40 protein-coding genes (1 of these 40 running past the window's edge) are annotated in these 57,671 nt (G+C 68.7%); 17 read left to right on the forward strand and 23 right to left on the reverse strand.

Annotated elements, in window-relative coordinates; all coding sequences use genetic code 11:
* From E8A74_RS19325 to E8A74_RS19375, 11 genes are all read right to left on the reverse strand, one after another.
* On the reverse strand, window positions 1-596 hold a 596-nt coding region (locus E8A74_RS19325; protein ID WP_136930510.1), incomplete at its 3' end, for a L,D-transpeptidase family protein.
* A gap of 26 nt (window positions 597-622) precedes the next feature.
* Window positions 623-1,507, reverse strand: coding sequence for a PfkB family carbohydrate kinase (locus E8A74_RS19330; RefSeq protein WP_170229224.1), 885 nt, complete (start codon window positions 1,505-1,507; stop codon window positions 623-625).
* Between the two features lie 165 nt (window positions 1,508-1,672).
* On the reverse strand, window positions 1,673-2,440 hold the full coding sequence (locus tag E8A74_RS19335) for a hypothetical protein (protein WP_136930512.1): 768 nt from the start codon (window positions 2,438-2,440) through the stop codon (window positions 1,673-1,675).
* A gap of 12 nt (window positions 2,441-2,452) precedes the next feature.
* Window positions 2,453-3,559: a putative sensor domain DACNV-containing protein gene (locus E8A74_RS19340; RefSeq protein ID WP_136930513.1), complete on the reverse strand. Its 1,107-nt coding sequence runs from the start codon at window positions 3,557-3,559 to the stop codon at window positions 2,453-2,455.
* 70 nt (window positions 3,560-3,629) lie between these two features.
* On the reverse strand, window positions 3,630-4,649 hold the full coding sequence (cheB, locus tag E8A74_RS19345; RefSeq protein ID WP_136930514.1) for a chemotaxis-specific protein-glutamate methyltransferase CheB: 1,020 nt from the start codon (window positions 4,647-4,649) through the stop codon (window positions 3,630-3,632).
* 10 nt (window positions 4,650-4,659) lie between these two features.
* Entirely contained in the window at window positions 4,660-5,490 is an 831-nt protein-coding gene (locus E8A74_RS19350; RefSeq protein WP_136930515.1) for a CheR family methyltransferase, read from the reverse strand.
* Window positions 5,487-7,847 (reverse strand): HEAT repeat domain-containing protein, encoded by a 2,361-nt coding sequence (locus E8A74_RS19355; RefSeq protein ID WP_136930516.1) that lies wholly within the window; start codon window positions 7,845-7,847, stop codon window positions 5,487-5,489. Before E8A74_RS19355 ends, E8A74_RS19350 begins: the two co-directional genes overlap by 4 nt.
* Window positions 7,844-10,381 carry a methyl-accepting chemotaxis protein gene (locus E8A74_RS19360; RefSeq protein WP_136930517.1) on the reverse strand — a complete coding sequence of 846 codons (2,538 nt, stop codon included), beginning with the start codon at window positions 10,379-10,381 and terminating at the stop codon, window positions 7,844-7,846. The genes E8A74_RS19355 and E8A74_RS19360 overlap by 4 nt, the downstream gene beginning before the upstream one ends.
* Window positions 10,359-10,823, reverse strand: coding sequence for a chemotaxis protein CheW (locus tag E8A74_RS19365; protein WP_136930518.1), 465 nt, complete (start codon window positions 10,821-10,823; stop codon window positions 10,359-10,361). Before E8A74_RS19365 ends, E8A74_RS19360 begins: the two co-directional genes overlap by 23 nt.
* Complete coding sequence (locus E8A74_RS19370; protein ID WP_136930519.1) at window positions 10,820-12,829, reverse strand: chemotaxis protein CheA; 2,010 nt, start codon at window positions 12,827-12,829, stop codon at window positions 10,820-10,822. The genes E8A74_RS19365 and E8A74_RS19370 overlap by 4 nt, the downstream gene beginning before the upstream one ends.
* A gap of 8 nt (window positions 12,830-12,837) precedes the next feature.
* A complete protein-coding gene (locus E8A74_RS19375; RefSeq protein WP_136930520.1) occupies window positions 12,838-13,227 on the reverse strand; it encodes a response regulator in 390 nt (129 codons plus the stop codon).
* Between the two features lie 194 nt (window positions 13,228-13,421).
* Between E8A74_RS19375 and E8A74_RS19380 the strand changes: the two genes are divergently transcribed.
* From E8A74_RS19380 to E8A74_RS19395, 4 genes are all read left to right on the forward strand, one after another.
* A complete protein-coding gene (locus E8A74_RS19380) occupies window positions 13,422-14,885 on the forward strand; it encodes an ATP-binding response regulator (protein ID WP_170229225.1) in 1,464 nt (487 codons plus the stop codon).
* 156 nt (window positions 14,886-15,041) lie between these two features.
* A complete protein-coding gene (locus E8A74_RS19385) occupies window positions 15,042-15,722 on the forward strand; it encodes a hypothetical protein (protein WP_136930522.1) in 681 nt (226 codons plus the stop codon).
* 789 nt (window positions 15,723-16,511) lie between these two features.
* Window positions 16,512-17,321 (forward strand): hypothetical protein, encoded by an 810-nt coding sequence (locus tag E8A74_RS19390; protein ID WP_136930523.1) that lies wholly within the window; start codon window positions 16,512-16,514, stop codon window positions 17,319-17,321.
* A gap of 60 nt (window positions 17,322-17,381) precedes the next feature.
* Window positions 17,382-18,992 (forward strand): hypothetical protein, encoded by a 1,611-nt coding sequence (locus E8A74_RS19395; protein WP_136930524.1) that lies wholly within the window; start codon window positions 17,382-17,384, stop codon window positions 18,990-18,992.
* Window positions 18,993-19,148: 156 nt separating this feature from the next.
* Here E8A74_RS19395 and E8A74_RS19400 read toward each other — a convergent pair whose 3' ends face one another.
* Window positions 19,149-20,363, reverse strand: a complete 1,215-nt coding sequence (locus E8A74_RS19400) for a response regulator (RefSeq protein WP_232379652.1) — start codon at window positions 20,361-20,363, stop codon at window positions 19,149-19,151.
* A 71-nt stretch (window positions 20,364-20,434) separates the two neighbouring features.
* On the opposite strand from E8A74_RS19400, the gene E8A74_RS19405 reads away from it, so the two are divergent.
* Window positions 20,435-21,049 carry a response regulator transcription factor gene (locus tag E8A74_RS19405; RefSeq protein ID WP_136930525.1) on the forward strand — a complete coding sequence of 205 codons (615 nt, stop codon included), beginning with the start codon at window positions 20,435-20,437 and terminating at the stop codon, window positions 21,047-21,049.
* Window positions 21,050-21,148: 99 nt separating this feature from the next.
* Here E8A74_RS19405 and E8A74_RS19410 read toward each other — a convergent pair whose 3' ends face one another.
* Together E8A74_RS19410 and E8A74_RS19415 are read right to left on the reverse strand one after the other, a co-directional pair.
* Window positions 21,149-25,009, reverse strand: a complete 3,861-nt coding sequence (locus E8A74_RS19410; protein ID WP_136930526.1) for a hybrid sensor histidine kinase/response regulator — start codon at window positions 25,007-25,009, stop codon at window positions 21,149-21,151.
* A 118-nt stretch (window positions 25,010-25,127) separates the two neighbouring features.
* Complete coding sequence (locus E8A74_RS19415; protein ID WP_136930527.1) at window positions 25,128-25,976, reverse strand: hypothetical protein; 849 nt, start codon at window positions 25,974-25,976, stop codon at window positions 25,128-25,130.
* Between the two features lie 195 nt (window positions 25,977-26,171).
* On the opposite strand from E8A74_RS19415, the gene E8A74_RS19420 reads away from it, so the two are divergent.
* From E8A74_RS19420 to E8A74_RS19445, 6 genes are all read left to right on the forward strand, one after another.
* Entirely contained in the window at window positions 26,172-29,354 is a 3,183-nt protein-coding gene (locus E8A74_RS19420) for a serine/threonine-protein kinase (protein ID WP_136930528.1), read from the forward strand.
* Window positions 29,355-29,406: 52 nt separating this feature from the next.
* Window positions 29,407-31,032 carry an amidase gene (locus E8A74_RS19425; protein ID WP_211365398.1) on the forward strand — a complete coding sequence of 542 codons (1,626 nt, stop codon included), beginning with the start codon at window positions 29,407-29,409 and terminating at the stop codon, window positions 31,030-31,032.
* A gap of 537 nt (window positions 31,033-31,569) precedes the next feature.
* Window positions 31,570-33,885, forward strand: a complete 2,316-nt coding sequence (locus E8A74_RS19430) for a family 2 encapsulin nanocompartment cargo protein terpene cyclase (RefSeq protein WP_136930529.1) — start codon at window positions 31,570-31,572, stop codon at window positions 33,883-33,885.
* A 21-nt stretch (window positions 33,886-33,906) separates the two neighbouring features.
* Complete coding sequence (locus E8A74_RS19435; RefSeq protein WP_136930530.1) at window positions 33,907-35,313, forward strand: family 2B encapsulin nanocompartment shell protein; 1,407 nt, start codon at window positions 33,907-33,909, stop codon at window positions 35,311-35,313.
* A gap of 97 nt (window positions 35,314-35,410) precedes the next feature.
* Complete coding sequence (locus E8A74_RS19440; RefSeq protein ID WP_136930531.1) at window positions 35,411-36,811, forward strand: family 2B encapsulin nanocompartment shell protein; 1,401 nt, start codon at window positions 35,411-35,413, stop codon at window positions 36,809-36,811.
* A gap of 14 nt (window positions 36,812-36,825) precedes the next feature.
* On the forward strand, window positions 36,826-38,430 hold the full coding sequence (locus E8A74_RS19445) for a mechanosensitive ion channel family protein (RefSeq protein ID WP_136930532.1): 1,605 nt from the start codon (window positions 36,826-36,828) through the stop codon (window positions 38,428-38,430).
* A 27-nt stretch (window positions 38,431-38,457) separates the two neighbouring features.
* Here E8A74_RS19445 and E8A74_RS19450 read toward each other — a convergent pair whose 3' ends face one another.
* The 4 genes from E8A74_RS19450 to E8A74_RS19465 all read right to left on the reverse strand — a co-directional run bounded on the left by E8A74_RS19450 (window position 38,458) and on the right by E8A74_RS19465 (window position 46,490).
* Window positions 38,458-39,570: an aldo/keto reductase gene (locus E8A74_RS19450; RefSeq protein WP_136930533.1), complete on the reverse strand. Its 1,113-nt coding sequence runs from the start codon at window positions 39,568-39,570 to the stop codon at window positions 38,458-38,460.
* Between the two features lie 83 nt (window positions 39,571-39,653).
* Window positions 39,654-40,238 (reverse strand): TetR/AcrR family transcriptional regulator, encoded by a 585-nt coding sequence (locus E8A74_RS19455; protein WP_136930534.1) that lies wholly within the window; start codon window positions 40,236-40,238, stop codon window positions 39,654-39,656.
* A 52-nt stretch (window positions 40,239-40,290) separates the two neighbouring features.
* Window positions 40,291-43,962: a tetratricopeptide repeat protein gene (locus tag E8A74_RS19460; protein ID WP_136930535.1), complete on the reverse strand. Its 3,672-nt coding sequence runs from the start codon at window positions 43,960-43,962 to the stop codon at window positions 40,291-40,293.
* Between the two features lie 71 nt (window positions 43,963-44,033).
* Window positions 44,034-46,490 (reverse strand): GcvT family protein, encoded by a 2,457-nt coding sequence (locus E8A74_RS19465; RefSeq protein ID WP_136930536.1) that lies wholly within the window; start codon window positions 46,488-46,490, stop codon window positions 44,034-44,036.
* Between the two features lie 311 nt (window positions 46,491-46,801).
* Between E8A74_RS19465 and E8A74_RS19470 the strand changes: the two genes are divergently transcribed.
* From E8A74_RS19470 to E8A74_RS19485, 4 genes are all read left to right on the forward strand, one after another.
* Window positions 46,802-48,190, forward strand: a complete 1,389-nt coding sequence (locus E8A74_RS19470) for a PAS domain-containing protein (RefSeq protein WP_136930537.1) — start codon at window positions 46,802-46,804, stop codon at window positions 48,188-48,190.
* 201 nt (window positions 48,191-48,391) lie between these two features.
* The gene (locus tag E8A74_RS19475; protein WP_136930538.1) at window positions 48,392-49,786 is read left to right on the forward strand and encodes a PAS domain-containing protein; all 1,395 of its coding nucleotides are present in this window, start codon (window positions 48,392-48,394) and stop codon (window positions 49,784-49,786) included.
* A 59-nt stretch (window positions 49,787-49,845) separates the two neighbouring features.
* Window positions 49,846-50,193 (forward strand): hypothetical protein, encoded by a 348-nt coding sequence (locus E8A74_RS19480; protein ID WP_136930539.1) that lies wholly within the window; start codon window positions 49,846-49,848, stop codon window positions 50,191-50,193.
* 18 nt (window positions 50,194-50,211) lie between these two features.
* On the forward strand, window positions 50,212-51,165 hold the full coding sequence (locus E8A74_RS19485) for an NAD(P)-dependent alcohol dehydrogenase (protein WP_136930540.1): 954 nt from the start codon (window positions 50,212-50,214) through the stop codon (window positions 51,163-51,165).
* Between the two features lie 7 nt (window positions 51,166-51,172).
* On the opposite strand, the gene E8A74_RS19490 is transcribed toward E8A74_RS19485, so the two are convergent.
* The 5 genes from E8A74_RS19490 to E8A74_RS19510 form a co-directional block, all read right to left on the reverse strand.
* Entirely contained in the window at window positions 51,173-52,054 is an 882-nt protein-coding gene (locus tag E8A74_RS19490) for a hypothetical protein (RefSeq protein WP_136930541.1), read from the reverse strand.
* Window positions 52,055-52,058: 4 nt separating this feature from the next.
* The gene (locus tag E8A74_RS19495) at window positions 52,059-52,553 is read right to left on the reverse strand and encodes a hypothetical protein (protein ID WP_136930542.1); all 495 of its coding nucleotides are present in this window, start codon (window positions 52,551-52,553) and stop codon (window positions 52,059-52,061) included.
* A gap of 198 nt (window positions 52,554-52,751) precedes the next feature.
* Window positions 52,752-54,395, reverse strand: coding sequence for a DUF255 domain-containing protein (locus E8A74_RS19500; RefSeq protein WP_136930543.1), 1,644 nt, complete (start codon window positions 54,393-54,395; stop codon window positions 52,752-52,754).
* Window positions 54,396-54,442: 47 nt separating this feature from the next.
* Window positions 54,443-54,817, reverse strand: a complete 375-nt coding sequence (locus E8A74_RS19505) for a cupin domain-containing protein (protein ID WP_136930544.1) — start codon at window positions 54,815-54,817, stop codon at window positions 54,443-54,445.
* A 50-nt stretch (window positions 54,818-54,867) separates the two neighbouring features.
* Window positions 54,868-56,661 carry a hypothetical protein gene (locus E8A74_RS19510; RefSeq protein ID WP_136930545.1) on the reverse strand — a complete coding sequence of 598 codons (1,794 nt, stop codon included), beginning with the start codon at window positions 56,659-56,661 and terminating at the stop codon, window positions 54,868-54,870.
* Window positions 56,662-56,756: 95 nt separating this feature from the next.
* Between E8A74_RS19510 and E8A74_RS19515 the strand changes: the two genes are divergently transcribed.
* Window positions 56,757-57,143, forward strand: coding sequence for a DUF423 domain-containing protein (locus E8A74_RS19515; protein ID WP_136930546.1), 387 nt, complete (start codon window positions 56,757-56,759; stop codon window positions 57,141-57,143).
* A gap of 55 nt (window positions 57,144-57,198) precedes the next feature.
* Window positions 57,199-57,671 carry the beginning of a hypothetical protein gene (locus E8A74_RS19520; RefSeq protein ID WP_136930547.1) on the forward strand. It continues 580 nt past the right edge of the window, so only the first 473 of its 1,053 coding nucleotides appear in the window; it begins with the start codon at window positions 57,199-57,201; its stop codon lies beyond the right edge, outside the window.

Raw genomic sequence — 57,671 nt, forward strand, 5'->3', positions numbered from 1 at the left:
AAGTCTTCGGGAGGTCCCCCCGGCTCCGTCACCATCAGTCGCGGCCTGGAACGCCTAGCTCCCGCAGCAGAGATGCTGCGCGTCCTCAGGGAGAATGGGCTCGTAAGATGAGACCAGTGCTCAGGCCCGAGCCCGGTCGCGCTGGAGAGGCGGATCCACGCCCGCGCGAGCGCCGCGAGCTTCCGCTTCGTCCCGTGGATGCCAATGCCGCCGCCAGGTTTGTCGATCCCATTCTTCTTCGCCCGCGCGAGGTCGACGGGCTCCGGATAGGAGATCCCGAGGAATCGATGAAATCGCTCGCTCTCCGATTTGCTCGTGATGCGATAGACTCCCTCGGGCGTGCGCTCGTCCCCTTCGCGCTCCTTCTGCCCGACGGGCTGCGCCCCGAATGTGGCCGAGAAGGTGTGGAACAGCTTTTCGCCGCAGTGCAGATCGAGCGCGGCGTCCTTCTTGCGGACGACGATCGCGGGCTTCTCGCAGGAGGCGGGCTTCGCGAGGCTCGAAGGCGGCAGGAAAAGCACGAGGAGGGCGACCGCCGCAAGGACGAGGGCGGCGAGGAGGATCGGGCGCTTCGGGAGGGGGCGGGGGCGCGGCATGGGGCGGAGCCCCAGCTTGCCACACGTCACCCGTGCGCGCCCATGCGAAAGGGGTTCTCCCGCATATACACGAGCACCACGTCGCGGCTCGGAATTCCGGCGACCCCGACGGCCTCGACGCCAAACGAGGCGGTGACATTGGCGAAGCGCGCCGCTTCCACCGGATCACCGGTCTCCTGGAAACGAATCATGAAGGCCGTCGCGAAGACGTCTCCAGCGCCGGTGGGGTCGATCTCCCGGGCGGGGCGGGGCGGGATCCGCGTCACGGAGAGCGACCCGTCGTCGCGGCGTCGGTAGAGCGTGCTCCCGTCCCGGTATTCGGTGACGACCACGAGGGGCACCTGCGCGACGATCGGGTCGAGGCGGCGGAGGTCGGCGCCGATGTCTTCGAGCGAGAGCACGACGGCATCCACGTGCGGGAGAATCGCGGGCGCGCTCTCCCATGGTTTGGCATGGACGCGCCCGTGTTCGTCGAAGTGCCGCATCCATCCCTGGGGCGTGGCGACGACCAGCGTTTCCTCGGCGAGGACGTGGGCGACGTCGGGGGTGATCTCGTCGGCAATCGGCCCGAGCAGCGCGGCCCGCGGTCGGCGCAACGAGGGATCGATATCGGCGGCGGTGATCGGTCGCGCGCGCATGCTGCAATGCTGAATGCGGCCCGCCTCGATATAAGTATTGGCGAAGGTGGTCGTGGCCGCCGAGGGGAGGACGTGAAGCTCGACGTCACGCGGCAGCTCGGAGACGTCGAGGCCCGGCGCCGCCGCAGTGACAATCGTGGGCCTGCGCCCGAGCTTCACGGACGTGACGGCGGCAAAACTCACCGTGCCCCCGAGGCGGTAGCCGTCGCTCGGATCGGTGCGGAGCAGATCCCGGGCGACGTGTCCGATGAGCAGGATGTCCGGCGTGGCCATTTCTTCGACCCTCCCCGCGAGCATAGCACCTCGGGGCGCGAGCCACGGACCCTGGGCGGATGCCACGAGCTCGCTCGCCGGTACACTCAAGGATTGCGTGCGAGACGTGCGACAGGGCAGGCGAGCGTACGGGTGTGGCGGGACAGCCGAAGGGGGGGCGTGGCCTCAAGGCGCAGGGCTTGCGACCCGGAGGCAGCGCAGGCCGATGGGCTGGCCATTCCCGAGGTAAAGCTCCGTCATCGCGGCGCCCGAGACGGGGAGCGGCACGACGTGGTCCGTCTGCGGCGCGAGGTTCCCCAGCGCGAGCGAGCCGTCGTCGGCGCGCACGTAGACGTCGAGCGAATAGTAGAAGTGGAGCGGGAACGAATCCTGTCCCTGCTGGGCCGCGAGCGTCGCCTGGAAAAACGCGAAGTCGCTCTCGTCGAACGCGCCGACGTCGGCCTCGGTCGGCATGCGCCAATCTTCGCCGAGCTTCGCGGAGCACACGTCGACGTCGCTCACGTGCTGCGGGACCCAATAAGGTTTGGCGCCGTAATCTTCGTACGCGCAGCGCGCCACTTCGTCGTAATTGGCGGCGATTTCCGCCTGCGTGAGGGGAGGCCCGCCTGGGACCTGCTGCTTGATGCCCGGGTGCGCGGGCGCGCAGAGCGGCACGAGCTGCGCGAAGGTGTACACGTCGTCGAGGAGCGCGGCGCGCTCGGCCTCGGAGAGCGCGGGATACACGCTCGCATCCTGAAACACCTGAAAGACGCGCGCGTCAGGGAAGAGCGGGGCCGAGAGCTCGATGCCCGGCGCCCCCGCGTTTCCGGTGGCGATCGCTCCGGCGTACTGGAGTCCGGGCTGAAAAGATCCATGTTGCTCCTGCGGATCCTTCGGGTCTTCCGCGCAGCCAGCAACCAGCACGAACAGCGAGAACAAGAATCCTCTTCGCATGACGTACCTCCCTCACTCGTACAACGTGACCTTTCCATCGCGATTGCGCACGCATTTGATCGAGCCATCCTGCGAGCAAACGAAAGCCGCACCACGAGGGTACGCCGCGCAGAAGCGGAACGCGGATCGATGCCGCGTGCCGTAGGCCTCGACGCTCCGGGACGTCCCGTCCGGCAGGAAGATCGTTTCGAGCTCGGTCTGCGCGAGCACTTCGACGCCGAAGCCGAGCACCCGATACCGGTCCGTGAGGAGCAGCGCTCCGTCCACCGCCGTGAGGCCGGGCAGCCGTTCGAGCAGGCGGCGCGCCTTGTCCTCCGCATACTGGAACTCCATGGCGCCGCGGCCAGGGGAATCCTCGTCGAACTGGAAGACCGATTTCCGCAGGAGCGGCCAGACCGAGTCGTCCTCGCACTGGTATTTGATCTTGACGAGCTGTCGCCAGGAGAGGGACTGGCATTCACGGTCGGGGATGACGAGGACCGTGCCCCCGTGCCCGAGCTTGCGGATCGTCGAAAGGACGTCGTGCAGGTGCGCCGGGTAATTCACCTGAGGCGACCACGAGCCCCCGGGCCATTTGACGCCGTCCCATAACGCATCGGTCGCCTCGGCGAGCGCCTCGATCACGGATTGAAAGACGCCGAGCCGCTCGCCCTCCTCGAAGATACGCCCGTCTTCCAGGGCCACGAGGCTGCGCATGTTGCGCCCCACGGAGAGCTTTCCAGGCGCCATCACGGAGACGGTGAGCTGCATGTCCGCGCCATTGCAGAATCCCCAGATGAGCGGTACGTCCCCGCGCGCATCGACGGTCAGCATGACCTTGGCCGCATCCGCGGCCGGCGCCAGGCGCATGATTTCGTGCGGCGTGAAGCTCCTCGGCGGGTCGATCCGCAGGGGGTGATCGATCTCCGTTTCGCGCAGGTCGGGGCTGCAAACGACAGCGCGGAACTGCGTGCCGCGGCGCTCGTCCGCCGTGTAGCTCGCGTGGTATGCGACCTCGAGCAGGAGCGCGAGCTTGTCGTCGCTCGGGAGCGCCGGAGGCTCGCTCTCTTGCCGGGCCCACTCGTACCACCGCGCCTTCAGCGGCGCGATCATGTCGCGGGGATATTTGAACGAGGTCATCAAAGCGCAGGCTCGTCGGCCGATGAGACGGCGGTCACGGCCGCATGTCAAGCCAAGCCGAACGCGCAGCTCAGGCGACGTGCCCCACGAGCAGCTCGCCCATCTTGTCGATCGGCGCCTCTCCCAGCGCGAGGCCCGCCTCGCGGACACACCGCGGCATGCCGTAAACGACGCAAGACGATTCCGCTTCGACGAGCAGCCTCCCGCCGGCGGCGTGAATGGCGCGCGCGCCGTCGAGGCCGTCGTCCCCCATTCCCGTCAGCACGACGCCCAGCACGCCGGCGCCGAATCCCTCGGCGGCGCTGCGGAAGAGGAGATCCACCGAGGGGCGGTAGAACCCCCCGACGTAGCCCGTTTCCAGGCGCGCGTAGGGCCGCTCCGCCCGGCGCTCGATCCGCAGGTTCGTGCCTCCGCGCGCCAGGACCACGAGACCGGGCGTGAGCTCCTGGTCATCGAGAGCTTCCTGGACCGAGACCGCGCTCGTGTCGTTGATGCGGCGTGCGAGCGCCTCGGTATACCCCGGCGGGATATGCAGGGCTGCGACGATAGGGACCGGAAAATCACGCGGCAGCGAGGTGAACAGGCGCGTGAGCGCGTGCGGGCCGCCCGTGGAGGCCCCGACGACGACGAGGCTCGTCCCGCGGGAGGGCCGCGTCACCGGCGTTTCGAGGGATGGCGCCGCGCCCCGCCGGAGAACGGCCGCCGCGAGGACCCGGCTCACGAGCTCGTTCGACACCTCGTACAGCCGATCGGTCGCGAGCGAGGTGGGCTTCTGGACGAGGTCGACCGCCCCGTACGCGAGCGCCTTTTGGCCAAGCTCGCTCTGCGCGTCCGAGATGCTGACCGCCACGACCGCGGGCGCGCCGGTCGTGGGCAGCGCGCGTAAGACGCCGATGCCGTCGAGGTGCGGCATCACGAGGTCGAGGACGACGACGTCGGGCCGGTGCTCGGCGATCTTTTCGAGCGCGTCGAGGCCGTCCCGCGCGATATCGACCACTTCGATGCCCGGCTGCTTGCTCAGGACCTCCCGCAAGACTTTGCGCGCAAAAGCCGAATCGTCGACGACGAGCACCCGGATTGGTCGTTCCATGCGTGCGCTTTCAGCCCGCCTTTCGGTAGACGAAGGCCCCGCCGCGCTCCTCGCACCGGAGCGCGGTGCCGAGCCGCAAGAGCGACTCCGACACCCCGACGAGCAAGGCGCCGCTGGGAAAGAGGGCCCCGGTGAGCATGTCGATCACGCGCCGCGCTGTCGAGTCCTGGAAGTAAATGAGCACGTTGCGACAAACAATGACATCGAAAAAACCGATTTTTCCGATGGAATCACCGTCGAGCAAATTGATGCGCCGGAAATCGACCGCTTTGCGGATCTCCTCGCTCACCACGATGCGCTCGCCGTTCTTCTGCAGGAAGCGCCAGGCGAAGGGCGGGACCTTCACCTGGCTGCGCAGCGCCCGGGGCCCGTAGGCACCCGCGCGCGCGGCCGCGAGCGAGCGCGTGCTCAGGTCGCTCGCCACGATCTCGACCTGATGGAGGAGGCCTCGATCGGCGAGGCACATGGCAATGCTGTACGGCTCCTCCCCGGTCGCACACGCGGCCGACCAGATACGCGGCCTGCGCGGGCCGCCTGCCTCGGCGAGGGGCAAAAGCACGTCACGCACGAGGGCTTCGAGCTGATCGAGCTCGCGGAAGAGATAGGTCTCGCCGACGACGAGGACGTCGGCCAGCGCGTCGAACTCGGCCTCTCCCGCGGGGTCGTAACGCAGATAGTAGTAATAATCGAGGAGGGAATCGAACCCCGCCTCGACCGCGCGCATCGCGATCTTGTCGCCGAGCAGATCCTTGTCGAGGGGCCCATAATGGATGCCGAGCTTTTCCTCGATCAAAGCGCCGAGGATGGCGAAGACCTGGGGGGACATCGGCAAGCCGTTCATGCGGCCCACTGCGCTACGACGAGGGAGCACACCCGTCGGACCTCGGGATCCGGATCCACCCGCGCCGCCTGTTCGAGCGCAACGTGGGCCTGCCGCGTGCCGAGCGCGGCGAGCGTGGTCGCCGCCGCCTTGCGCGCCGCCGGGTTCGGGAGGCCGAGCGCCGCCAGGAGCGCCTCGTTCGCGCTCTCGCGGCGCATCCGCGCCAGCGCCGAGGCGAGCTGCGCCGAGAGCTCGTCGTCCGCCGTCGCGAGCGCTTCGAGCAGGCCCTCGATCCGGCCCGGCAAGGGCGCCGAGAGCGCGGTGAAGGCGCGCGTCGTCCCCGGGTTCGCGGCGTGGAGGCCGACGAGCGCCCGCGTGGCCTCGACCCCGGGCCGCTGCGCGAGGATGCCCATGGCCGTCGCGGCGACGCTCTCGTCGTTGTCCCCCGCGGCCCGCACGAGCGCGGGCAGGACCTCGGGCGAAGGCAGGCCCGCGATCGCCGAGACGGCCACGATCCGCGTCGCGGCGTCGGGCGAGGCCAGCCCGGCCAGGAGGTGCGGGATCAACTCCGGCCGCCCCGTGAGGCCGAGGCCGATGAGGGCCGCGCGCTGCACGTCCGGATCCCGCTCCTCGGCCGCCTTCTGCAGCGCGGCGACGGCGACCTCGCCCCGCAGATGCGCGAGCGCCTCGACCGCCCCCACCCGCACGTGCCCGGCCTCGTCGTCGAGCCGCGCGGCGATCCGCGGAGCCGACGCCTCGTCCCCGAGCCGCCCGAGCGACTTGCACGCGAAGTAGCGAACCCACGCATCCGCATCCCCGAGCGCGTCCACGAGGCAGGCGACGACACGAGGCGCGGCGGTCGATTGCCCGAGGGCACGAACCGCCGCGGCGCGCGCCCGCGCGTCGGTCCCGCTCGCCAGCGCCACCAGGGCGTCGAGGGCCGAGGGCGCGTCGAGGTAAGGCAGTCCGGCGATGGCGACCTCGCGGACACGTGCATCCGCATCGCCGAGCGCGTCGAGGAACACCGGCAATGCGGCATCGTAACCAAAGTAGCCGAGGATGCGCAGCGCCGCCCGGCGAATGCCTGGGTGCTCGTTTCGAGCGGCCTCCAGCGCGAGCGCCTCGGTGTCCGCGCTGCCGAGCGACTGGATCGCCGAGCTCGCCGCGTGCACGACGCGGCCGTTCGGGTCCGCGAGGAGCGGAAAGAGGACGCGGACCGCGGAAGGATCGCCGAGCCGGGCGAGCGTGTCGCACGCCGCGGCGCGCACCTCGGGGGCCTCGTCGCCAAGGCAACGGACCACCTCCTCCAGCGCGGCGCTGCTCGTGACGAGCGGCAGGAGGAGCAGACGCCGAGGCCCATCGCCGTCGCGCAGCGCGTCGAGCACGCGCGCATCCGAGCTCTGACCCAGCTCGAGGAGCGCGGCGGCGGCCGCGGCCGCCACGGCGGACGGGCCATCGAGCAGCGCCCGCAGATCCGGGATCGCGGCGTCACTGCCCAGCGCCGAGAGCACCGCGCAGATCGCGATTTGCTCGGCCTGCCCCGCGCCGCGCAGGCCCTGGACGAACCGCCGCACGGTCGCCGCCACGGGCACCGAACGGCGCAAGGTCTCGTCGATCGGCGCGACCACGCCGTAAAGCTCGGCGTGCCTCTCGCGCAGCTCCGCGAGCGCGAGGGCCACGGCGCGGACGATCGCGTCGCCGGGCCGCGCGAGCAGGCGCACGAGCGGCGTGACGGCGGCCCGGTTGCCGGTGCGGCCGAGCGCACGCGCGGCCTCGAGCATGTACCTCATGTCGAGCAGCAGATCGGCGAGCGGCTCGACGGCGCGTGGATCGCCGCTGCGCCCGAGCACGTCGATGGCCGGGAAGGTGCGGAAGAAGTTGCCCCCCGTCACGACCCGCACGAGCGACTCGACCACCCGCCTGCCCCCGATGCGCCCGAGCGCCTCGATCGCCGCGACGGCCACGTTGTCGTCGGGATGCGAGGTGAGCTCGGAGAGCCTGCGCAGGGCGGCCGTGCTCTTGCGGCGGCCGAGGATCTGCGCCGCGTCCGCCAGGACCGCGGGGGAGTCGGCGTCGGCGAGCCCGAGCACCGCGAGGTCGGCGCTCCCGGTCGAGGCCGAGAGCGCGTCGACGGCGGCCGCGGTGCGCGCCTCGTTGTCGCGTCGCTCGCGCAGGGCGAGGCAGATCGGCTCCACCGCGACGTCGCCCATCGCGGCGAGCGAGGCGACGACCCGGCGCCTGACGGTCCAGCTCGGGTCGGCGAGCATCTCGACGAGCGCCGGCACGCCGGGCGCGCCCACCGCTTCGAGCTCGTGGATCGCCTCGATGCGTTGCTTTTCCGCTTCCGAGAACGTGAAGCCCCCCGGAGACGTGCTCATGACTCGGACGCCGCTCCTCCGGCGGTCCCGTTCGGCGCCCGCAGCCGGGAGAGCGCAGACCACAGGCTCGCCACGGTGTCTGCATGTCCCGTGCTCGCATCCCGGATGCGCGCCATCTGCCCGACGACCTGGCCCAGCGCGTCCCGCGTCGCGAGCGCATCCCGCGCCTGCACGAGCAGCGCTCCCGCGACGGCGCGCGTGCGTCCGCGCAGGTCGACGAAGGTCTTCGCGAGCTTCTCGGCGGCGCCCGTCTGCTCCGCGGAGGCGCTCGCGATCGTCTGCATCGTCGTCGTCTGCCTCACGGCGGCCGTGGCCAGCATGGCGACCGTCTCCGCTTGCTCGGCCACCGCGCGCGCGGCTTGCTTCGCGATGCGCCGCACGGCCTCGCCTTCCTTCGCGAGGGCCGCAGCGGCCTTGGTCTGCTCGACCGCCGCGCCCTTCACCGCCGCCGCCAGCGTGGCGACCTGACGCGAGGCCACGTCGAGCTGCTTGGCCGCGCGCGAACGCTCGGCCACGACGCGCGAGACCTGCCCGGCCTGCTTGCGCGCGTCATCCACCGTCCGCGCCACCTCGGTCGCGCCGCCCGCCTGCTCGGCGAGGCCCGTGACCATCCGTTGCGCGGCGCTCGTGACCTCCTGCGCGAGCGCGCCCACGCCCGTGAGCGCCCGCGTCTGCTCGTTCATCGCCGTGCTCGTCTGGTGCGTCAGCGAGCGCATTTGCATCGCCGCCTTGGCGAGCTGCGCCGCCCCGGAGGCCTGCTCGCCCATCGCGCGCGAGACCCTCTCGGCGTTGGCCGTGAGAAGCGTGTTGGCGCGGACGACGTCGCGCAGGCTGCGGGCCTGCTCGCCCGTCGCTTCCTTGGTCTGCCGTGCCATGCGGCGCATCTCGCCGCTGCCCTGCGCGAGCGCCTGGATGGCGCTGGTCTGCTCGGCGGCCGCGCGGGCGATCGCCTTGCCCTCGTCGTTCACGCGCGCGGCGATCTGGGCCATCGAGGAGACGGCCTGGACCTGATCGCCGTTCGCCCGCTCGACGTCGCGGACCGACCGGCCGAGCCCCTCGACCCCTTCGAGGATGGTGCCGAGCGCGCGCTCGGCGTCGGTGGCGAGGCGCGAGCCTTCCTCCGCGTTCTTCACGCTCTCCACGGACGCCGTGACCGCCTCGCGCGCCGTGCCCTGCAGGCCCCGGACGATCTTCGCGATGTCGGCGCTCGCCGCGGCCGCGCGATCGGACAAGGCGCGGATCTCCTCGGCGACGACGGCGAAGCCCCGCCCGTGCTCGCCGGCGCGGGCGGCCTCGATGCTGGCGTTGAGCGACAGGAGGTTCGTGCGGTCCGCGATCATGTTGATCGTCTGCACGATGTCGCCGATCTCCTCGGCGCGGCGGCCCATCTCCTTCATCACGCCCGCGGACTCGACCATCGCCTGGCGGATGCTCCCGAGGCCCGCGATCGACTTGCCCACCGTGGCGGCGCCTTCGCGCGCGATCACCACGCTCTGGTCGGCCGTCTTCCGCGCATGATCGACGATCTCGACGATCCGCCGCGTCGACGTCTCGACCTGCGCGGACGCGGCGGTGCTCGTCGCGCCGAGCTGGTTGATCTGCTCGGCGCTTTGCGCCATCACCTGCGCCGAGCGCGCGAGTTGCTCCGCAGCCGTCGCGTTCGTCTCGACCACCACGGCGTTCCTCTCGGCCGTCACGGCGACCTGCTCCACCGACGCCGCGATCTCGGTGACCATGCTCGTCGTGGAGGCCGCTGCCTCCTCGAGGGCCTTCGCGTTCTCGGCGACGCTCTTGATGGATCGCGCCATTTGCTCGGCCGTGGCGGACGTCTCCTCGACGGCGGTCGCCATCTCGGTGGCGTCGCGCGTCACGCGCTCGAGCGCCGTGCCCGCGCTCGTCACGGCCGTGGACATGCCGAGGATCCGCTCGCCGACGCCCTTGGCATCCGCGGAGAGCCTCCCGATGCCCTTGGCCATCTGCTCGATCGTCGTCGCGACCTCCTCCATCGAAGCCGCGTTCGACTCGCCCCGCTCGGCGAGATCGGCGAGGTCCTTCGTGTTCGAGACCGCGGTCGCGAGCAGCTCCTCGCTCGCGGTCGCGAGCTCCTCGGCGTTCTGACCGACCCCTTTGATCGAGCGGGCGATCTCTTCGGTGCCGGCCGCCGTCCCCTCCGCCGAGGCCGCGAGCGCTTCGGTGTCGTTCTTGATCCCGTGGATGCTCGGCGCGAGCTCTTGGAGGCCGCTCGCCGTGGCTTCGAGGCCCCGGAGCACCTCGCCCGCGTCCTCGCGGATGCGCTGCTGCGCGCGCGCGAGCGTTTGCAGGGTGATGCTCGTCCCCTCGACTTCGTCCGCGAGCTCCTCCAGGGATGCGCGGAGCTCCTGGCCCGAGGACGCCCGCCCGTCGCTCCCCTCGGCGAGGCGCGACGCGGCCTGCTCGATCGCGTCGGCCTGCGTGGCCGTCCGGCGCAGGTCCCGCTCGGCCTCCGCAGCTTTCGAGAGCGCCAGATCGATCTCAGCCGTTCCGTTCGTCGCCATAAATGCCTTCCTGCCCGATGATTTTTTCGAAATTGACCAGCATCACGAGGCGCTTCTCGCCTGGCCCGCGCTCGACGTGGGCCACGCTCCTCACGAAACCGGCGCCGTCGCCCCCCATCCACGCCGGCGGCGCTTGCAGCCCCTCCGGCGGGATCCTCATGATCTCCCGCGCGCTGTCGACGAGCAGCCCCACCGTGCGCTCGCCGCTCTGGACCACGATGACCCGTGAATCCAGGGTCGGTTCGATGCTCGAAAGCCCGAAGCGCCGTCGCACGTCGATGACCGGCACCACGCGGCCCCGGATGTGGATCAGCCCCGCGACGTAGGGCGGCGTCCCCGGCACCTTCGTCGCGCCGCCGAACGACTCCATCTGGAGCACGTCCGCGGCCTGGAGGACGTATTCTCCGTCGTCGACTTTGAAGACCACGTAGAGCTCGCTCATACGGGCACCTCCGTGCGGTTCTGGGAAAGCGCCCCGCTCAGCGCAACCAGGTCGAGGACCAGCGTCGGCCGGCCGTCGCCGAGATCGGTCGAGCCGGAGACGCCGGTCACCTTCACGAGGGGATCCTCGAGCGGCCGGATGACGACCTCCTGCTGCCCGACCATCCGCTGGATCCCGAACGCCAGGGCCGCCCCGTTGCGCCGCACGACGAGCGCCTTCGGCTCCTCTCGGGACGCGAGCGAAAAGACGGACGCGAGGTTCACGAGCGGCACGATCTCGCCGCGCCGCTCCATGAACCTCACCTCGCCGAACCGTGTATGCCGCGAAGGCCCGCGCACGAGCGCCTCCGGCACGACCTCGACGACCTCCTCGATCGCCGCGACGGGCGCCACGAAGGTCTGTTCGCCGCAGACGAAGGAGAAGGCGTCGACGATGGTGATCGTGAGGGGAATGCAGAGCGTGAACGTCGTCCCCGCGCCGGGCGTGGTCCCGAGCGACAGCTCGCCGCCGAGCTCGACCACGGCGCGCTTCACGATGTCCATCCCGAGCCCGCGTCCGCTCGTCTTCGTCGCGTGGTCGAGCGTCGTCAGCCCGGGGAGGGTGATCAGATCGAGCAACCCCGCGTCGTCCGCGGGCACCGGGCGCGAAGCCCGGTGTGCGACGGCCTCGCGGTCGATGCCGCGCCCGTCGTCGCTGATGCCGAGCTCGAGCTGGTTCGTGGAGCGCTCGAAGCACGTCACCCGCACGAGCCCCTCTTCCGGCTTGCCGAGGCGCCGCCGCTCGGCCGGCGACTCGATCGCGTGGTCGACCGCGTTGCGGATGAGGTGCACGATCGCCGGAAAGACCCGATCCGCCACGGCCTTGTCGAGCTCGGCCTTGCCGGCGTCGATCACGACGCGGACCGGCTTCTTCGTGGCGCGGCTCAGGCCTCGCACGATGAGCGGCACGCGGTCGAGCAGCTCGGCCACGGGCACCATCCGGGCCCGCATGATCGCGCCGCGCAGATCCCGCACCTGCCGGCCGTAGCCCTTCACGATCTCGCCGAGCTCGCCCACGTTCACGCCTTGCGCGGCGAGCGCGTCCACGGCGCGCGCCAGGCGGAAGCGGGTGATCACGAGCGCCGAGAGCCGCTCGAGCGCGTCGTCGAGGCGCGCCACCTCGACACGCACGATCCCGCGCTTTCGCCCCTCGCCGACGTCCTCCTCGGCGGCCTCGGGCTCGGCGAGCGGATCGGCCCCGTCGACGCGCCGCGTGTGCAGCACCTGGACGTGCTCCGGCTGGGTCGCGGCTGCGGCCGCGAGCGCCTCGTTGGTCGCGTCCGTGAGCACGAGGAGGGCGAAGGCGAGCCCCCCGGGCGCCGTGTCGCTCGCGGGGATCGAGAGCGGCACGACCTTCACGATCTCCGCGAAGGCGCCGATGCGCTCGCGCACGCTCGTGATGGTCGTCCCCTCGGCCGCGCGGGCAGGCGACGGCACGAAATCGACCCGCAGCGCGCGGCGCCCGCTCTCCGCGCCCTGGAGGAGCTGGGCTTTTTCCGTGGCCGAGAGCTTGGCGGAGAGGCCGGCGTCGAGGACCAGCTCGACCGTGGCGGGCGACGCGTCCTGCGTGATTTCCAGCGCCGCGAGCGCGTCGAGGAGCTGCGGGGGCGCAGGCGCCACGGGCGCGCTCGTCGACAACGCGCGCACCCGCTCGCCAATGGCGCGCAGCCCCGCGAGCAGGGCCTCGAAGGCATTCGTCGAGAGCGCTCCGGCCGCTCGATCGGCCTTTCGCAGGACCGTCTCCATGGCGTGGGCGACGTCCACGATGGGCTCGATCCCCACCATTGCCGAGAGCCCCTTGATGGTGTGGAGCGAGCGAAAAAGCTCGCGCACGGCCCGCGGGTTGTTCTCGCCTTTGCGCAAGGAGGTTTCGACGGCGAGCAGGTTCGTCGTCGAGGCCGAGAGGTGCTCCTCGGCTTCGACCAGAAACCCGGCCAAAAATTCGCTCGCGTCGAACGCGTTACCCATGGAACGCGTTACTCATGGAATCCCGCCGCATCCAGGCGCAGCATCGACTGCACGTTCGCCAGGATTGCATCGGGCGTGAAAGGTTTCGTCATGAACTGGGAGGCGCCTGCGGCGAGGGCGCGCACGCGTGATCCTTCGTCGCCTCGTGTGGTCACCACGAGGACGGGCAGGCGTTGCAGCTTGTCCTGACCGCGGATGAACTCGATGACCTCGAAACCGCCGATGTCGGGCATGTTGAGGTCGAGCACGACGAGATCGAAGGCCTTGAGCGCGAGCTTTTCGATGGCCTCGAGACCACTCGCGGCGTGGGTGAACGTGAAGTCCTCTCCCACGCGAAGGCACGCGACGATCATTTCGCGCATCACTTTGCTGTCATCGACAACGAGAATTTCCGTCACGCGACCCCCTGAGGACCCGGTCCATTACCTCCCTCGTCCGAGCCCGTCAAGCACGCTCATGCACAATGAACGACAGCTTTTTGCTGCCCTTCCACAATCGTGGCGCATTGCCGCGTGCGCGTGTTCGCCTTGGTGCAGAATTCGGCCGCTGCACATTTGACAGGGGGGTGACCGCAGTGTAGCGAACGATGACCATGCCTGCTGCAAGCTGCGCTCTCCAGAAAGGTGTTGTCTGGATTGTCGATGACTCCGCGCTGGACGCCGAGCGCGCTCGGCGTGCCCTGGAAAATCATTACGCGGTTCAGGTTTTTCCTGATGGGACGGCCGTCCTGGAGGCCCTGGGGAGCCATCCAGCGCCGGACGTGCTCGTGCTCGATTGGGTGATGCCCGGTGTCTCCGGCATCGAGGTGTGTCGATTCGTTCGTTCGAATGGTGCGCACGCTCGCATAGGCATTCTCCTGCTGACGGTCCGACAGCAGACCGAGCAGGTGGTCGAGGGGCTCTCGGCCGGCGCCAACGATTACTTGTCGAAGCCGTACGCGACGAACGAGCTCGGGGCCCGGGTCGATGCGCTCGTGCGCTCGATAACCTTGCTCGACCGCGCCGAGAAAGCGGAGGCGACCGTACGCCATTTGCTGGCGAACGTTCCGGACGCGCTGCTCGTCCTGGGGGAGGGGCGGCGGATCACGTATGCCAATCCGGAGGCGCAGAAGGCGCTCGGTCGATGGGCGCCGGCGCGGCTCCTCGGCCAGTCGATCTGCGAGCTCTTGCCGCAGCTTTCTGCCGAGCTCTTCGCGGCCGCCACGGGCGTGGAGGCATTCGCGCTGCCGGACATCACCATCGACAATGAGGTCTACGCGCCCACGGTCCGCGTGTTTCCTGTCGACCTCGGCGGGGGCTCGACGATCCTGGCGCTGCGCAACGTCACCGCCCGGCGGATGGCCGAGGTGCGGCGGCTGGATTTTTATTCGATCATCGCGCACGACCTGCGCTCGCCGCTCAGCGCGATGCTGATGCGCTCCGAGCTCATCCTGCTGGGCAAACACGGGCCCCTGCCGCGCGAGGCCGTCGTCGATCTGCACAAGATGCAGGGCTCGATCCGGATGCTCGTGGGCATGATCAACGATTTCCTCGACCTCGCGAGCATCGAGGGAGGGCATTTCAAGCTCATCAAGGAAGAGATCGACCTCGTGTCGCTCGTCGACGGCGTGGCCGACGTCCTGCGCCCGCTGCTCGTCTCGGGCGAGCTCTCGTTCGAGATGCGTGCCCTGCCGCGGCCCACGGTGCTGGCCGATCGCCGGCGGCTCGGGCAGGTCGTCGCCAACCTCCTTTCGAATGCCATCAAGTTCACCCCGCGCGGCGGCAAGATCACGGCCACGCTCGCGGAGACGGAGACGTACATCGAGGCGGTCGTCGAGGATACCGGCAGCGGCATCTCGCCGCATGAAATCCCGAAGCTGTTTCAGCGTTATGCACGGGCAAACAGCGGGATGGCGGGCACGGGCCTCGGGCTCATGATCGTCCGCGAAGTGGTGGAGGCCCACGGCGGCACCGTCGGCGTCAACAGCGTCGTCGGCTGCGGGAGCCGATTCTGGTTCCGCCTGCCGAAGATCGGCGGGCATGGCCATCCCTCCGCGCACGCGTCGCCCGCCGGCTGACGTTTTACGAGGCGTCTCCCTGCCGTTCCTTTCGTCGTCCCCTCGGCCGCGTCGGCTGCGGCCGCGTCCACGCCCACAATTCCTCCTTGACACCGCTTCCGCTTCTATGGCACCGTGCCCTTGCGTACGGTTTTGTCCAAACAGGAGGGATTCTTCATGGGAGAGGTCATTGCCGCGACGGCGAGCATCGATCGCATCGACGGGGATGTTCATACGGCGTACGAGATCGCCGTTGCGCGTGGGGGCGAGGTGGCCGAGGCGGCCTTCTTCCGGCTGCACCCGGGCGTCACGGCGATCGATGACGCGAAGGCGATCCACGAGGCCGCGAAGAAGGCCGAGTCCCTCGCGTGGGCGTCCGTGGCCGGCATCGATCACGACGCGGATGGCCTCATTGGCAACGTCCGCGACGAGATGTGGAATGCCCTCGGCCGGCCCAAGCAAAGCTCGCACATGGACGCGGTCTTTCCCGAGGGGATTGGCACGTATACCGCGGGCGACCCGCTCGGGCAGCCTTTGCTCATGCAGGTCCTCCGCGCCCGCATCATCGCCGCCGACGCGCCGCAATGGCCCGAGGCCAAGCGGACTGCCTGGGCCGCGGCCATCGAGGCGAAGCGCGAGGCGTACGAGGCCGCTGTGAAGTCGTATCGACCCATCGAGGCGGCCCTCGTCGTCGCCGAGGCCGGGTATCGCGCCGCCGTGCGGGGCGCGCACGCGCGCCTCAAGAACTTCAAGCGCGACCTGAAGAACCTCGGCCTCACCGAGGCGCAGATCCACGAGATCATCCCCGACGCGAGCGCCGGCAAGAAGCGCGGCGGCACCGGAACGGGCGAAAAATAAGGCGTTCGACCCACCGCCGGCCGAACTCGGACGTCCGATCTCGCCTTCGACCCTTCCTCGCCGAACCAACGTTTCCCTGCATCGCCCCACGACGCGTCGTTCGCGCGGGAGACCTCCCCTGAATCCGCCGCGGGAGGGTCGTCCGCGGACCAACGGGCCCGAGAATCGGCGAAGGCCGGTCCGCGGCGCGCCGAGGAGGGGCGCGGTCCGGCAAGGAGGGGACGTGGCGCCGTGGGGCGTTCCGTTGTTTCGTGAGGGAAGGGTCGATCGACAAAAAACGGGGCCATTTTTTCGGCGAGGAAGGGTCGGCGGCGGGTTCGACCTTTCGGGATCGGCGCGCAGCGGGTCGTGAGGTGGTTCGGTAGAAGCTTGCCTCCGGCTCCATGCTTTGGGTGGCCTGGCTCGCATGTGTTGCTGTGAGCGGCTCTTCCTCCTCGTGTTGCTCCTCGTCCTGTGCGTGCCGTTTACCGCCCGCGCGGAGATCCGCGATGACTTGTCTCGCTCGTTTTGCCTTGTCGTCCCGTCGCTCGACGTGAGATTCGATCCTCCGTGCAAGCCATGACGAGACGCCGCTCGGCCATGCTGGGCGTGCTGGTGGTGGGCTTCGGTGGGGCAGGAATGACGGGCGCGTGCGGGTCGAGCGAGCCGCGCGAGGCAGAGTCGCTACGTGCGGAGGTTGATCCACCGGATCCGCTCGCCGAAGCTCCGTTGGCCATTCAGGCGAAGCCCCCTCTGGGCGAGCGACCTCCGAGGTTTCCTCCCGGAGAACCCATCGAATGTTTCGATGTCATGGCTCCTATGCCGTGCAAGCGTTACCGCATCCCGCTCCTCGGAAATCCTCACGAGAACGTGGCCCTGCGGAACAAGTACAAGGCTGCGTTCGGGGGCGCTTGTTACACGTCCGCGGGACCCACACCCACGTTCGATTGCTTTTACAAGCCCTCGCAGATGACGCCGAAGGGGAAAGCGTGCACGGATGCCCAGAAGATCCCCGAGGTCTTCGGAGCGGCGCCGTATGACAAGGGCTACGAGTGCCAGGAAGTCCAGGGCACGAAGGATTGGTGGCTCCAGGTCGGTCCGGATCCCGCGATCAAGATCGACATCTACTACCTGGACGCGCCCCTGGAGACGTCGCTCATCGATGTCAACGGTGTCCCGACGGCGATCAACGGCCCGTATCGCAATTTGCCCGAGCCGTCAAAGGTCATACCGGGGAAAGACTTCCACTGCTACCACATCGACGGCGTCAAGCAGAAAGAGCGGCTCCTCCAGGTCAACCGCGACGCGCACAAGGGCGACGCGGGCGAGGGCGAGATTCACTCCGATCTCGCGGGCTTCGAGTATGAGTGTGATGGACCCGGCAAGCTCCAATGCATAGAACCGCTCGTCCTCCAAGAGCCATCTCAAGGATATGACAAGAATCGCGCGGAGGTGCACCACGTTGTGCGCGCGAGGGACCTGCGCGGTTGCGACTGGGGCACGAACTCGAACAAGAACGCGGTGGTCATCTCGGCGAAGCTCAACAATTATCTAAAGAACAAGTACCCGACGAAGGAGGAGGTGGATTGGGTCAACGCCGTTCCGCCGTACACGCCGTGACGCGGCCGGACCCAGGCGGCGCGTGTTGACGCCAAGACCAACGTGGTCTAGGCGAGGCCGATGGTCGAACGGACCACCCCGCTCTTCAGAAACCTCGTCTTTGACCGAAACGCCATCGTGCGCGCCGCGCTGCGCGCCGACGTCGAAAGCCTCCTCGCCAGGGTGGATCCGCTCGAGCGCCATCGGTTCGCGGTCACCGACTGTGCGGATTGGACGGGCGACCTAAAGCGGGGCACCATCTACTACGACAACGGCTGCGGAGATTACGTGGTGGTGGCGTGGACCGAGGTGGGCGTCGTCGGCCTCGCGCTCGACGGGTGGCAGGGCCCGATCGAGCAGCTCGACCTGTCGGTCGACGCAGTGACCGGCGGCCCGGACGACGTGCGCGGGGCTGTTCCAGACCTTCCCGAGGAGCTGGAGCCTGCCCTCGTGCTCGCCACCGGCATGCTCGACGTGGGGCCGGACCATGGGGAGAAATTGGCCGGTGCGGGCTTCTGGCTCTGCGGCGACCGCGCGGGAGGCACGCTCTTCGTCGCCGACGATTTGACGTTGGCCTGGGGCGTCACCCGGCTGGCTGCGTGGGGGTTGCTCCGGGGCGGTCGCCTGCCACGTGCGTGTAGTGACGAAATCCACCTCGAACCCGACGAACCGGAAGCCGTGCCGATCCAGGCGATCATCGACGCCGTGGTCGATCGGAGGCTGAAAGGCCCTACGGAGCTCACGACGGACGAGCTTGCGACGCTGCTGCCGAAGCCGCCCGATCCGAAGCGACTGCTCGCCGTTCAGCGCAGCCTTCAGAAGGTCGGCATCACCTGGCCTGGCTCGCCCAAGCTCCCCGAGGAGCCGCGGCAAAGATGTCGTGATACAGGTGTTTCCGGGCCAATGGCGACGACGACGGTGCACCCCCGCGACCCTGAAAACCTCTACTTCTACTTGGACCGCGACGCCATCGTCCGCGCCGCGCTCCGCGCCTACATCGAAAACACCCTCGCTTGGCTCGACCCGCTCGATCGCCATCCCTTCGCGGCCTCCTTCGTCCCGCATTGGACCGGCGACCTCTCGCAGGGCGCTTTCCGGAACAAGGACGAAGGCGGAAGCTACGAGGTCATGGCGTGGAGCGAGGCCGGCGTCGTCGGCCTCGCGTACGAGTTCGGGTATGGTCCGATCGAGCACCTCGAACTCCCGATCGACGCGGTGAAGGGCGGTCCGGACGACGTGCGCGTGGCATTGACGGACCTCCCCGCCGAGCTTTTGCCCACGCTCGAAATCGCCGCCGGCCTGCTCGACGTGGGAGCGCATGGGGAGAAGCTTGCGAGCGTCGGCGTCTGGCTCCACGGCGAGCTGGTCGGAGGCTCGCTCTATGAATACTACATCCAGAAGGGCAAGGACCGGCTGTACGCGTGGGGCAAGCTCAAAGAGGGAAAACTACGGCGGTGGTATCAAGGCTCGTACGTGGCGGACCTCGGCCGCACGAAAGCCGCACCGATTCAGGCCCTCGCGGACGCTTTGACCGACCGGGCCCTGAAAGGCCCCACGGAGCTCTTGCCCGACGAGCTCGCGACGCTGCTCCCCAAACCGCCCGACCCGGAGCGATGGCTCGACGCTCAACGCATGCTTCAGAAGGTCGGCATCACCTGGCCCGGCTCGCCCGAGATTCCTAGCGCGGGATAGGGCTGCGCCGGATCCCTACGCCGGAGCGGCAAGCGGCAAGCGGAAGCGGCAAGCGGCAAGCGCCCCCCGAAGATCTGGCGTATCTACCGCGACGCGGGCGTCACCGGGTTCGACTTGCTGCCGATTCGGGTCTACGAGGGGTAGCTCCAACAGCCGCTACGCGCCCTTTTCTTCCCCGATCGGCAGCGCACACCAGAACGTCGCGCCTTCCCCGGGGTTGTTCTCGGCCCACAACCTCCCCCCGTGCGCCTCCACGATGGACCGGCTGATCGGAAGCCCCACGCCGAGCCCCTCGGCCTTCGTCGTGTAAAACGCCTCGAAGACCCGCTCCATCTCGGCCGGCGCGATTCCCTTGCCCGAATCCTCCACCGACAGCAAAACCCGATCCTTGCCATTGCCACGCGTCCGCACGACCACGAGGCGCGCGCCGGCCGGGCGATCCGCGACCGCGTCGAGCGCATTGACCACCAGGTTCAGCACGACCTGCTGGAGCTGAATGCCGTCGCCGCGCACCTCGGGCAGCCGCGGCGTGAGGTCGAGCCGCAACGCCACGCCCCGGAGGAGCGCGTCATTGCCCACGAGCCGCGCCACCTCGCTCGCGAGTTCGTTCAGGTTCTGCCCATCCGCGCGCGGCGTCCCCTTCTTCAGCATCGCCCGCATGCGCTGGATGATCGTCGCCGCGCGCCGGTCGTCGTCCACGATGTCGGCGAGCGCCGAGAGCGCTTCGTTCACGTCCGGCGTCGGCCTCTGGAGCAGGCGCCGCGCCGCCTGCGCGTTGCTCAGGATCGCGGCGAGCGGCTGGTTCAATTCGTGCGCGATCGAGGCCGCGAGCTCGCTCATCGCCGCCACGCGGTTCATGTGCGTGAGGCGCTGGTTCGTGGCCATGAGCTCGTCGGTCCGGCGTATGACCTCGGCTTCGAGGGTATCCCTCGCGCGGGCGAGCGCGGCGGCGGCCTGTTCGAGCTCGGCGTTTTTCTCCGCGAGCGCCCGCGCCCCGGCGCGCACGGCGATCTGCGCGCGCACGCGGGCCGCGAGCTCGGCGCGCACGAACGGCTTGGTGACGTAGTCGACCGCGCCGAGCTCGAGCCCACGCACCCGGCTCGCCGTGTCCGCGAGCGACGTCATGAAGATGATCGGGATGTCGCGCGTCGCCGGATCCGCTTGCAGGCGCCGGCAGACCTCGAAGCCGTCCATGCCGGGCATGATCGCGTCGAGCAGCACGAGGTCGGGCTCCTCGCGCTGGATTTGCCGCAGCGCCATCGCCCCGTCGAGCGCCACCGCGAGGGCGAAGGGCTGGCCCGCGAGCGCGTCGGAGAGGAGCTTCAAGCTCTGGGGGTCGTCGTCGACGAGCAGGACGAGGGGCACGCGCATCGTTGACAGGGTCGGAGAACTGGGGGAGGAATGCCAGCAACGTAACGTCATGGTCGCAGGGCCAGGAAGCGATGACACAGACGGAGCGCACCATATTCGTCGTGGATGATGATCCCTCCGTGCTTCGCAGCCTGGAGCGGCTCCTGCGTTCGGCGGGGTATGCGGTCGAGGCGCACGCCTCGCCCCGCGGGTTCCTCGACCACGCGCCCGCGGATCGGCCGGGGTGCGTGGTCGTGGACCTGCGCATGCCCGAGATCGGCGGCCTCGACCTGCAGGAGGAGCTCGCGCGGCGGGGCTTCGAGCTGCCCTTGGTGTTCTTGACCGGGCACGGCGATGTGCCGAGTTCGGTGCGCGCCATGAAGGGCGGCGCGGTCGATTTTCTCTCCAAGCCCTGCGACGACACCGAGCTGCTCGCGGCGGTGGAGCGGGCGCTCGCGCGGGACGCCGAGGCGCGGGCGGCGCGGGCGGAGAAGGAGGCCCTTCGAGCGCGGTTCGCGGCGCTCACGCCGCGCGAGCGGGAAGTGTGCTTGCTCGTCGCGCGGGGCCTGCTGAACAAGCAGATCGCGGTGGAGCTCGGCACCGCCGAGAAGACGATCAAGGTGCATCGGGGCCGGGTCATGGAAAAACTCGGCGCGGCATCGGTGGCCGACCTCGTGCGTCTCGTGGATCGCGTTCAGGACGCCTGACGCCTGTCCGAGCGCGCGCCCCTCCGCGGCAGCCGGGCCTTGCTCACGCATGCGCTGGGTGTACCAGGCCGTCGCTCGACGCAATATGGGACCAAGGTCCTATCCGCGGGGCGCGAGCGCGGCAGAAAGCTCGTGGAGGCGGAATTCTTCCGCCAGCGCCCGCACCTCGCCCGCCCACGCGGCGAGCCGTTCGTCCGCGGCCTGGATTCCCTGGAGCTCCTGCAAGAGCTCCGGGATCCGCCCCCGTTCGGCGAGGTCGAGCAGGCGCGCGAGGACGTCCGCGGGCGGCTCGATCCGGGGCGCGGGCGCGGGATCGTCCGCGGCCTCGGTCGTGGCGGGGGCGGCGTGGATCCAGGTGAGGGCGAGGTGGCGCGCGAGCACGTCGAAGAGCTCCGGGAGGCGCACGGGTTTGGGGAGGAACGCGTCGCAGCCGGCGTCCTTGGCGCGCTGCTGTTGCGCCTGGTCCACGCTCGCGGAGGAGGCCACGAGGGGCAAACCGGCGCGTTCAGGAAGGCGGCGCAGGCGGCGCGCGATTTCGTCGCCGGGGAGGTCGGGCAAGGCGAGGTCCAGGATCACGAGATCGGGCCGCTCGGCCTCGATCCGCGCGAGGGCCTGCGCGCCGTCCGCGGCCAGGGCGACCTCGAACCCGAGGGGGCCGAGGGCGTCCCGCAAGAACGTTCGATTGCCCTCGTTGTCGTCGACGACGAGCACCACCCGCCGCGCGCCCTCGTAGCCGGTGATCACCTCGCCGGGGCCCGCATCGCTTGCCGACGCGTGTTCCGCGAGGACCGGAAGACGGAGCGCCACCGTGAAGGTGCTGCCCTCGCCGAGCGTGCTCTCCACGTCGATCCGGCCTCCCATTGGCTCCACGATCTTCCGGCTGATCGAGAGGCCGAGCCCGGCGCCCTCGGCGCGCGCCCCTCGGTCGCCGGCCTGCTCGAACGGATCGAAGATCCGCGCGAGATCATCGGGCGAGATCCCCGGGCCTGTATCTTCCACGCGGAAGATGAATTCCCCGTCCTTTGCCTCGACGCGGAGCGTGACGCTCCCTTCGCGGGTGAACTTGACCGCATTGCCGAGCAAGTTCAGGAGGACCTGCGTCAAGCGTTTCGCGTCGACCTCGACGAACGTGGGTCCGCCTTCGGCTTTCGCGTAATGAAACACGAGCCCCTTCGCCTCCGCGCGCACCCGGCAAAGATCGGCGACGCTTTGCAGCAATGCCGGGAGGTGGACCTCGGCCGGGACGAGCTCCATCTTGCCGGCCTCGATCCGGGCGAGATCGAGGACATCGTCGATGAGCCCGAGCAGGTGCTCCCCCGAGCGCTGCACGACGCCGAGCCCCGCGAGGTCTTCCCGCGAGAGCCGCGGCGACCGGCCGAGGAGCTGCGTATACCCGAGGATGCCATTGAGCGGCGTGCGCAGCTCGTGGCTCATGCTGGCGAGGAAGCTCGATTTCGCGCGGTTTGCCGCGTCGGCGGCCTCTTTGGCCGCTTTCAGCTCGGCCGTCCGCTCCTCCACCTGCTGTTCGAGCTCCACATTGCGCCGCGCGAGCGCCCGGACCCGCATCCGCACGCCCCCGTACACGAGCGCCGAGAGCGTGAGGGCATACCCGAAATAAGCCCACCACGTCCGCCAGGGCGCGGGTTTGACCTGGAACGCGATCGACACGGGCCCCGCCACGTTGCCGGCATAGTCGCGGCCCCAGGCCTGGAAGGTGTACGTCCCCGCGGAGAGGTTCGTGTACCGGGCCTTCGTGTCCGTGGCCCAGTCGCTCGGCGAAGGATCGAAGCCCAGGAGTTGCATGCGGTATCGCGTGTCACGCGCGCGAAAAAAGGAGAGGAGCGAGAAGTCGAAGGCGAGGGTGTTCTGATCCCAGGGGAGCGCCGTGTCCGGCAAGAGCGCCCCGCCCGCCGCGCGGATCGCGGAGAGGACGAGGGGCTTCGGCGTGACGTCCTCGATCTCGCCCGCCGGATCGAAGACGGCCGCGCCGCCCGCCGTGCTGACCCAGATGCGGCCGCGGCTGTCGACGAGCGAGCCATTCTGCTGGCAATCATTGCTCGGCAGCCCGTCGTCCATCGTGTAGGTGTACAGGGAAAACTCCGCCGGGTCGTCCGGCGTGGGTGCGCGGGGCGTGAGGCGCGCGACGCCGCGTACCGTGAAGAGATAGGGGCGCCCCCGGTTGTCGGCGCGCACCTGCGCGATGTCGTCGCTCGGCAGCGCCGGACGGCTCTTCGTGTCGAGCCGGTCGAGCCAAACCTCGGCGTCGAGGTCATACCGCGCGACGCCGGCGCCCATGGTGCCGATCCAGAGCACGCGCGCCCCGCGCGTATCGCGCAGCTCGGCGAGGGTCATCAGATAATCGGAGCCGAGCGGCGCGTTCGCCGTGGTGTAACTCTTCCACGCGCCATGATCCAGGCGCGAGAGGCCCTTGGCCGTGGCAAACCACGTGCTCGTCCCGCCGCCCGGGCGCGTGGTCTCCAGAAGGGCGTGCACCGAGTCGTCGAGGAGCGGGCAGCTCGTCTTCTGGAAGACCTGCCAGGTGCCGTTCTCGTCGAGGCGCCCGACGCCGCCGCGCGACGCGACCCAAAGGCCGCGCCCGTCGATCGATTCCCGGATGTCGTAGACCGCGCCTAGCAGGAAGGGCGCGTCCTTCGCGTCGTACGTCGTCAGCCGACCGGCCTCCCAGCGGTGGAACCCGCCCTGGTCGCCCCCGATCCAGACCACCCCGGGCTCGCGTCGAGAGGGCACGAAGGTCGTGAGCATCGATCCGAGTTTGTCGGACATCTCGGGCGGAAGGACCGGAGAGAGCCCCTGCTCCGAGAGTCGGAGCGGTTTGTTGTCTGCGCCAAGCCAGATTTCGCTCTCGCCGCCCGCGCCGCGCACCTCGGCGAGACCCATGGCCGAGCCCGTGAGGGGGGAGTTGCGCGGGGTGAACGCCACCCACGCGTCGTGCCGGAGGTGGGCGAGCCCGCCTGCGCCGATCCACAACGCGCGGCCGTTCGCCGCGACCGAAAGGACGTAATTGTCGGTCAGATTGGAGTTCGCCGTCGTGAGCGTCGCCCATTCCCCTTTCGCGAAGCGGGCGAGGCCGCCGCCGTAGGTGCCGGCCCAGATCGTACGTCCTGCCGCGCCATCCACCGTCTCGGCGAGCGCGCGGATCGGCAAACGAGACGCGGGCGAGGAGTCCGGCGCGACGCGCTCCCAAAGGCCGCCCGCATGGCGGAGGAGGCCGGACACCGTGCCCACCCATAACTCGCTCCGGCCCTTCCCATCGGCCGTCTGCAAGAGGGAATGGACGCCTTTGATGGTTGCCGACGCCTCGCCGTCCGTTTTGAAGCGCGCGCAGCGTCCCTCCTCGCAATGAAAGAGCCCGTGGGAGCCGATCCAGAGCGTCGGCTCGCCGGACGGCAAGGTCCCTTCGAGGAGGGAGGCGATGTCCGGGTGCTCGGCGCCCGGCCCGAGCTCGACGCGGTGAAAACGCCCGCCCTCGAGCTGATAAAGCCCATCGAGGGTGCCCACCCAGACCGCGGGCCCACGGCGTGATCCGAGCAGGGTACGGATCGGAGTCCCGCTCGGGAGGCCCTCGGCGGCCCCGAACCGCTGAAAAACCCCGTCGGCGAACCGGAAAACGGCGCCGTCGATCATGCCGAACCAGACCGAGCCGTCCTGCGCTTCGGTGATTGCCTGGACCCAGCTCGGCGAGCCTCCCGTCGGGATGGGCAAGGGCGTGATGCGCTGGCCATCGTGGTACGCCGCGCCGGCCTGCGTACCGATCCACAGGTGGCCGCGGCGGTCGAAGGTGACGACATTGACGACGCTATGGGGAAGGCCCTGGTCGACGCCAAAGACGCGGATCGTGGGGGCGCCGAGCGTGGTCGCATCGGCAGCGAAGGCGGGGGAGGGGAGGAGGGGGGCCGCAACGAGGACGGCGAGGAGCGCGGGAAGTGCGAGGCGGCTCACGGGGCCGGAGGATACATGGAGCGCGGCGTCATCGTGAAGCCACGTTCGATCTCCGGAGCCGCTGTGAGGGGTGCTGTCCTCGGGCGTCGAGGCAGGCAGGCATCAGCCTCGAACGAAGCTACAGCAGGCCGATGCCGAGGACGTTGAGGTGCAGGATGCACAGGTCGCTCTCCTCGAGCGAGGTCTGGATGGCCGGCTTGCCGTTGCAGGTGAAGCTCCCGTCCGAGCCGGTGCAAGCCGTGGCGCGATCGTAACGAACCTGCACGCCGCAGGTGTTGAGGGCCGTACCGCAAATGCGCGTGACCCAGGAAAGCGTCGTGACCAGCCCGCAGGTGTTGAGCAGGTCCGTGCGGGGCCAGGCGTAGTAGACCGGGGTCTCGCTCGGGCCCTGGAGCTTCACCTGCCAGATCGCCTCCTCGATGGTGAACCCTTGCGCGTCCCCGCTCTCCGTCCCGGCGATGCTGGGCCCCGAGAGGAAAAACGGCACGTGGGCGCCGAAGGGGTTGAGGTGCGTCACCATGCACGTGAGCGCGTCTTCCTTTTGCGAGGTCGTGAGGCCCGCGCTCAGCCATGAGCCGGTCGTGCTGAGGATCCCGCCGCCCGTGTAGACGCGGTTCCCGCTCGTGAGCTGCGTCCCCGCTGGGAGCGTGCATCGCGCGGCGTACGAGAAGGCCTCCCGCCCGCCTTCGGTGGCGAGCAGCCCGCTCGACACGATCGCGGGGTTGACAACCGACGGGTTCTGTGGATCCGCGGCGGCTCCACCCAACGCAGCCACGAGCGCGGCGACGTTGGCGTGGTAGTCGGCCGGGAGCAGGCCGTTCATCCCCCCCGAACCCTTGATGGGACCGCCTTGGGGGTCGAACTCCGGAGCCCCCACGAAATCATCCGGATCCACCGCGGTCGCGCAGCCGGTGAGTGTGAGCACGGTTCCAAGAACAACCCCCGTGAGCAAGCGAAATGACAGCATGATTTCCTTCTCTCTGCGCTCGGCGCTGAGTGCCCTGGTCAGCGCCTCCATCGGTCAGTGTCCTGACGATTTCGGGAGTGCATGTGGCCTGGGTCTCAACTGTGACCGAACGTTACGGTAGGCTTCTTGCAACCGTTACACCATGGGACCTTGGTCCCATGGCGAGCCCCCTTCCCGATAGGTCATGGTATCCGTGTGCGTTCTGTGACTCCTGTTACATTAGCGGAGACCCCACAGCGGGACGCCACGCCTTCGAGCACGCCGCCGAGCCCGTCGAGCATTCCGCTCGGGCTCCTCACGCGTTTCGGGGAGTTCCATTTCCTCGGCTCCGGTGGGATGGGGGCCGTCTATCGCGCCAGGGATCGGCACCTCGGCCGCGACGTCGCCGTCAAATTTCTTCACCAGGCGGACCCGGAGACGAACCGGACGCTCCTCCGCGAGGCGCGGGCGCAGGCGCGGATCGAGCACGAGCACGCGTGCAAGGTCTACGAGGTGGGGACGGACGGCGACCGGCCCTATATCGTGATGCAATACATCGCGGGCGAGCCGCTCGATCTCGCCGGCGAATGGATGACCCGCGAGCAGAAGGTGCGCGCGGTCCAGCAAGTATCGATGGCGCTCCACGAGGCGCACCGGCTCGGAATCATCCACCGCGACGTCAAGCCCGCCAACATCATGGTCGAGCAGGGCGAGGACGGGGCCTACAAGCCCTACATCATGGACTTCGGTATTGCCCGCGAAATGGGGAAGTCGATCCAGATGACGGCCTCGCTCGCCGGGACACCCGCCTACATGGCGCCCGAGCAAGCGAGCGGAGATGCCGAGGCGCTGGACCGGCGAACCGACGTGTATGGGCTGGGCGCGGCACTGTATGACCTGCTCGCGGGTCGGCCTCCTTTTGATGGTCCCCATGCGCTCGCGGTGATGCAGCAGCTCCTGACCGAGGAGCCGCTGCCGCTCGGGAAGATTCGCCCGGACGTCCCGGAGGACCTCCAGGCCATCGTCATGAAATGCCTCGAAAAGGAGCAGGGGCGGCGATACGAGTCGGCGCTGGCCCTCGGCGAGGATCTGCAGCGGTTTCTCGACGGCAAGCCCGTGCTGGCACGCCCGGCGTCGCTCGGATACGTCCTGCTCAAGGCCGCGAGGCGGCACAAGGTGCGCGTCGCGCTCGGGGCAGCGCTGTTCGTGGTGATCTTGGTGTTCGGCGTCTTCGGGATCCGGCAGCGCCAAGCCCTGGCCGAGCAGATGGCCCTCGCGCGCGAGCTCGGCGAGGACGTGAAGGAGATGGAGCTCTTCCTGTCACGCGCGTACAGCCTCCCGCTGCATGATATCGAGCGGGAGCAGAGCATCGTGCGGCAGCAGTTGCGGGATATCGAGGCGCGCATGGCGACCCTCGGGCGGGCGGGGGAGGGGCCGGGTCATTACGCGATCGGGCGGGGTTTCCTCGCGCTTCAGGAGCCCGAGGAGGCGCTCTCCCATCTGCGCCGCGCCGAGGCCGCCGGATACACGCCGCCGGAGCTCCGTTATGCCATGGGCCTCGCGCTCGTGGAGCTCTATCGCGAGGCCCTCGAAGAGACGAAGCGGATCCAGGACGAGGCGCGCAAAAAGGCAAGGCTCGCAGCGCTCGACGCCGAGTACAAATTGCCCGCCCTCGCCCACCTGCGCGCGGCGCTCGGGGCGCGGCTCTCGTCGCCGGCCTACGTGGAGGGCCTCATCGCGCTCCACGAGGGGCAAAACGACGTCGCGCTCGCGAAGGCGCACGAAGCGTTCGCGCAATCGCCGTGGCTCAACGAGGCGAAGAAGCTCGAAGGGGACGCGCATTTCGCCGAAGGCAAGCGTTTCGGGCGGGACGCTGCGTTCGATTACGACAAGATGATGCAGTCGTTCGAGCCGGCGGCAGCAGCCTATGCGGAGGCCGCTTCTATCGCGCGGAGTGATCCCGCCGTGCACGAGGCCGAGTGTGAGCTCTGGACCCAGATCGTGCTCGCGTCGGACGCCCGGCCCGAGCTCTTGCGACCGAGCTTCGAGAAAGCGACGAGCGCGTGCGGAAAGGCGCTCGCGGCAGACCCGCAGCGCGGCTCGGCGCGCCTGACGATGGCCTTCGCCCACAACGCGTTCGCCTGGCAAACGATGAATGGCCCCGGGAAGGAGGATCCGGAGCCGATCCTCCGGGCCGCCATCGAGCGCGCCGAGGAGGCGGCTCGTCTTCGGGCGGGCGACCCGATGGCGCATTACCTCCGCGGCGCCGCATACCGGGTCGAGCTCCTTTACCTCATGAGCCGAGGGCTCGACGCGCGGGCCGCGACGGACCGCACCATCGCGGCGTACGAGGAGGCCATCCGGCTCGATCCTGGCTTCCTTTGGCCCTACAGCGAGGTATGCGCGTCGTACCTCGAGCGCGTCCGGAGCGAGCTCTGGCGCGGCGTCGATCCCGGTGCTTCCGTCGAGCGCGCGACGTCCCGCTGCGATCAAGCCTTCGCACAGAACCCGACCTTCACGTACCCAGCCATCTACAAGGCGCACGCCCATTTGCAGGAGGCGCAGCACCTCATGGAGAAAGGGCGCTCGCCGGATACGTGGGTGTCGAGCGCGCTCGCGGCCGTCGCCGCCGTCAAGGAGCAAAATACGCTGGACGCGGCGCACGTCTCGGCCTGGGCATCCTGGCTCGGTGCGTCCCATGCATGCAATGCCGGCCAGGATCCGAGCGCCTCCCTAGAACGCGCCGAGGCGTTTCTTCGTGAAAAGGAGCAGCTCGCGCCGGACTCCGCGAACGACGAGCTCCACGGGCTCCTTTCCATGACGCAGGCGCTTTACCTGTTGCGACAAGGCAAGGACCCGACGAAGGCGATCGAGGCGGCGCGGGCGTTTTTCCGCAAGAGCGCGGAGGCGTCGCCCTGGGACGTGGACTACCGTGTCGAGCAAACGCGCACGGAGACGCTTGCGCTGCGCTGGGCCCTGGCGAAGGGAAAGGCCGATTCCGCGATGTTCGACGCGGCCTTCGCGCCGCTCCTGCCCGTCATTGCAAAGGAGCGCGCCAATCCGCAGGTCTACGAGGCGCTGGCCGAGGTGTACGAGCTGCGCGCCGGCTGGCTCCTCGAACGGAAGAAAAACACCGAAAACGACCTGACCCTGGGGCTGGTGATGGCGAAGAAGGCGCTCGCCATCCATCCGACCCTGGCGCCGGCGCTCGCGTCGAAGGGCGCCCTCCACCTCCTGCGCGCCCGCGCCGCGCGAGACGCAAAGGCGAGGATCCAAGCGGCGCGGGAGGCCAAGGCTTCCTTGAGAGCGGCGCTCAAAGAGAATCCGCTGCTCGCGCGGGAGCGGGGCGCGGCGCTGAAGGAGGCGGAGCGGCTGCTCTCGCTGGAGGGATCGGAGTAACCTCCTTGTTTTCTTGGGCCACGTTGTGGCAGCCTCTCGACGGCGTGTGGTCATGAAAAACTCGCGATGGCTCATGGGCGCGACGCTGCTCGGCGCGGCACTGGTGGGAGCATGCGACGGAGGGACGGCGAAAGGCGGCGGCGCTGGGGCCGCCGACGTATCGAGAATCGCCCGCAGGACCTCTGCAATTTCCCTCGACATCGTCGAGCTCAGCGCTGCGGACGCGCGTGATCGCATGGCCGAGGGCACGCTCACCGCGCGGGAGCTCACCCAGGCGTACCTCGATCGAATCGCGCGCATCGACGATGCCGGCCCCCGGCTCGATGCGATCGTCGAGCTGAACCCGCGCGCGCTCCTGGACGCCGCGGCGCTCGACGCGGAGCGCAGGGCCGGGATGCGGAGCGGGCCTCTGCACGGCATTCCCGTGCTCATCAAGGACAACATCGACGTCGCTGGAATGGTGAATTCGGCCGGGTCGCTCGCGCTCGCCGACCATCGGCCGAAAGAGGACGCTTTCCTCGTCGCTCGCCTTCGCGCGGCGGGCGCCGTGATCCTCGGAAAAACCAACCTCAGCGAGTGGGCGAATTTCCGGTCGACGCGCGCGACCTCCGGGTGGAGCTCACGCGGGGGCCAGACGAAAAACCCGTACGTGCTCGATCGCAATCCTTGTGGATCGAGCTCGGGCACGGGCGCGGCCATCGCCGCGAGCCTCGGCGCGATCGGGGTCGGCACCGAGACCGACGGCAGCATCCTTTGCCCTTCGTCCGTGAATGGCCTCGTGGGGCTCAAGCCCACGGTGGGGCTCATCAGCCGCAGCGGCATCATTCCGATCTCGATATCGCAGGACACCGCAGGGCCGATGGCCCGCACCGTCACCGACGCCGCGATCTTGCTCGGCGCCCTCGCGGCCGTCGATCCGGCTGATCCGGCCGCGTGGAAGCAAGGCGCGCTCCCGCGCGATTACACGAACTTCTTGAAGCCGGGCGCGCTCCGGGGCAAACGGCTCGGCGTGCTCCGGCAGGCCATGGGAACCCATCCCGATGTCGATAGGGCCGCGGAGGCGTCGATGGCGACGTTGCGGGCGCAGGGCGCCGAGCTGGTCGACGTCGAGATGGACACGTACAATCGCTGGAACGAGCCCGAGTTCACGCTCATGTTGTACGAATTCAAGGACGGCCTGAATACGTACCTCCGCCGGAGCGGCGCGCCGCACGCGTCGCTGGAGGCCCTGATTGCGTGGAACAAAGCGCACGCCGATACGGTGATGCCGTTCTTCGGCCAGGAGCTCTTCGAGAAGGCGCAGGCGCTCGGGCCGCTCACGGATGCGGCGTATCTCGACGCGCGCGAGGCTGCACGGCGCCTCGCTGGGAACGAGGGCCTGCTCGCGGTCCTCGACGGCGAAAGGCTCGACGCCGTCGTCGCGCCGAGCATGGCCCCGGCGTGGCTCACGGACCATGTCCTCGGGGATCCTTTCATGGGCACGAGTCATGGAGTCGCGGCGGTCGCCGGCACGCCGAGCATCACGGTGCCGATGGGCGAAAGCCACGGCCTCCCGCTCGGCTTCGTATTCATGGGCCGCGCGTATGCCGAGGGAGAGCTCCTCGGAATGGCATTTGCATTCGAGCAGGCCACGAGGGCACGACGAGCGCCGGCGTTCGCGCCGACGCTGTGGCGGTGAACGCATGCCTCGACCGTCGCGCCTTCCTCAAACACCCTCGCGCCAGCGTTTGTGCTCGCGCGTACGACTTGCTGTGCGCCGCAGAGTCGGCTCGTCCTTAAGATTCCTTCATAATCCGCGCAATTGTACGAAAAAATGCGTTCAAACGAACGCATCAGCGACAAAACCACCCCGGTGACATCGGAAAAATTTGCGTCACCGGGTCATGCCCAAACCGCGCGGCCGAACATCGCAACGCAGAAGCCCATGAAGATCAAGCAGATTCACCGCCCGCCCGGTTCGAGCGAGGTGGGAGCCAGGCACGAGCAAGATAATAACGTGATGGACGGTGAGATTTCAATTTACTTAAGCGGACGTACTGGCTAGATCGGCCCTGTCCGGAAGATCCTGAACGGCTTGTATGGTTCATCCCAATAACGCATCACCGCACGCTCGCGTGTGGATCGGCCGAGGTGCGTCTGGATCATTCGCTGCCAGGACAATCGGGTCACCGTCGCCCGCGTCATGGTCGTGACGACGCGAGAGAAGTCAGCGAACATGCAACCTTTTACGCTGCCCGACTTCTACATGCCGTATCCGGCGCGCATCAATCCGCACCTCGAAGGTGCACGCGCGCACACCAAGGCATGGTCCTACGACATGGGCATCCTGGAGAAGAATCCCCAGGGAAAGCCTATCTGGGACGAGAGTGATCTCGACGCGCACGACTACGCGCTGCTCTGTGCGTACACGCATCCCGATGCGCCCGCGTCCGAGCTCGACCTGATCACGGATTGGTATGTCTGGGTGTTCTTCTTCGACGACCATTTCCTCGAGATCTACAAGCGCACCAAGGACATGCGCGGCGCGAAGGCGTACCTCGATCGCCTGCCGCTCTTCATGCCCGTCGTGCCCACGGGCACGCCTCCCGAGCCGACGAACGTGGTCGAGCGCGCGCTCGCGGATCTGTGGGCGCGGACCGTCCCGCTCACCTCGGTCGACTGGCGCAAGCGCTTCCTCGAAGCGACGAAGAACCTGCTCCTCGAGTGCATGTGGGAGCTCGCCAATATCCAGGAGAACCGCGTCGCGAACCCGGTCGAATACATCGAGATGCGCCGCAAGGTCGGCGGCGCGCCCTGGTCCGCGGGCCTCGTCGAGATCGCCGTCGGCGCCGAGGTCCCGGCCGCCGTCGCCGCGACGCGACCCCTCGAGGTCCTGCGCGACACGTTCTCGGACGGCGTCCACCTGCGCAATGACCTGTTCTCGTACCAGCGCGAGGTCGAGGACGAAGGGGAGAACGCGAACTGCGTGCTCGTCCTCGAGCGTTTCCTCGGCGTCCCCACGCAAAAAGCGGCCGATTTGACGAACGAGATCCTGACGTCGCGGCTCCAGCAATTCGAGAACACGGCGCTCGTCGAGGTGCCGGCGCTCTGTGTGGAGTACGGGCTTTCGCCGGCGCAAGCCCTCGACGTCGCCAAGTACGTCAAGGGCCTGCAGGACTGGCAATCCGGCGGCCACGAATGGCACATGCGGTCGAGCCGCTACATGAACGAAAATGCGGACAAGTCCGCGTCGGTGCCCGATTTCCTCGGCGCGCCGACGGGGCTCGGCACCTCCGCGTTCCGCATCCGGCTCACGCCCGGCGCCCTGGGATTGCAGCGGATCAAGACGCTGACCCACACCCCATTCCGGCCCGTGGGCCGGATGCCGCTGCCGAAGATCAACATACCGTTCAAGCTCCGCTTGAGCCCGCATCTGCCTGCGTCGCGCCGGAACACCGTCGAATGGGCCCGCAAGTTCGGGATGCTCGACGTCGTGCCGGGCGTCTTTGGCTCCGGGCTCTGGGACGAGCGCAGGCTCATCGGCTTCGATTTCCCCCTCTGCGCTGCGGGCATTCACCCGGACGCGACCCCGCACGAGCTCGATCTGAGTTCGGGCTGGCTCACCTGGGGGACGTACGGCGACGATTATTTCCCGCTCGTCTTCGGCGCGACGCGGGACATGGCGGGCGCGAAGCGGTTCAATGCCCGGCTCTCGTTGTTCATGCCCCTCGACTGCACGGGCGCCCCGGTGCCCGAGAACCCCCTCGAGAGCAGCCTCCTGGATCTCTGGATTCGCACGGCGACCCCCATGTCGATGAACGCGCGGAAGACACTCCGCCGCGCCATCGAGAGCATGACCGAGAGCTGGCTCTGGGAGCTTTTGAACCAGACCCAGAACCGGATCCCGGATCCGGTCGATTACGTCGAGATGCGCCGCCGGACGTTCGGCGCCGATCTCACGATGGGCCTGTCGAAGCTCACGCTCGGTGACGTGGTCCCGGCCGAGGTCTTCCGAACGCGTACGATGCGCAGCCTCGACAACACCACGGCCGATGTCGGCGGGTGGACGAACGACCTCTATTCGTACCGCAAGGAGATCGAGTTCGAGGGCGAGCTCTCGAACCTCGTGCTGGTCGTCGAGCGGTTCCTCGAATGCGACGCTCTGCACGCCAAGGAGGTCGTCAATGACCTGCTCACGGCGCGCATCGTGGAGTTCGAGCACATCGTCGCGACCGAGCTGCCCCGCATCCTCGACGAATTCAACCTCGAGAAGGAGGCCCGCGAGGCCGTGCTCGGGTACGTCGAGAAGCAGCGATTGTACATGGCCGGTGTCCTCAACTGGCACGTCATGACAAGCCGGTATGTGGACGCGGAGCTCGAGCGCCACCCGATCGAACGGGCGATCGAGGGCGCGCGTGGGTTTGGCGCCTCTGCGGCGCGTATCAGCAGTTTCTTCGGTGCCGGAAAGGCTGGCTCCGTGGCTCCTGCTGCGAAGGCGGATCTTTCGATGGGTACGGCGCGGTCCGTGCCGGTGAAGCACGGGCGGTCGTAGCCGTCCGGGAAAGAGGGACTCATGTCGATCTCAGGGAAGTCGGGTTCGATCGATCAGCAGCTCACGAGCCTCGCGACGGCGGCCGCGAGGCAACTCGCGACGACGACGAAGTCGGCGCCGCAGATGCAGGGCATCTCGTCGCGGTGGCTGCTCAAGCTTTTGCCGTGGGTGCACGTCAACGGCGTGTACCGCGTGAACCGCCGCCTGAGCTACGCCGTGGGCGACGGACGCGTGGAGTTCACGAACACCGGCGCCAAGATCCAGGTCATCCCGCAGGAGCTCTGCGAGCTGCCGCTCCTCCGCGGGTACGAGGACATCGAGGTCCTCACCGCGCTGGCCAACCGCTTCGTGCAGCGTGAATACAAGCCCGGTGAGGTCATCACCGAGCGCGGCAAGGAGGCCGATCACATCGCCCTCATCGCGCACGGCAAGATCAACAAGATCGGCGCGGGCAAGTACGGCGACGAGACGGTGCTCGCGGTCCTCGCGGACGGCGACCATTACAGCTACCAGGCGCTCCTCGAGACGCAGGACTACTGGACGTTCACGGCCAAGGCGGTCACGGCGTGCACCGTCCTGACGCTCCAGCAGAACGTCTTCGAGGAGGTCGTCGCGCAGTACCCGTCGCTGAAGAAGCACATCGAGGACTTCAAGGCGCTCTCCGCGAAGAAGCAGGACACCACGGGTGAGGCCGCGATCGAGATCTCCGCGGGCCACTCCGGCGAGCCCGTCCTCCCCGGCACGTTCGTCGATTACGAGACCTCGCCCCGCGAGTACGAGCTCAGCGTGGCGCAGACCGTGCTCCAGATCCACACGCGCGTCGCGGATCTGTTCAACGAGCCGATGAACCAGACCGAGCAGCAGCTCCGTCTGACCATCGAGGCCCTGAAGGAGCGCCAGGAGCACGAGCTCATCAACAACCACGAGTTCGGCCTCCTGCACAACGCCGACCTCAAGCAGCGCATCCACACCCGGAGCGGCCCGCCCACGCCGGACGACATGGACGAGCTGCTCGCGACCGTCTGGCGCGAGCCGACGTTCTTCCTCGCGCACCCGCGCGCCATTGCGGCGTTCGGCCAGGAGTGCAGCCGCCTCGGCATCTATCCGCAGAGCGTCGAGGTGAACGGCAATCACGTTCCGGCGTGGCGTGGCGTGCCGATCTTCCCCTGCAACAAGATCCCGGTCTCCGAGACGCGGACGACCTCGATCCTGCTCATGCGCGCCGGCGAGAAGAACCAGGGCGTCATCGGCCTGCACCACGCCGGCATCCCGGACGAGGTCGAGCCGAGCCTCAACGTGCGCTTCATGGGGATCAACGAGAAGGCCATCATCTCGTACCTCGTCAGCCTCTATTACTCGGCGGCCGTGCTGGTCCCCGACGCGCTCGGCGTCCTGGAGAGCGTCGAGATCGGTCGCGCCCACGAATGAGCCGCGAGCGGTAGGCGCTCCGCGTGTGCCCCGCCTACGAGGTGGGGGATACGCGGAGCGCTCTGCTCTCCGAAGCGCGTAGAAGGAAAGGTACGTCATGGCAAACGCCGAAAAACCTGGGAACGGGAACGAGGGCGAGCGTTCGAGCCTCGGCACGCTCGGGGCGCGGAAGCTCGCGACGACGACCAAGTCGCATCCGCAGATGCAGGGCATCACGCCCCGCTGGCTCTTGCGGATGTTGCCCTGGGTCGAGGTCACGGGCGGCACGTATCGCGTGAACCGCCGTCTGAGTTATGCGGTCGGCGACGGGCGGCTGAGCTTCGGCAACATCGGGGCGAAGGTGCAGGTGATCCCGCAGGAGCTCTGCGAGTTGCCTCTCTTGCAAGGCTTCTCGGACGATGCCGTGCTCGACGCCCTGGCGAGCCGGTTCATCCAGCGGGAGTACAAGCCCGGCGCGCTGATCGCCGAGCGCGGAAAGCCCGCGGAGACCATCTTCCTGCTCGCGCATGGGAAGGCCCAGAAGCTCGGCGTGGGCAAGTACGGCGACGACACGATCCTCGACGTGCTCGGGGACGGCGACCACTTCGGAGATCAGTCCGTCGTCGAGTCGAACGATGTCTGGACGTATTCGGTCAAGGCCGTCACGCCGTGCATCGTGCTCGAGCTCCCGCAGCGCGTGTTCGAGGAGATGATCACGCGCTCCCCGGCGCTCCACGCGCATGTCGAGTCGCTCAAGGAGCGGCTCAAGAAGCCCCAGGACAAACTCGGGCAGGCGGCGATCGCGATCACGGCCGGTCACAGCGGCGAGCACACGCTCCCGGGGACGTTCGTCGATTACGAGACCGCGCCGCGTGAATACGAGCTCAGCGTCGCGCAGACGGTCCTCCGGCTGCACTCGCGTGTCTCGGATCTGTTCAACGATCCGATGGATCAGCTCCAAGAGCAGCTCCGCCTGACCGTCAACGCCCTGCGCGAGCGGCAGGAATTCGAGCTCCTCAACAACCGCGATTTCGGCCTCCTGCACAACGCCGACCTCAAGCAGCGCCTCCATACGCGCAGCGGGCCCCCGACGCCCGACGACATGGACGAGATCCTGTGCCGGCGCCGCAAATCGCAGTTCTTCCTGGCGCACCCGCGCACGATCGCCGCCTTCCACCGGGAGTGCAATCGCCGTGGGGTCCTCGCGACCAGCGTCGAGATCGCCGGCGCCAAGGTCGCGGCGTGGCGTGGCGTCCCGATCTTGCCGAGCGACAAGATCCCCATCCACGCGGACGACACGAGCTCCATCCTGGTCATGCGCACCGGGCAGGAGCATCAGGGCGTCATCGGCCTCCACCGCACGGGCCTGCCCGAGGAAATCGAGCCCGGCGTCTCGGCCCGCAAGATGGGCACCGACGAGAAGGCGATTGCTTCGTACCTCGTGAGCACGTATTTCTCTGCGGCGGTTCTCGTCCCTGACGCGCTCGGCATCCTGGAGAACGTCCAGATCGGGCGATAGCCGCGGCGACCCCGATGACCCTGCAACTCGACCTGCTGCTCCACAACCTCGTCGCCCTGTGCATCGCGATCGTGATGCTCATGCTCCTCTCGGAGCTCGTGGTCAGGGTGATTCATAGGGCTTACGCCTTCGTCTTGCGCTCGCCGACGCTCGAGAGTGTCACGGCGGACGAGCGCAAGGCGTTCCGGAGCCGCGTGCGTCGTCGCGCGCTCGTGTGGGTCGCGCTCGTCGCGCTCGCCGGGGACGACCCTGCGCTCGCCAAGATGCGGCTGCTCACCGCGGCCGGCATTGCCCTCGGCGCGCTCCTCGTCGACGCCCTCGCCCGTGGGCTCGCCGACGGGCTGGGGCAGGCGGTCGCGCGCTCGGAGTGGCTCGACAAGCGGCGCGAGCCGGTCGCCGAGGTCACGGTACGCCTGCGCAAAGCGCTGCGCGTGGTCGTCCTCGGCGCTTCCGCGGTCCTCATCGCCGCGAAGCTCGAGCTCGCGCCGGGCACGCAGCGCACCGTCCTGCTCGCCACCTACACGCTGGGCGCGTTTTACCTCAGCCGCCTCGCGACGGGCATCGGATATCTCCTCCTCGACGTCATCTTCGACAACGCGACGCGGCTCGCCCGCCTCGAGAGCCCGCTCCGGTACCTCGGGAACCTCTCGCACCTGCTCGGGATCACGAAGCGGGTCGTCGATTATTGCGTCTACCTGACGGCGGCGACGTGGGTCGCGGATGCGCTCACCCCGGATACGTGGCTCTCCCAGGCGGGTCGGGTCGGGATCCGGATCATCGCGATCTTTTATGCGAGCCGGGTCCTCGTCGAGCTCGCCGTCCTGCTCATCAACGACCTCTTCCTCGGCAAGGTGGCCGAGGCGAACCCGCAGACGCTCCAGCAACGAAAGACCCTGGTCCCTGTGGCCCTGGGCTTCGTGCGGTATGCGATCTATTTCTCGGCGCTCGTGATGGGCCTCCGCGAGGCCTCGATCGACCCCACCCCGCTGCTCGCCGGCGCCGGCGTCATCGGCGTGGCCATTGGTTTTGGCGCGCAGACGTTCGTGGGTGACATCGTGGCCGGCTTCTTCATCCTCTTCGAGAACCTGCTTCTCGTCGGGGATCTCGTGGAGATCGGCGGCATCCAGGGGCGCGTGGAGGAGATCGGCGTTCGGATCACGAAGATCCGCGACGAGCTCGGCGTGCTTCATTCGATTCCGAACGGCGAGGTGCGCAAGGTCGCGAACCATTCACGCTCGTACGTGAATGCGGTCGTCGACGTGCACGTGCCTTATGAAGAGGACGTGTCGCGGGTGCGTGCGCTCCTCACGAGCATCGCCGAAAAGGAGGTCGAGGCGCGGACGGGCGCTCCTGCGAACGTGGAGGTCGGCGTGGAGGAGCTGAACGAGGGCTCGATCGTCCTGCGTATCAGCGCGCGCGTGCCGCCCGGCGAGAACAAGGAGACGAACGACGCGCTGCGAAACCGCGTCGTGGAGGCGCTCTGCAAAGCCCAGGTCAGCGCGCCGCGCCCGCGTCGGGCTGTCCTGATCGACTCGAACCTCCGCGTGGGCCCCCCGCCCAAGCGAGAGATCGAGGAGTCCACGCCCATCACGCCTTTCTCTCCGTCGCAGGACGACTGATCCCCCAGCCGCAGGCTCCGTCGGCGCTCAGCCCGTGATGGCGGGATTGCCCGTCCACACCGGCGGCGTATACCCGACCGGTTTGTCGCCCACGGTGGCGCCGCCGTGCAGTTGCTTCTGATAGGCGTCCCCGAACATCTTGTAGGGGAACGGCAGCGGCTGCGCGCTCGCTTGATCGAGCTCCTTGCGCAGCTCGGCCGGAATCTCGAAATCGAGCGCGGCGAGGTTGTCCTCGAGCTGCGCGAGCTTGGTCGCGCCCAGGATCACCGAGCCGATGCCCGGCTGCGTCGCCGTCCAGTTCAAGGCCACCTGCGCCATGCTGCGGCCGAGCTCCTTCGCCGTCTTCTCGACGGCCGCGACGATCTGCCAATTCTGCTCCGTGAACAATCCGAGCTTGCTGCCGGCCTCGTCCTTCGTCAGCCGCCCCTCGCCCTCGCCGCGCCCCTGGCTCGGCCGATATTTGCCGGAGAGCAGGCCCCCGCCGAGCGGGCTCCACGCGGTGATGCCCATTCCGAGCGTCTGCGCGAGCGGCACGAACTCGTGCTCGATGTGGCGCTCCACGAGCGAATACTGGAGCTGCAGGTTGATGAACGGCGTGAGCGCGTGCGCCTCGGCGAACGTCTGCGCGCGCGCGGCATACCAGGCGGGCACGTCGGACAGCCCGGCATAACGGATCTTCCCGGCGCGCACGAGGTCGTCGAACGTGCGCACCACCTCCTCGGTGGGCGTGAGGCGGTCCCACGTGTGCAAGAGGTACAGATCGATGTAATCGGTCCCGAGCCGCCGGAGCGACGCCTCCACCGCGCGTATCATGTTCTTGCGGCCATTTCCGCCAGCGTTCGGGTTTCCGGGGTCGAGGCCGTACGTGTACTTGGTGGTCAAAACGACCCGATCCCGCGCCCCGCGCTCGGCGATGAACTTGCCGAGCAGGGTCTCGCTCGTCCCGCGCGTGTAGAGATCCGCGGTGTCGAGGAAGTTGCCGCCTGCGTCGAGATAGCGGTCGAAGACGGCGCGGGCGGCTTCTTCCGTCGAACCCCACGCGCCCCAGGCCCCGTCGGTGCCGAACGTCATGGTCCCGAGGGCCAGGCGGCTGACACGAAGCCCCGAGCGGCCCAGCAGATAGTAGCGATCGAGAGACATCAGCGGACTCCTTGGTTGACTGAACTGTCCAGAATGAAGCGAACGAACACGCGGACGCGCGCCTTCGTGCGCCCGCGCAGGGACTACCGAGCTTTCAGGGAGGTGAGCGCGACGGCGGCGATGTCGCGGAGGGTCTCGGGCGTGGACCCGGCTTTCGCCATGACCCGCAGGCCTTGCACCGTGGCGAGCAGAAAACGCCCGGCTTTCCGCTCGTCGACGCAGGGAGCGATCTCGCCCTTGCGCTTGCCTTCACGCACGATCCGTTCGAACGCGGTCTCGCAGAGGATCGTGCCGGACCTCGCCAGCGACGCGACCTCCGGATCCTTCTGCGCGAGCTCCACGATGGAGCTCACGTACATGCATCCCCGCGCCCGTTCGGCGGGCGTCTCGGCGGCGACGGCCATCAAGACCTGCTCGATCGCGAGGAGCGGTGACTGCTCGGCCTGCAGGCGCTCGATGAGCTGCGCGCCGCTCTCCGCCTGATACCGCTGCAGCGCTTCGAGGTAGAGCCGGCGTTTGTCGCCGAACGTGTCGTACATGCTCTGGCGCCCGATGCCCATCGCGCGCAGCAGATCCTCCGTCGACGTCGCCTCGTACCCCTTCTCCCAGAAGACGGCCATGGCCCGCTTCACCACCTCGTCGCGGTCGAACTCCTTCGGGCGGGCCATGCGCGTCCTCACCCTCTACACATTCTGGACTGGTCTGTCAAGCATCGGGCCGCTAGGGCGTCTTTCCCCGCGAGCGAACCAACCCGAGTTCGAGTTGCTCCTGCGGCTGCCCGGGATACATGCGCGCATCGATCTCCACCCGGTGGCGCGCCACGTCCCAATCGAACACGTTCTCGGCTTCCTTTTCGAGCTCCGCGTCGCCCGCGAGGCGCGCGAGGATCCAGTCCGCGAGCTCCGGCCGCCCGTCGAGTTTGCCTCGCCGCAGCGTCGCCGCCTCGGCGAATTCAGGCTGCTTGCGCAGCGCCGCGAGCACCTCCGCCGCGTCCGGTCCGAGGCTCGCGCGGTGGGCGATCAGCAGGGTCGAGAACTGCCGGCGCTCGGTCTCCCACGCCTTTGCGAGGGCAGGGGAGGCGGCCCGCGCCTTGCCGATCGCCACGGCGGCGAGGCCGGCGCTGAACGACCGCGCCGGGATGCCCTCGGGCCAGAGCTCGTGCGCGCGCCGGTAGGCCTTCGCCATCTCGTCGACGTTCTCCACGGAGCTGTCGACCATCGTCCGCAACCACAAGAGGTCCCCGAGCGTGAACCACGCCGCCGCCGCGGTGGGCGCCTTTCGGGACTTCTCCAGCTCCGGGATGCGGCCGCGCCAGACCTCTGCCTCGCGCTTCGTGGCGTCGGCGAGCTCCGCGTCTTGCTCCCCCGCGAGCCACGTCGCCCGCGCCGCCGCCGTGTTTTGCGCGTCGAACGGCGGCAGCGCCTGGAGCCGCGCCGAGAGCTCCCCGAGGCCCTTGCCGTCCCCGCGCAGGCCGAGCCAATCGAGCTCGCGACGATACGCCGAGGCCTTCTGTGGCGCGAGGACCTGCTCCGTTCGCGAGCTCGAGAGCGCGCGCCGCTCGTTCGCGTCCTTCTCCAGCGCCGCGAGGATCTCCGCGCGGAGCGGTCCTTCGAGCATCGCCCGCGCGAGCTGCCACGCGTCGCTGGAGTCGAGCCGCAAGGCCCGCGTGTCCACCCATCGATCGAGCACGGTCAGGATCGCCAGGTGATCCAGCGCGTCCGCCAGGTGCCCGAGCAAGATCGCGCTGTCGCCTTCGAGCCGCACGGCGGTCTCCAAGCCCTTCACGGCCGCGCGCAGGTGGGCGACGTCGCCCGTCGCCTGGTAACGCCCGGCGTGCGCGATGGCCGCGTTGTTCGCCGAGGACGCGTCCCGCGCCGCGTCCTTCTCGTGGAACGCAGCTTCCTCGGCGAAGGCCCGATCGGCCTCCGCGAGGTTGCCCTGCGAAACCGCGCGCGCGCCCTTCACCTGCAGGAGCTGCGCCTTGACGTACGGCGAGTTCGGATCGGCGAGACCGAGCCACTTCGCGCGATCTTCGAAGCTCGTCGAGATGTTCGCGCGGAGCGAGGCTGCGACGTAGCGTTTGTCCTGCTCCACGCTGGTGTCGTTGTACACGGCCTCCACCACCTGCCGCGCTTTGGGCTCCAGGCCGAGCTCGCGATAGGCGTTCGCGACGCGAATGGACAGCGTGGGGTCCTTTTTCTGGAGGAGCCCTTCGAGCTCCGCGTCGCCGTCCGCGGCGCGCCCGAGCCGGTGATAGACCTGCCCGAGGCCGAGGTGATAGAGCGGGTCCCCCGCCGCCTCGCCGCGCAACGCGAGGAACGCGCGCTCTGCCTGTTCGAGCAGCGCCCGCTGCGTGTCGCCCGTCGTCGTCGAGGCCCGCCGCAGCTTGATCATGCCGAGCGAGATCGACGCGGGGATCACCGCCTCGTGCCGCAGGAGCGCGTCCTGCATGGACGCGAGCGTGGGGTCCTTGCGGAATTGCTCGGCGACGTAGGCCTGGATGAGCTCTCGCTCCCGCGCCTCGGTCGCGCCTTGAAGCTTCGATAGGAGCTCGCTCGGCACCTTCCCGGCGCGCAGATCGGCTTCGATGCGGCTCTGGACCTTCAAGCTCGCCGCGCGAAACGCGCGTTGTGCTTCCTGAAAGTCGGAGAGGCGCTCGTTCACGAGGGCCGTGAGGATCTCGTCGGCCTTGTCGAGCGCCCCCGCCTCGGCGTGTGTATCGGCGAGCGCCTGCTGCGCCAGCGCCGTGAGCCGGCCGGGCGCACCGAGCCCGCCGAGCAGCTTCAATGCGGCCTTCGTCTCGCCGCGGCTCCGCTGCCCCGCGGCCATCCCCACGGCGAGCTCCTGGTGCCCCTTTCGCTGCACGATCGCCACCACGAGCGCCACTTCGTCGTTCGCTTCGAGGATCGCCCGATCCTCCGCGAGCTTCTTCCGTGCTTCTTCGAGGCGCGCCCTCACGTCGGCCGCGCCGTCCGCCTGGCCTTGCTTCGAGGCCAGCTCCGCCCACGCCTCGACTTCGGTCTCCGCCTCGATCCAGAGCGACGGCGCCGGCCCGAAGCTGTCGAGGATCTTCTTCGCCGCCTCGATCGAGGCCGCATCGCCGAGCGCCACGTAATGGCGCAGGGCGCCGAGCGGCCGGCTCTCCGCCATTCCGTCGGCGAGGTTTTTCCGGAGACGCGCGCGCCGCGCCGTGATCGCCGCCGCCTCTGCGCGCCCCTCGCTCACGCGCGCGGCCATGTCGAGCACGGTGAGCGCTGCGGCCGCTTTCTCCGGCGTATCCTCGCCGATCTGATCCGCGAACGCCGAGAGCCGCTCTGCGAGCAAGACCGCGGCCTTGCCGTCCCGCGCGTCGGCCGGCAGCTCGTAGAAGGCGTTCATCACCCGGCTGATCGCTTCGAGGGACGCCACCGTCGCCGGCTCGTGTACGCCTTCCGCCGTCACGAGGTGCACGATCGACGCGGCGACATCGTCCACGTCGACCTCGCCGGGATAGGTCCCGAGCACGAGCCGATACTGCGAGAGCGCGCCCTCGGGATCCCCCTTCGCCTCGGCCTCGCGCGCCTCCGCGAGCGCGACGGACGCCTTGCGCGTGGGCGAGTCGAGGTAACTCGTCACGGCCACCGAGGCCACCACGCCGAGCGTCCCGAGCAGGGCGACGCCCCGCCAAACCTTCGCGATCGGCCCGAGCGGCTCTTTCGCGAGGAACTGGTAGCTCATCGTGCTCACCTGCCGGACGCGGTAGGCCGCGACGGGTACGATCGGGATGAACACCACGCAAAAGCAATACGTCGCGACGTACGAGCCGTCGGGCCAGGGGTCGCGCTCGCCGTAGAGCCGGAAGCCGATGCCGTTCAGCGTGAAGAGCGTCGGCGCGCGTTCGAGCGGTCGTGGGGCCTTCTCCACCTCGCGGAGGGCATCCCGCAGCGCCCGGCTTTTCACCTGCCGGCGGGCCTGCGCGAGGGCGCGATCGGCCCGCTTGAAATGGCCCGCGCGCTGGAGCCACCGCGCATGCGTGAGCCGCGCGAAGACCGGGAGCTCCTCCGCGGCTGCTTCGAGCTCAACCCGCGCCTCGGGCGCCTGCGCGAGCGGGGCCGCCTTGCCGAGCAGGCGCCGCGCCCCGTCCAGATCGCCGCTCGCGGCTTTCAGGCCCGCGACGTCGCCGAGCAGGACGGCCACGCGGCCTTTGATACGCGGGGCGAGTTCGTCGTCGGCGGCGAAGAGCGCGTCGTCGAGCTGCGAGAGCACGTCCCGCTCCACCGCGTCGCGGACGAACACGACACGCGGGCGCGCTTGGGCCCAATCTTCACGTTCAGGATCCGGCTCCAGGAGCGGCTCGGCGAGGAGCTCGTCGACCGTGCTGACGCCCTCTGCGAGTTGTTCGATCGCGGCCATGGCGCCTAGGAGAGACAAACGGCGCCCCGCCGTCAACCAGGATGCTTGGCCTGCTCACACGTTTCCGGCGCTCACGCCTTCACGCGCTTCGCCTCCGGATCGTAGAGCGGCTTGAGCGAGGCGACGGCCGGGTACGACTTGCCGGCGATCTCGACCTCCCACGTGGCGTTTTCGAGGTACTTCGCGTCGACGGGCTCGCCGGCCTCCACCATGACGAGGCCGACGGCGCCCCCGACCGTGTGTCCGTACGAAGCGGCGCGCACGTAGCCGATGGGCTTGCCATTGCGACGCACGACCTCGGCGTGGAACATCAAGGGCTCGGGATCCTTCACGAGCACCTGCACGATCCGGCGCGTGAGCGGCCCAGCGGCCTTCTTCGCGAGCACCGCGTCCCGACCGAGGAAATCCGCTTTCTTCAGATCGACCGCGAAGCCGAGCCCCGCCTCCAGCACCGAATCGGTGTTGTCGATGTCGTGGCCGTAATCGCGGTAGCCCTTTTCCATGCGGAGGCTCGCCAGCGCCTTGAGCCCGGCGTGCTTCAGGTCCACGTGTTTGCCCGCCTCGACGAGGCGATCGTAGACGTGCGTGGCTTGCTCTGTGGGGATGTAGAGCTCGTAGCCGAGCTCGCCCAGGTACGTGATACGCACGCAGAGCGCGCGGGCGAACCCGATGTCGATCTCCCGCGCGGCGCGGAACGGGAACGCCTCGTTCGACATGTCCTCGGAGGTCACCCTTTGCATGAGCTCACGCGAGCGCGGCCCCTGGATGTTGATCTGCGCATAGCCCGAGGTCACGTCCGTCACGAACGCGTGCATGTCCGGCTTCGTGTGCCGGCGTATCCAGGTGAGCGCGTGCCGGTGCGCCGTGTCCGAGGCGACGACCCAGTAACGCTCGTCGTCGAGCTTCGTGACCGTGAGGTCCGCCTCGATCGTGCCGCCGGCGTTCAGCCATTGCGTGTACGTGATGACGCCCGGCGCGCCGTCGACGCTGTTCGCGGAGATGTAATCGAGCAGCTTCCCCGCGTCCCGGCCCTGCACCAGGAATTTCGCCATGAACGACATGTCCATGAGGATCACGCCCTCGCGGCAGGCGCGGTGCTCGGCTTCCCAGGACGGGAACCAGCTCTGCCGGCCCCACGAGAGACGCTCCACCTTGGGGAGCGTGCCGGGCGGCGCATACCAGTCCGCGCCTTCCCACCCGCTCACGTCCTTGAAATAGGCGCCCTGGGCCGCGAGTCGATCGTGAATGGCCGAGGTCTTCGCGCCGCGCGCCGTCTGCATCGAGCGCGTCGGGTAATGGCATTGATAGACCATCCCGAGCGACTCCACCGTGCGCGTGCGGCGGTATTCGGGGTTCGCCTGGTAGGTGTGCAGCCGGTCGATGTTCATCCCCGTGACGTCCACGTCGGGCCGGCCGTTGATGATCCAGTGCGCGAGTACGCGCCCGAGCCCGCCGCCCGTCAGGATGCCGATCGAGTTCAGGCCCGCGGCGACGAAGTAATTCTTGATCTCCGGCGCCTCGCCGACGACAGGCGCGAGGTCGGGCGTGAAGCTCTCGGGGCCGCAGAAGAACTTGCGGACGCCCACCTCCAGCGTGACCGGCACGCGCCGCATCGCCCTCTCGACATAAGGACCCATCCGGTCCCAGTCCGGGGTGATCTCGCCGAAGGAAAAATCATCCGGCACGCCCTCGATTTTCCACGGCGCGCAGAGGGGCTCGAAGAGGCCCACCATCATGCCGCCGACCTCCTCGCGGTAATACCCGTACGAGCCCGGGTCTTCGAGCACGGGCATCGATTTCGGCAGGTCGGGGATCTTGGCGGTGATGAGGTAATAATGCTCGGCCGATTGCAGCGGGATGTTGACGCCCGATTTCGCGCCGAGCTGTCGCGCCCACATGCCCGCGCAGTTCACCACGTACTCGGCCTCGATGTCGCCGAACGGCGTCTGCACGCCCGCGACGGCGCCGCGCTTCGTGATCACGCCCGTGCAGGGCACGTTCTCGAGGATCGTCGCGCCTTGCATCTTGGCGCCCTTCGCGAGCGCCATCGTGATGTCGACCGGGTTCGCCTGGCCGTCCTCCTTCACGTAGAAGCCGGCGAGGATGTCGTCCGTCCGCGCGAGCGGGAAGAGCTCCTTCACCTGCGAGGGCGAGATCTCGTGCACGTCCACGCCGCAGTGGCGGTTGAACGCCGAGACGCGCCGGTACTCTTCGAGCCTGTCCGGATCCGCCGCGACCTCGATGAATCCGACCGGCTTGAACCCGGTGCCGAGGCCCGTCTCCGCTTCGAGGCGGGTGTAGAGATCACGCGTGTACTTGCGCATCTCCGTCGACGTCTCCGACGTCGAGCCGAACGTCACGATGAGCCCGGCGGCGTGCCAGGTCGTGCCGGAGGTCAGGCGGTCCCGTTCGAGCAGGACCACGTCCTTCCAGCCCATGTGAGCCAGGTGGTAAGCGACGGAGCAGCCAATGACGCCGCCACCGACGACGACGACACGCGCGCGCTTCGGCAGAACCGGTACGGACATGGCGTGCCTCATGCCTGAAACCGTCGTCCGCGTCCAAGCCCATCGCTACGGAACGTGACGATTCTCACCCGGAGGCAACGTCAACAGTGTGGTGTCGCCCACGTGCGTGTGCCGAAGTCGGCTGATGGATCACGCGGGCGACGAGCCGGCAAGGGGGACCGGTCCGTGACCTCGACGCGGCCCGGAATCGCAGGACGTACCGTTCCGACGATTCTGTGCTCGGCGCGCCAATCCGTTGACGTACGCGCACCGTGTTCGTAGGGTGATTCAATTGGCGCTCGGATCCGCCTGGTCAGAAGGGGGAGGACAGCGTGTATCTTCCGATGGAAAACGAGTGCGCGGCGCTCCGCGCGCGGGTCGCCGAGCTCGAGGCGAGCCTCTCCGTTCGATCGCCCGTGGTGATAAATGGCCACCGTCGTGAAGCCGTCCCTTCCGACCCCGATGCCGAGGCGCGCCTCCTGCGCGCAGCGATCCATAACATCGCCGACGCCATCGTGATCTGCAACCGCGATGGCCGGACCATCCACTTCAACGCCGCGGCGACGCAGATCTTCGGCGAGCGGTCGAGTGATGTCCCCTCCGAGGAGCTGTCCACGCGATACGGCCTTTTTCTCCCGGACGGCGTCACCCTCGTCCCCACGAACGATTTGCCTTCCCATCGCGCGCTTCGGGGGGAGAACGTCGACCGCATCGAGCTCTTCGTGCGACGAGAGAGCCTGCCGGCGGGCATGTACATCGAATGCTCCGCGCGTTGCATTCGCGACGCGGACGGCGTCATCTGCGGCGCCGTCGTCGTGTGCCGCGACCTCGGCGAGCGCAGGCGTTACGAGGTCGAGCGCGAGCGGCGGCTCCGCGCCGAGGAGCAGCGGCTCGCCGCCGAGAAGGAGCGGCTTCGCATGGCGCGCATCCTGAAGAGCCTGCTCGAGCACCTCGACATCGTGGTATGGGCGACCGACGAAAAAGGCGTCTTCACGTTTCACGACGGCCGCGGCGCCGAAGCGGCGGGGCTCGCGCGGGGCGCGCTCGTCGGAAAGGACGCCCGCGACGTATACCCCGACGACTTGCTCATCCACCGCGCCCTCGCGGGCGTCCCCCAGCACGATCGCAACGGCGCGCATGGGGTCGCCTGGGAGCATTGGGCCATTCCGGTGAACGATGACGGCAGGCCCGCGGGCGTCATCGGCATGAGCCTGAACATCACCGAGGCGCACCAGGCCAAGCTCGAGCTCGAGGCGAAGCTCGCCCTCATTCAACGACAGCAAGAGGTCATCTTCAACCTGGAGACCCCGATCATCCAGGTATGGGACCGCGTCCTCACGCTGCCGATGGTGGGCGTCGTCGACAGCCGGCGCGCCGCGCGGGTCACGGACAACGTCCTTGCCGAAGTCTCGCGCACGCAGGCGCGCTTCGCCATCCTCGATCTGACGGGCGTCGACGTCGTCGACACGGCCACGGCGGGCCACATGCTGAATATCATCTCCGCCGTTCGCCTCCTCGGCGCCGAAGGGATCATCACGGGGATTCGCCCGAACGTCGCGCAGACCATGATCTCCCTCGGCCTCGACCTCTCGCGTGTGCGCACGCTGGCGACCTTGCGCGACGGCCTCTCGTTCGCGATTCGAGAGCTCGCTGGATCTTCCGGCGCCGCGCATGGAGCCGGATCGCTTCCTCGGCCGACCCGCAGCCCGAAGGCCCTCTGAATCCCGCTCCCTCGCATTCCTCCCGTCGTCGCAGGTATCGTTGAATCAGGCTTCTCCCGACTTGCGGGCCGCGCATGAATGTCGGGGCAGGCACATCTTTGGCTCGTCAGTCCGTTGACGCAGCGACATAATTCGCAGATAACGTGAACGACAGTCTGCTCCACGACGCGTTTCGTGTGGGACAGAGGGGGGGAGGACAGCGTGTCGTTGATTGCCTATGAACAGGAGTGCGCGGAATTGCGCGCGCGGGTCGCCGAGCTCGAAGCTCGTCTGGCCCTACCGGCGCCGGCCGAGATGAATGGACACCACCACGAGGCGAGCCCTTTCGACCAGGACGGCGAAACACGCCTCCTCCGCGCGGCGATTCAAAGCCTCGCGGACGGCGTGGTGATTTGCGACCGCGATGGGCGCCTCATCCATTTCAATGCCGCCGCGACCGCGATCTTCGGGGAACGGTCGAGCGAGGCGGCCCCCGGGGAGTGGTCGTCGCGATATGGCCTTTATCAGCCGGACGGCATGACCCTCGTCCCGGCGCACGAAATGCCCCTCGTCCGGGCCTTGCAGGGCGACAGCGCCGACGCCATCGAGCTCTTCGTGCGGAGCGAGCGGCTGCCGGGGGGCAGGTTCGTCGAATGCGTGGCGCGCGGAATCCGCGACGCCGACGGGGACATCTGCGGCGCCGTGGTCGTCTGCCGTGACCTCGGGGAGAGAAGGCGCTACGAGGCCGAGCGCGAGCAAAGGCTCCGCGCCGAGGAGGAGCGGCTCGCCGCCGAGAAGGAAATGCTTCGCATGGCGCGGATCCTCCAGAGCCTCCTCGATCACCTCGACGTCGTCGTATGGGCGACCGACGAGACAGGAGCATTCACGTTTCATGACGGCCAGGGCTGCGCGTCGGCCGGGTTCGAACGGGGCACGCTCCTCGGAAAAAACATCTTCGACATTTCCCCGGGCGATCACCTCGTGCAGCGCGCCCTCCTGGGCAGCGCGGCGCACGATCGTTCGCACATGAACGGCGCCGTCTGGGACAACTGGGTCATTCCGTTCGGCGAGGACGACAAAAAGGCCTCGGGTGTCCTCGGCCTGAGCCTGAACGTCACCGAGGCACACCAGGCCAAGGTGGAGCTCGAAGCGAAGCTCGCCCTCATTCAACGGCAGCAGGAGGTCATCTTCAACCTGGAGACCCCGATCATCCAGGTATGGGACCATGTCCTCACGCTGCCGATGGTCGGCGTCGTCGACAGCAAGCGCGCAGCGCGGGTCACGGACGACCTCCTCGCCGAGGTCTCGCGCACGCAGGCGCGCTTCGCCATCCTCGATCTGACGGGCGTTGACATCGTCGACACGGCCACGGCCGGCCATATGCTCAATATCATCACCGCGGTCCGCCTCCTCGGGGCAGAAGGAATCATCACGGGGATTCGCCCGAACGTCGCGCAGACCATGGTCTCCCTCGGCCTCGACATCTCGCGCGTGCGCACGCTGGCGACCTTGCGCGACGGCCTCGCCTTCGCGATTCGAAAGCTCACCGAGGACGGCAGCGCCGCGCGTCGAGCCGCCTTGCTGCCCCGCCCGACACGCAGTGTCGAGTCGGGGTGACGTGCACCATCGAAACCCTATTTGCTCGCATACATCGGGCGGATGTGGTACGCGAGGTCATGGACTCATCGTTTCAGAACGATCCCGACATCGCCGCGCTCGAGCAAGCGGCGGCGAAGGAACGCCGGAAGAAACTCCTCATTGCAGGCGGCGTGATCTTGTGCGTCCCGCTCTACTGGGCCATGGGGTTTTCGAGCGTGCGTGGTTCCCTCGCGGAGGAGGGCTATACCGACCTCCACGTCTCGCCGTCGGGGCTCTTCGACTGGAGTTTCGAGGGGAAAAAAGGCGCCTCGACCTGCAAGGGCAGCGTGACCCGCATGCCCTTCTCCTCCTCGAAAAACACCTTCTGTTATTCGGTCGACGCCTCGGGGCGCGCGAGCGGCTCCCTCGACACGAGCTCGAACTGACCACGGGGACACGAGCCGATGATCGTCGCGACCTCCCGTTCGTCCCGTGAACCCCTGCGCCTCGTCGAGCTGCCTTCGCGCCCGCTCCGCGCGGACGAACTCCGCGTCCGCGTCCGCTCCATCGGCGTCAACCCCGTCGACTGGAAAATGCGCGAGGGCGGCCCGCTCGGCACGGCGCAGCGAATCATCGGCCCGTCCGGCCCGCTCGTCGTCGGCATTGATTTCGCCGGCGAGGTCGTCGAGGTCGGGAGCGGCGTCGAGACACCCAAGGTCGGCGACCGTATCGTCGGCGGCACCGATTTCTCGCGCAACCAGCGCGGCAGTTATGCCGACGAGGTTGTCGTGCGCGCCGATCAATGCGCCGAGCTGCCCGCGTCGGTCTCCTTCGATGAGGCCGCGAGCCTCCCCGTCGCCGGCGTGACGGCGTGGCGCTGGCTCGAGGAGGCCGGCATTTCGTCGCAGCCCGACGCGCGGGTCCTCGTGCTCGGCGGCTCGGGCGGCGTGGGGCTGTTTGCTTTGCAGCTCGCCCGCTCGTATGGCGCGACCGTGGCCGCCGTGTGCTCGGCGCGGAACGTGCCGCTCGTCACGCGGCTCGGCGCCACGGCCATCGACTACAATGCAGGCGACCCGCTCGAAGCCGCTGCCCGCCTCGGCCCCTTCGATCTCGTGCTCAATGCCATCGGCTCTGCGGTGTACCCCTCGTCCGCGTGCCGAAAGCTCTTGAACGCGACGGGGCTCCTCGGCCTCGTGGTCATCCGGCCCGCCGACTATCCTTCGCTCTTGTTCTCGCGCCGTACGAAGACGCTCCTCGGCAAACCCACGCGCGCGAGCCTCACGCCGCTCGTCGCGGCGCTCGCGAAGGGCGAGATCGAGGCCATCATCGAGGCGAAACTCCCGCTCGCGGAGGCCGAGGAGGCGCATGTCCGATCACGCGCCGGCAAGGTCGTCGGCAAGCTCCTGCTCGTCCCCTGAATCGATTTCAGGGTTCCGGTTCGTCCTGCGTCAACAATGCGCAGAGATGTGCGACATGCCAGACGTATTCCTCGCAGCGGGCCTGCTCGGCCCGAGCGCGGGCCGCCACGGGATCGGGCGAGGGGGTCCGCGGCGTCCACAGGGATCGAAACCACGACGTGAAGCCGGCCGAGGTTTCCTCGGGAATCGACGTTGCCGCGTCCTCGGCCGCGCGGGTCGCGGCGAGGCGCGACACTTCCACGGCCGCGCGGCTCGCCGCGGCCTTCCGTCGTCGAGACAACCGGGCCGCGATGGCCCCCGAATCCATTTCTGATTTCGCGGCCCAGGCGCCCGGCCCTCGGGCCGCGGCCGCTTGCATGGCGGCATCGAGCTCGACGTCGGTCCAACTCTCTTCGGCCTTCCACGCGTGCTCGGCCTCGGCCTCGGCCTCGGCCATTTCGGCGGCCGCCTCCGCGACGAGCGCGGCTGCCTCGGCCGCGGCCGCCGGCGCGCGGGCCTCCCATGCCTCGACGACCCGGCGCGCCTCTGCGCCGACGCCCGCGAGGACCCGCGCCGGGGACAGATTGCGCGCCAGCATGGCGTCGGCCATGGCGATGCTGCCGAAGGGCCCGCCGGGGGAAGGTTTGTCCTCGTTCGGCGTCGGCTTCCTGGGCCATTGTCCCTCGATCCATTGCCGCGTCCGCCGGACCGCCTCCACGCTCGACACCTCGGGCTCGCGCCGCGCTTCCCGCTCCTTCTCCAGGGCTCGGTCGGCACAATCGCAGGCGAAACACAGGAGCACGGAGGCAGGAATGCTCCCCGCGCCGATCGCCTGCGTGAGGCGCTCGTCCGCCGGGATCGAGCCATCGGCGAGCACGGTGAGCAGATCGAGTACGGCTTGGGGATTCAAGGGATCAGTTGCAATGATCCGGCGGCAGCGGATGGGGAGCGCTGCCCGGGGCGAACGGATACCACACGACGGCGACCGTGTTCACGTGGCCTTGGCCGCACATGAGGGTCACGTCGAGGAACAGGTCCTTCTCGTAATGCTTGCAGGTCGTATAACCGCCCACGACATCGGTGAAATCGAGCGCGTCGGCGGCCTCCTCGCAGGTTTTTCCCCAGATGGCCAGCGGCCCGTCTGCGTACCGTTTCACCCAGTCCGCCGCGGCCAGATGGACGTCGATCATCAATCCCCCCGAGGGCATGACCGACACCGTGGGCCCGTCCTTGTACCGGATCTTGTCCTTCGTCCGTTCCCCCTTGCCCCAGGCCGCCTCGATGTCGTCGAGCGTGGCCCCCGCGCGCACGCCTGCAATGGACAGAAAATCCCGGAACCCGAAGACCTTCGGCTTGGCCGCGGGGGGCGGAGGCGGCGGCGAGGGCTCGGCCGTTGGGTTTTCCTGCACAGCCGTCGCTGTCGCAGGCGGTTGGGAAGCGACTGGCGGCGACGGTGGCGCGCTCGCGCAGCCCGAGGCAGCGAACATCAGAACGACGGGGATGGATGTTATCGAGGGCTTCACGCGTCCTCCTGCCACGAAGCGGTGGCGCAGTGTTTCACGAGCCCGCTCGTCCCTGCAAGACCCACGGGGGCCCCCGCGGTTCCGTCAGCGCGCGCCCGACCACGGAAAAACGCCCGCCTCATCGAGCGCGAGCAAGAATTCCCCGACCATCCGGCCCTGCTCCGCCACCCCGCGGGGGCTCGCGATGGCCCCGAGGGTCCTCTTCGCGCGCGCGCCAAACGCTTGATCCCCCGTGATCCGGCCGAGCCCCGCGAGGAACCGCGCGGCGAGCGTATTGCTCGCGAACGGACGCTCGCGCCGCGCGAACACCCCCACGGCGGAAGGATCGTTCGTGTGCGCGAAATACGCCCCCGTCGTGGTGTCGAGGAGCGTCTTCTCCATGGCGTCCGCGATCCGCAGCGCCGCCTCGCGGTACGCCGCGTTTTGCGTGACCTCGAAGAGCCGCACGAGCGCCCGGCCCAACCCGGCGGCGTCCGCGAGGTAATGCACGGGCGACCGCGCCTTTGCGTCATGCTCGACCGCGCCGTCGGTCCCCACGTGGCTCGCCGTCACGAGGGCCGCGGCCCGCTCCGCCCGTGCGAGCACGTCCTTGTCGCCCGACGCCTCGAACAGCATGCACAGCGCCGCGATGGCGAGCCCATTCTCGTAGGCATACACGTGGTCGTCGACGCGCGGAACCCCGAGCTTGCGCCGCCCTGCGTCGTCGAGGCGATAATACACGTCCCCGTCGATGAACGGTTTTCCCGGTTCGTGCGCGCCCACGTCCGCGTCCTGGCTCACGAGGAACGCGCCTTCGGCGTTCGACAGGAAGGTCGACAGGTACCGCGCGATCCCGCGGGCGTCCTCCAGCAACTCCTTGCGGCCGGTGGCCTTGTGCGCGGCGGCGTAGGCTTCGAGGTTCGCCGCCTGGTACGGCATCAACTTCTCATAATGGGGCTCGGCCCACGTCGAGCCCGCGGAATACTGGTAGATGCCGCCCCAGACCGGGTCGAGGATCGCGCGCTGCTTCTCCAGGGTAAACACGGCGCGCCTGCGCGCGAGGTCGTCCCCGTGCGCCGTGCGCCGGAGCTCGAAGAGCACGTTCGCGCCGAGCGGGGACTTTTGAAAGTCGCCCCAGCTCCCCTCTTCCCGGTCGAAATAACGATCCATGTCGATCGAGACGCGCGCGGCGATCCACGGCATGGCCTCGGGCGAGGGCACGATTCGCGCTGGATCCGGAGCTTTGCCGCTGCCCTCCGCGTCTGCCTGGGCAATCGCTTCGAGGATGGGCAAGAGTTCGTCCGCGGGTAGGTATCCGCGGTATTTGCCGATCTCCTCGGCGTCGGGCGAGAGCAGGATCGTCGCCGGCCAGCCCCAGTCGACATACCGTTCGCCGATGTCCGGGCGCTCGTCGATGTCGACCCGAATGGCGACGAACTTCTCGTTCAGGAGACGGCCCACGCGTTCGTCGTGGTACGTCGTCTCGTCCATCACGTGGCACCAATGGCACCACGAGGCCGCGCCGTCGAGGAGGATGAATTTCCGCTCGGCGCGGGCGCGCGCGAAGGTCTCCGGCGAAAACGAATGCCACGTGAAGAGCTGCTTCTTTTCCTTGGCCCGCGCGAGCGCGAGGTTCACCGCGTCCGGCGTCCCTGCGCGCACGAGCCCGCGCGGGGCGACCTGGGGTGCCTGGGGCGCCGCGCTACAGCCGAGGACGAGCACGAGGGCGGGAAGCAAAAGACGTCGCATCACGCCCCACGTACGCGCGGCCCCGCGTGGCGGATCCGCCGGGGCCTTCACGGATCGCCCGTGGGCTGAATGGCCGTCGTCTCGACCATGAGCATGACGGTCCTCCCCGGGGCCCGCGGCCGATGCATCACGCCCTTCGTGATCGTCACGCCCTGCTGCGGCCCGAGCTCGATCGTCCGATCTTCCAGGTCGATGAGGAGCTTGCCTTCGAGGACGAAAAAAAACTCGTCATCGTCGTCGTGCTTGTGCCAGTGGAAATCGCCCTCGATCACCCCGAGCCGCACCACGCTGCCATTGACCTGCGTCAGCGTTCGGTTTTGCCACGTCTCCGTGCACGCGGCGACGACGGCGGGAACGTCGATGCGTTCGAGGTGCTGGAATTTCACGTCGAGGTCGATGTTGTACTTGGCTTGGTCCGTCATGCGAGGGCTTCCTCCTGGGGCGGGATGCTACTGTCGTTCGTCGGACACCGCTAGAGGTTCAGCATGTAGAGCGCGAGGGCCGCCGTGCGATCCGTTTTGCGTTCTTCGAGGTACGCCGTGACCTCCGGGACGAGCCCGACGAGCTTCCCGTACTCGCCGAGCGCGCGCATGCGTGCCCTCGATACCTCGCCGAAGTAGATGTGGGAGATCTTCTTCTGATCCGCCGGGTCGATCGGCTGCATGTAGCCGCGTAAAATCGCGCGCGCCGTATCCATCGACGCGCCCGGCGCGCCGGAGGCGTGGAACGTGATCACACGCTCGAACGAGGGCTGGAAGTACGTCCACACCTCCGCCGTCGCAGCGTCGAGCGGGATGGGCGCGAGGGCCTTTTCTTCGAGCCAGGCGCGCACCCCGGCGTGCCGCTCGATCCATTCCGGGTGCGCGAGCAGCTCGCCCGCTGCGGCCATCCACAAGGGCTGCTCGTTGGCAGGGTAGGCGATGGCCGGGCCATGTTCGTCGCGGCTCCGATCCCGCGGGCCGACTTGCGCGGGCTTCGCTGTGAGGAGCTTTTCGAGGAGCGCGACCCGTCGCGCCTCGTCCACCCCGTGGAGGCCGAGCGCGACCCGCATGCGGCAAACGGTCTCGGTATCGAGGCGAATCCGCTCCCCCTCGAAGATGGGCGCGATGAAGGCGTCGAAGCGCCGCGACGCCTCGGCCGCCGGCATCCAGTGGCCCAGCTCTTTGAGCACGTAGCAGCGCGGCGCGTTGAAGCGCAGCGTTTCGAGCTCCTTGTCGAGCTCGCGCACGCGGGCGAGCGCGGCGGCCTCCGGGACCTTGCCGCCCGCGGGCTCGACGGAGCGCGCCTCCGCATGGGCATCGAATTGTTCTCGTCGCGGACGCGGCAGATCCGCCGCGCTGGTCGATTTCTGGGGGGTGTCGAGATCAAAAAGCGCCGCGCGCGCCGCCTCCGCGAGATCACGCGTCGCGCCCGGAATGCCTCGCGTCAGCGGCACCTCGCCTTTCGCCGCGAGGATCCCGTTCACGAGCGCCCGCGCCTCCCGCTCCAGGCCAAACCGCACGCCGAAGGCGCCCAGATCGTTGATTTGCAGGATCACGAGCTCCAGCGAGTCCGCCTCCGCCGGCCCTTCGAGCCTCCGCTTCACTTCGGGGAGCAGGCCGCGGAGGATCACCGGCCCCTCGTCGCCCACCGCGCGCTCGGGATGTCCCCATAACATCTGCGAATAGACGGCGGAGGCCGCTCCATGCAAGAGGAGCTGCTCGCGCGCGTCCTTGCTCGTACGCACCCGATCGAGCAGGAGCCGCCGGCCCTCCGGGACGTTGTCGACGACCCAATAGGCGGGAATGCTGGCGAGCGCGAGATATCGAACGAAGGATTTCGGCGGGCGCGGCCCGGGTTCGTCCGGGCCGAGCTGATACTCGGTGATGCTTGCTTTGTCCCGCTTGGCGAGCGCCATGAGGATCTCGGCGTCGTGCACGGTGCGGATGCGCGCGACGAGCGAACGCGAAAACACGAGGGGTTGTTCGTCGAACGTCGCCGCGCTCTCCGCCTCGAGCTCCTCGGCGCAGGGCGGCGCGAGGAGGAGGTCGCTGACGTCGGGGAAAAGCGTGGGAATCGTCTCGCGGATGTGGGCCTGCATGAGCAGCGGCGCGCGCGCGGCTCGGTCCCGCTCGCGCCGCATCAGGGCGAACATCTCGTCGGGGACGGGACGCCCGACCGCAGGGACCGAGCCGCTGAGGCACGGCGGAGCGCTCCTCCACTGCGTGGGCGCGCAGGCCGAGAGCGCGAGGGCGACGGCGAAGGAGAGGGCGGCGCGGCGCTTCATCGGGGGCAGCATACTTCGACAGACCCGCTCCGTCCCGGGTACTTTCGTCCCTCCCGGCTCGTGCACGATCGCGACACGCGCGTCACGCTCTGCGCATGGAACGTTTCTCCCTCCTGCTCGCCGGCGTCGTCGGCTTCGTCGGGGTCGCGCTCGGCGCGTTCGGGGCGCACGGGCTCAAGAAATGGGTCACGCAGTTCCCGGACGCCGAGCAGCGCCTCACCTGGTGGCAAACCGGATCCCAATATCACCTCCTCCACGCCCTCGCGATAGGCCTCACGGCCTTGCACCCCACACCCACGAAGGAAGGCAGCGCCCTCGCGCCCTGGTTCTTCCTCGGCGGTATCATTCTTTTCTCAGGCAGCCTTTACGTCATGACGCTGACCGGCCGCCGCGTGCTCGGCGCCGTCACGCCCCTCGGCGGCCTCCTGCTCCTCGCCGGCTGGCTCGCCATTGCGTTGAATGCTCTTTTTGCGACGGCATGACTCCTGCTAGACGCGGGGTCGCCGGGCGCGGATGGGCGCCCCCGAAGGAGCTAGAATGATCTTCGCTTTGACCTCCACGTCTCGTCGCTCGTCTCCCGCTGCCCGCCGGCGTGCCACGCTGCGCCACGGGCGCTCCCCGCTCGCCAGGGAGAAAGCGCGCCTCGTCGCCCATTTCCGCGCGGTCCTCGCCGAGCTCCGCGCGCGCGACACGAGCCACCTGTCCCCCGACCAACGCGCGGCGCGCGCGGGCCTGATCGCCGAGCTTCAGCGGTACGCTCGCACCGGGCGTTTCCCGCGGAACCTCGATTTCCCCGGGATCCGCATGCCCTATTTCGTCGACGCCTTCGGGACGCGTTGCGCGATGGCGCACCTCATCGAGGCGACCGGCGAGACCGAGCTCGTCGCGCGCGTGGCCCGCGCGGCGAACAACGCGTTCATCCGCGAGATCGAAGGGGACATCGCGCTCCGCGCGTGGCTCGATCGGGCCGGGCTCACGGCGGCCGAGGCGGCCCGGATCCAGCCGTCGTA

The organism is Polyangium fumosum (assembly GCF_005144585.1).
GTDB lineage: Bacteria > Myxococcota_A > Polyangia > Polyangiales > Polyangiaceae > Polyangium > Polyangium fumosum.

What these genes read in the sequence shown, in the direction of transcription:
- E8A74_RS19350 (WP_136930515.1), bottom strand. Translation starts at nt 5,490, where the DNA reads ATGAACGGCTTGCCGATGTCCCCCCAGGTCTTCGCCATCCTCGGCGCT.
- E8A74_RS19440 (WP_136930531.1), top strand. Translation starts at nt 35,411, where the DNA reads ATGGCAAACGCCGAAAAACCTGGGAACGGGAACGAGGGCGAGCGTTCG.
- E8A74_RS19485 (WP_136930540.1), top strand. Translation starts at nt 50,212, where the DNA reads ATGATCGTCGCGACCTCCCGTTCGTCCCGTGAACCCCTGCGCCTCGTC.
- E8A74_RS19505 (WP_136930544.1), bottom strand. Translation starts at nt 54,817, where the DNA reads ATGACGGACCAAGCCAAGTACAACATCGACCTCGACGTGAAATTCCAG.
- E8A74_RS19395 (WP_136930524.1), top strand. Translation starts at nt 17,382, where the DNA reads ATGGTCGAACGGACCACCCCGCTCTTCAGAAACCTCGTCTTTGACCGA.
- E8A74_RS19335 (WP_136930512.1), bottom strand. Translation starts at nt 2,440, where the DNA reads ATGCGAAGAGGATTCTTGTTCTCGCTGTTCGTGCTGGTTGCTGGCTGC.
- E8A74_RS19390 (WP_136930523.1), top strand. Translation starts at nt 16,512, where the DNA reads ATGGCTCCTATGCCGTGCAAGCGTTACCGCATCCCGCTCCTCGGAAAT.
- E8A74_RS19430 (WP_136930529.1), top strand. Translation starts at nt 31,570, where the DNA reads ATGCAACCTTTTACGCTGCCCGACTTCTACATGCCGTATCCGGCGCGC.
- E8A74_RS19465 (WP_136930536.1), bottom strand. Translation starts at nt 46,490, where the DNA reads ATGTCCGTACCGGTTCTGCCGAAGCGCGCGCGTGTCGTCGTCGTCGGT.
- E8A74_RS19515 (WP_136930546.1), top strand. Translation starts at nt 56,757, where the DNA reads ATGGAACGTTTCTCCCTCCTGCTCGCCGGCGTCGTCGGCTTCGTCGGG.
- E8A74_RS19480 (WP_136930539.1), top strand. Translation starts at nt 49,846, where the DNA reads ATGGACTCATCGTTTCAGAACGATCCCGACATCGCCGCGCTCGAGCAA.
- E8A74_RS19340 (WP_136930513.1), bottom strand. Translation starts at nt 3,559, where the DNA reads ATGACCTCGTTCAAATATCCCCGCGACATGATCGCGCCGCTGAAGGCG.
- E8A74_RS19385 (WP_136930522.1), top strand. Translation starts at nt 15,042, where the DNA reads ATGGGAGAGGTCATTGCCGCGACGGCGAGCATCGATCGCATCGACGGG.
- E8A74_RS19405 (WP_136930525.1), top strand. Translation starts at nt 20,435, where the DNA reads ATGACACAGACGGAGCGCACCATATTCGTCGTGGATGATGATCCCTCC.
- E8A74_RS19450 (WP_136930533.1), bottom strand. Translation starts at nt 39,570, where the DNA reads ATGTCTCTCGATCGCTACTATCTGCTGGGCCGCTCGGGGCTTCGTGTC.
- E8A74_RS19380 (WP_170229225.1), top strand. Translation starts at nt 13,422, where the DNA reads ATGCCTGCTGCAAGCTGCGCTCTCCAGAAAGGTGTTGTCTGGATTGTC.
- E8A74_RS19455 (WP_136930534.1), bottom strand. Translation starts at nt 40,238, where the DNA reads ATGGCCCGCCCGAAGGAGTTCGACCGCGACGAGGTGGTGAAGCGGGCC.
- E8A74_RS19400 (WP_232379652.1), bottom strand. Translation starts at nt 20,363, where the DNA reads ATGCGCGTGCCCCTCGTCCTGCTCGTCGACGACGACCCCCAGAGCTTG.
- E8A74_RS19415 (WP_136930527.1), bottom strand. Translation starts at nt 25,976, where the DNA reads ATGCTGTCATTTCGCTTGCTCACGGGGGTTGTTCTTGGAACCGTGCTC.
- cheB (WP_136930514.1), bottom strand. Translation starts at nt 4,649, where the DNA reads ATGGAACGACCAATCCGGGTGCTCGTCGTCGACGATTCGGCTTTTGCG.
- E8A74_RS19365 (WP_136930518.1), bottom strand. Translation starts at nt 10,823, where the DNA reads ATGAGCGAGCTCTACGTGGTCTTCAAAGTCGACGACGGAGAATACGTC.
- E8A74_RS19370 (WP_136930519.1), bottom strand. Translation starts at nt 12,829, where the DNA reads ATGGGTAACGCGTTCGACGCGAGCGAATTTTTGGCCGGGTTTCTGGTC.
- E8A74_RS19500 (WP_136930543.1), bottom strand. Translation starts at nt 54,395, where the DNA reads ATGCGACGTCTTTTGCTTCCCGCCCTCGTGCTCGTCCTCGGCTGTAGC.
- E8A74_RS19360 (WP_136930517.1), bottom strand. Translation starts at nt 10,381, where the DNA reads ATGGCGACGAACGGAACGGCTGAGATCGATCTGGCGCTCTCGAAAGCT.
- E8A74_RS19355 (WP_136930516.1), bottom strand. Translation starts at nt 7,847, where the DNA reads ATGAGCACGTCTCCGGGGGGCTTCACGTTCTCGGAAGCGGAAAAGCAA.
- E8A74_RS19510 (WP_136930545.1), bottom strand. Translation starts at nt 56,661, where the DNA reads ATGAAGCGCCGCGCCGCCCTCTCCTTCGCCGTCGCCCTCGCGCTCTCG.
- E8A74_RS19435 (WP_136930530.1), top strand. Translation starts at nt 33,907, where the DNA reads ATGTCGATCTCAGGGAAGTCGGGTTCGATCGATCAGCAGCTCACGAGC.
- E8A74_RS19460 (WP_136930535.1), bottom strand. Translation starts at nt 43,962, where the DNA reads ATGGCCGCGATCGAACAACTCGCAGAGGGCGTCAGCACGGTCGACGAG.
- E8A74_RS19330 (WP_170229224.1), bottom strand. Translation starts at nt 1,507, where the DNA reads ATGGCCACGCCGGACATCCTGCTCATCGGACACGTCGCCCGGGATCTG.
- E8A74_RS19425 (WP_211365398.1), top strand. Translation starts at nt 29,407, where the DNA reads ATGAAAAACTCGCGATGGCTCATGGGCGCGACGCTGCTCGGCGCGGCA.
- E8A74_RS19445 (WP_136930532.1), top strand. Translation starts at nt 36,826, where the DNA reads ATGACCCTGCAACTCGACCTGCTGCTCCACAACCTCGTCGCCCTGTGC.